Origin of the sequence: Mesorhizobium sp. M0139 (assembly GCF_040322455.1) — a bacterium.
Taxonomy (GTDB): domain Bacteria; phylum Pseudomonadota; class Alphaproteobacteria; order Rhizobiales; family Rhizobiaceae; genus Mesorhizobium.
Window position 1 is genome coordinate 114,478 of record NZ_JAMYTN010000005.1, and the last position, 56,165, is coordinate 170,642.

At 63.3% G+C, this 56,165-nt stretch carries 57 protein-coding genes (2 of these 57 only partly in view); 20 read left to right on the top strand and 37 right to left on the bottom strand.

From position 1 onward, the window contains the following. From NKJ58_RS09965 to fliK, 12 genes are all read right to left on the bottom strand, one after another. On the bottom strand, positions 1–166 hold the beginning of the coding sequence (locus tag NKJ58_RS09965) for an MFS transporter (protein ID WP_023671898.1). The gene continues 1,478 nt to the left of window position 1, outside the view; the window shows 166 of its 1,644 coding nt (coding positions 1–166); the start codon lies at positions 164–166; its stop codon lies beyond the left edge, outside the window. 223 nt (positions 167–389) lie between these two features. Then, on the bottom strand, positions 390–2,258 hold the full coding sequence (gene asnB / locus NKJ58_RS09970) for an asparagine synthase (glutamine-hydrolyzing) (protein ID WP_023691732.1): 1,869 nt from the start codon (positions 2,256–2,258) through the stop codon (positions 390–392). A gap of 71 nt (positions 2,259–2,329) precedes the next feature. Next, positions 2,330–2,596, bottom strand: a complete 267-nt coding sequence (gene fliQ / locus NKJ58_RS09975; RefSeq protein WP_023671896.1) for a flagellar biosynthesis protein FliQ — start codon at positions 2,594–2,596, stop codon at positions 2,330–2,332. A 24-nt stretch (positions 2,597–2,620) separates the two neighbouring features. Then, positions 2,621–3,028: a flagellar hook assembly protein FlgD gene (flgD, locus tag NKJ58_RS09980; protein WP_023671895.1), complete on the bottom strand. Its 408-nt coding sequence runs from the start codon at positions 3,026–3,028 to the stop codon at positions 2,621–2,623. Beyond that, entirely contained in the window at positions 3,028–3,471 is a 444-nt protein-coding gene (gene flbT, locus NKJ58_RS09985; protein ID WP_023683290.1) for a flagellar biosynthesis repressor FlbT, read from the bottom strand. Before flbT ends, flgD begins: the two co-directional genes overlap by 1 nt. Continuing rightward, entirely contained in the window at positions 3,468–3,815 is a 348-nt protein-coding gene (gene flaF, locus NKJ58_RS09990) for a flagellar biosynthesis regulator FlaF (protein WP_023671893.1), read from the bottom strand. The genes flbT and flaF overlap by 4 nt, the downstream gene beginning before the upstream one ends. 30 nt (positions 3,816–3,845) lie before the next feature. After that, positions 3,846–4,889 carry a flagellar hook-associated family protein gene (locus NKJ58_RS09995; protein WP_023671892.1) on the bottom strand — a complete coding sequence of 348 codons (1,044 nt, stop codon included), beginning with the start codon at positions 4,887–4,889 and terminating at the stop codon, positions 3,846–3,848. Positions 4,890–4,892: 3 nt separating this feature from the next. Next, entirely contained in the window at positions 4,893–6,347 is a 1,455-nt protein-coding gene (gene flgK / locus NKJ58_RS10000) for a flagellar hook-associated protein FlgK (protein WP_023686357.1), read from the bottom strand. Between the two features lie 176 nt (positions 6,348–6,523). Continuing rightward, the gene (locus NKJ58_RS10005; protein WP_023691731.1) at positions 6,524–7,777 is read right to left on the bottom strand and encodes a flagellar hook protein FlgE; all 1,254 of its coding nucleotides are present in this window, start codon (positions 7,775–7,777) and stop codon (positions 6,524–6,526) included. Positions 7,778–7,871: 94 nt separating this feature from the next. Next, the gene (locus tag NKJ58_RS10010; RefSeq protein WP_023683295.1) at positions 7,872–8,540 is read right to left on the bottom strand and encodes a response regulator transcription factor; all 669 of its coding nucleotides are present in this window, start codon (positions 8,538–8,540) and stop codon (positions 7,872–7,874) included. Between the two features lie 220 nt (positions 8,541–8,760). Then, positions 8,761–9,348, bottom strand: coding sequence for a transglycosylase SLT domain-containing protein (locus NKJ58_RS10015; RefSeq protein WP_023804743.1), 588 nt, complete (start codon positions 9,346–9,348; stop codon positions 8,761–8,763). Then, positions 9,281–9,817: a flagellar hook-length control protein FliK gene (gene fliK / locus NKJ58_RS10020; protein ID WP_352560385.1), complete on the bottom strand. Its 537-nt coding sequence runs from the start codon at positions 9,815–9,817 to the stop codon at positions 9,281–9,283. Before fliK ends, NKJ58_RS10015 begins: the two co-directional genes overlap by 68 nt. Positions 9,818–10,282: 465 nt before the next feature. On the opposite strand from fliK, the gene NKJ58_RS10025 reads away from it, so the two are divergent. Beyond that, positions 10,283–10,603, top strand: coding sequence for a hypothetical protein (locus NKJ58_RS10025; RefSeq protein ID WP_352560387.1), 321 nt, complete (start codon positions 10,283–10,285; stop codon positions 10,601–10,603). A 59-nt stretch (positions 10,604–10,662) separates the two neighbouring features. On the opposite strand, the gene NKJ58_RS10030 is transcribed toward NKJ58_RS10025, so the two are convergent. From NKJ58_RS10030 to NKJ58_RS10125, 20 genes are all read right to left on the bottom strand, one after another. Further along, positions 10,663–12,093, bottom strand: coding sequence for a MotC family chemotaxis protein (locus NKJ58_RS10030; protein WP_023804745.1), 1,431 nt, complete (start codon positions 12,091–12,093; stop codon positions 10,663–10,665). Then, entirely contained in the window at positions 12,090–13,436 is a 1,347-nt protein-coding gene (locus tag NKJ58_RS10035; RefSeq protein WP_352853051.1) for a MotB family protein, read from the bottom strand. The genes NKJ58_RS10030 and NKJ58_RS10035 overlap by 4 nt, the downstream gene beginning before the upstream one ends. Positions 13,437–13,467: 31 nt before the next feature. After that, positions 13,468–14,094, bottom strand: coding sequence for a hypothetical protein (locus NKJ58_RS10040; protein ID WP_352853052.1), 627 nt, complete (start codon positions 14,092–14,094; stop codon positions 13,468–13,470). A 3-nt stretch (positions 14,095–14,097) separates the two neighbouring features. Further along, a complete protein-coding gene (fliF, locus tag NKJ58_RS10045; RefSeq protein WP_023695749.1) occupies positions 14,098–15,738 on the bottom strand; it encodes a flagellar basal-body MS-ring/collar protein FliF in 1,641 nt (546 codons plus the stop codon). A 191-nt stretch (positions 15,739–15,929) separates the two neighbouring features. Continuing rightward, a complete protein-coding gene (locus NKJ58_RS10050; protein ID WP_023683302.1) occupies positions 15,930–16,814 on the bottom strand; it encodes a flagellin N-terminal helical domain-containing protein in 885 nt (294 codons plus the stop codon). A gap of 282 nt (positions 16,815–17,096) precedes the next feature. After that, positions 17,097–17,981 carry a flagellin N-terminal helical domain-containing protein gene (locus NKJ58_RS10055; protein ID WP_023683303.1) on the bottom strand — a complete coding sequence of 295 codons (885 nt, stop codon included), beginning with the start codon at positions 17,979–17,981 and terminating at the stop codon, positions 17,097–17,099. Between the two features lie 210 nt (positions 17,982–18,191). Beyond that, complete coding sequence (fliP, locus tag NKJ58_RS10060) at positions 18,192–18,923, bottom strand: flagellar type III secretion system pore protein FliP (RefSeq protein ID WP_352853054.1); 732 nt, start codon at positions 18,921–18,923, stop codon at positions 18,192–18,194. Beyond that, entirely contained in the window at positions 18,920–19,420 is a 501-nt protein-coding gene (locus NKJ58_RS10065; RefSeq protein ID WP_023673655.1) for a flagellar basal body-associated FliL family protein, read from the bottom strand. Before NKJ58_RS10065 ends, fliP begins: the two co-directional genes overlap by 4 nt. 17 nt (positions 19,421–19,437) lie before the next feature. Next, entirely contained in the window at positions 19,438–20,142 is a 705-nt protein-coding gene (gene flgH, locus NKJ58_RS10070; protein ID WP_023691727.1) for a flagellar basal body L-ring protein FlgH, read from the bottom strand. Further along, the gene (locus NKJ58_RS10075) at positions 20,139–20,720 is read right to left on the bottom strand and encodes a MotE family protein (RefSeq protein WP_027049841.1); all 582 of its coding nucleotides are present in this window, start codon (positions 20,718–20,720) and stop codon (positions 20,139–20,141) included. Before NKJ58_RS10075 ends, flgH begins: the two co-directional genes overlap by 4 nt. Before the next feature lie 3 nt (positions 20,721–20,723). After that, positions 20,724–21,965 carry a flagellar basal body P-ring protein FlgI gene (locus tag NKJ58_RS10080; RefSeq protein WP_023695751.1) on the bottom strand — a complete coding sequence of 414 codons (1,242 nt, stop codon included), beginning with the start codon at positions 21,963–21,965 and terminating at the stop codon, positions 20,724–20,726. Then, complete coding sequence (flgA, locus tag NKJ58_RS10085) at positions 21,962–22,489, bottom strand: flagellar basal body P-ring formation chaperone FlgA (RefSeq protein WP_023686344.1); 528 nt, start codon at positions 22,487–22,489, stop codon at positions 21,962–21,964. The genes NKJ58_RS10080 and flgA overlap by 4 nt, the downstream gene beginning before the upstream one ends. 6 nt (positions 22,490–22,495) lie before the next feature. Beyond that, positions 22,496–23,284 (bottom strand): flagellar basal-body rod protein FlgG, encoded by a 789-nt coding sequence (flgG, locus tag NKJ58_RS10090; RefSeq protein WP_023686343.1) that lies wholly within the window; start codon positions 23,282–23,284, stop codon positions 22,496–22,498. 11 nt (positions 23,285–23,295) lie between these two features. Continuing rightward, on the bottom strand, positions 23,296–23,631 hold the full coding sequence (gene fliE, locus NKJ58_RS10095; protein ID WP_023686342.1) for a flagellar hook-basal body complex protein FliE: 336 nt from the start codon (positions 23,629–23,631) through the stop codon (positions 23,296–23,298). Beyond that, positions 23,631–24,047, bottom strand: coding sequence for a flagellar basal body rod protein FlgC (flgC, locus tag NKJ58_RS10100; RefSeq protein WP_023686341.1), 417 nt, complete (start codon positions 24,045–24,047; stop codon positions 23,631–23,633). Before flgC ends, fliE begins: the two co-directional genes overlap by 1 nt. 2 nt (positions 24,048–24,049) lie before the next feature. Further along, positions 24,050–24,430 (bottom strand): flagellar basal body rod protein FlgB, encoded by a 381-nt coding sequence (gene flgB, locus NKJ58_RS10105; RefSeq protein WP_023683310.1) that lies wholly within the window; start codon positions 24,428–24,430, stop codon positions 24,050–24,052. Between the two features lie 85 nt (positions 24,431–24,515). Then, entirely contained in the window at positions 24,516–25,382 is an 867-nt protein-coding gene (locus tag NKJ58_RS10110; RefSeq protein ID WP_023673646.1) for a hypothetical protein, read from the bottom strand. Beyond that, positions 25,369–26,790 (bottom strand): flagellar protein export ATPase FliI, encoded by a 1,422-nt coding sequence (fliI, locus tag NKJ58_RS10115; RefSeq protein WP_023710976.1) that lies wholly within the window; start codon positions 26,788–26,790, stop codon positions 25,369–25,371. The genes NKJ58_RS10110 and fliI overlap by 14 nt, the downstream gene beginning before the upstream one ends. A 4-nt stretch (positions 26,791–26,794) precedes the next feature. Then, entirely contained in the window at positions 26,795–27,520 is a 726-nt protein-coding gene (flgF, locus tag NKJ58_RS10120; RefSeq protein ID WP_023671749.1) for a flagellar basal-body rod protein FlgF, read from the bottom strand. 7 nt (positions 27,521–27,527) lie between these two features. After that, positions 27,528–29,339, bottom strand: a complete 1,812-nt coding sequence (locus tag NKJ58_RS10125) for a DUF1217 domain-containing protein (RefSeq protein WP_352853055.1) — start codon at positions 29,337–29,339, stop codon at positions 27,528–27,530. A 144-nt stretch (positions 29,340–29,483) separates the two neighbouring features. Between NKJ58_RS10125 and motA the strand changes: the two genes are divergently transcribed. Genes motA through NKJ58_RS10155 form a run of 6 tightly spaced genes read left to right on the top strand, consistent with a single transcriptional unit; the run spans position 29,484 to position 34,335 of the window. After that, a complete protein-coding gene (gene motA / locus NKJ58_RS10130) occupies positions 29,484–30,359 on the top strand; it encodes a flagellar motor stator protein MotA (protein ID WP_023671751.1) in 876 nt (291 codons plus the stop codon). Between the two features lie 35 nt (positions 30,360–30,394). Then, positions 30,395–31,327, top strand: a complete 933-nt coding sequence (locus tag NKJ58_RS10135; protein WP_023683478.1) for a FliM/FliN family flagellar motor switch protein — start codon at positions 30,395–30,397, stop codon at positions 31,325–31,327. Positions 31,328–31,360: 33 nt separating this feature from the next. Then, the gene (gene fliN / locus NKJ58_RS10140; RefSeq protein WP_023683477.1) at positions 31,361–31,750 is read left to right on the top strand and encodes a flagellar motor switch protein FliN; all 390 of its coding nucleotides are present in this window, start codon (positions 31,361–31,363) and stop codon (positions 31,748–31,750) included. Positions 31,751–31,788: 38 nt separating this feature from the next. Continuing rightward, the gene (locus tag NKJ58_RS10145; RefSeq protein ID WP_023683476.1) at positions 31,789–32,805 is read left to right on the top strand and encodes a flagellar motor switch protein FliG; all 1,017 of its coding nucleotides are present in this window, start codon (positions 31,789–31,791) and stop codon (positions 32,803–32,805) included. 13 nt (positions 32,806–32,818) lie between these two features. Next, the gene (flhB, locus tag NKJ58_RS10150) at positions 32,819–33,898 is read left to right on the top strand and encodes a flagellar biosynthesis protein FlhB (protein WP_352853056.1); all 1,080 of its coding nucleotides are present in this window, start codon (positions 32,819–32,821) and stop codon (positions 33,896–33,898) included. Then, the gene (locus NKJ58_RS10155) at positions 33,898–34,335 is read left to right on the top strand and encodes a BspJ family T4SS effector nucleomodulin (RefSeq protein ID WP_023671756.1); all 438 of its coding nucleotides are present in this window, start codon (positions 33,898–33,900) and stop codon (positions 34,333–34,335) included. Before flhB ends, NKJ58_RS10155 begins: the two co-directional genes overlap by 1 nt. 31 nt (positions 34,336–34,366) lie before the next feature. Here the strand turns inward: NKJ58_RS10155 and NKJ58_RS10160 are convergent, their stop codons facing one another. Both NKJ58_RS10160 and NKJ58_RS10165 read right to left on the bottom strand, forming a co-directional pair. Beyond that, the gene (locus tag NKJ58_RS10160; RefSeq protein WP_023683474.1) at positions 34,367–35,137 is read right to left on the bottom strand and encodes a helix-turn-helix transcriptional regulator; all 771 of its coding nucleotides are present in this window, start codon (positions 35,135–35,137) and stop codon (positions 34,367–34,369) included. After that, positions 35,134–35,844, bottom strand: coding sequence for a helix-turn-helix transcriptional regulator (locus NKJ58_RS10165; RefSeq protein ID WP_023683473.1), 711 nt, complete (start codon positions 35,842–35,844; stop codon positions 35,134–35,136). Before NKJ58_RS10165 ends, NKJ58_RS10160 begins: the two co-directional genes overlap by 4 nt. Positions 35,845–36,351: 507 nt before the next feature. Between NKJ58_RS10165 and NKJ58_RS10170 the strand changes: the two genes are divergently transcribed. Then, positions 36,352–39,258 carry a M16 family metallopeptidase gene (locus tag NKJ58_RS10170; protein ID WP_352518374.1) on the top strand — a complete coding sequence of 969 codons (2,907 nt, stop codon included), beginning with the start codon at positions 36,352–36,354 and terminating at the stop codon, positions 39,256–39,258. A gap of 64 nt (positions 39,259–39,322) precedes the next feature. Next, positions 39,323–40,516, top strand: coding sequence for a TMEM43 family protein (locus NKJ58_RS10175; RefSeq protein WP_023814588.1), 1,194 nt, complete (start codon positions 39,323–39,325; stop codon positions 40,514–40,516). An 87-nt stretch (positions 40,517–40,603) separates the two neighbouring features. Here the strand turns inward: NKJ58_RS10175 and NKJ58_RS10180 are convergent, their stop codons facing one another. Both NKJ58_RS10180 and NKJ58_RS10185 read right to left on the bottom strand, forming a co-directional pair. Further along, entirely contained in the window at positions 40,604–41,635 is a 1,032-nt protein-coding gene (locus NKJ58_RS10180) for a histone deacetylase family protein (RefSeq protein WP_352518373.1), read from the bottom strand. A 24-nt stretch (positions 41,636–41,659) separates the two neighbouring features. Next, positions 41,660–42,313, bottom strand: a complete 654-nt coding sequence (locus NKJ58_RS10185) for a TetR/AcrR family transcriptional regulator (RefSeq protein WP_023686329.1) — start codon at positions 42,311–42,313, stop codon at positions 41,660–41,662. Between the two features lie 277 nt (positions 42,314–42,590). Here NKJ58_RS10185 and NKJ58_RS10190 point away from each other — a divergent pair, with 277 nt between their 5' ends. The 9 genes from NKJ58_RS10190 to NKJ58_RS10230 all read left to right on the top strand — a co-directional run bounded on the left by NKJ58_RS10190 (position 42,591) and on the right by NKJ58_RS10230 (position 53,459). After that, entirely contained in the window at positions 42,591–44,270 is a 1,680-nt protein-coding gene (locus tag NKJ58_RS10190) for an amidohydrolase (protein ID WP_352518372.1), read from the top strand. Between the two features lie 156 nt (positions 44,271–44,426). Next, entirely contained in the window at positions 44,427–45,527 is a 1,101-nt protein-coding gene (locus NKJ58_RS10195) for an ABC transporter ATP-binding protein (protein ID WP_352810842.1), read from the top strand. Between the two features lie 2 nt (positions 45,528–45,529). Beyond that, the gene (locus tag NKJ58_RS10200) at positions 45,530–46,450 is read left to right on the top strand and encodes an ABC transporter permease (protein WP_023817301.1); all 921 of its coding nucleotides are present in this window, start codon (positions 45,530–45,532) and stop codon (positions 46,448–46,450) included. After that, positions 46,443–47,243 carry an ABC transporter permease gene (locus tag NKJ58_RS10205; RefSeq protein ID WP_023671766.1) on the top strand — a complete coding sequence of 267 codons (801 nt, stop codon included), beginning with the start codon at positions 46,443–46,445 and terminating at the stop codon, positions 47,241–47,243. Before NKJ58_RS10200 ends, NKJ58_RS10205 begins: the two co-directional genes overlap by 8 nt. A gap of 23 nt (positions 47,244–47,266) precedes the next feature. Next, positions 47,267–48,301 carry an ABC transporter substrate-binding protein gene (locus NKJ58_RS10210; RefSeq protein WP_023683465.1) on the top strand — a complete coding sequence of 345 codons (1,035 nt, stop codon included), beginning with the start codon at positions 47,267–47,269 and terminating at the stop codon, positions 48,299–48,301. A 62-nt stretch (positions 48,302–48,363) separates the two neighbouring features. Next, the gene (locus NKJ58_RS10215; protein ID WP_023817303.1) at positions 48,364–49,560 is read left to right on the top strand and encodes a serine hydrolase domain-containing protein; all 1,197 of its coding nucleotides are present in this window, start codon (positions 48,364–48,366) and stop codon (positions 49,558–49,560) included. Between the two features lie 33 nt (positions 49,561–49,593). Continuing rightward, complete coding sequence (locus NKJ58_RS10220) at positions 49,594–50,775, top strand: serine hydrolase domain-containing protein (protein ID WP_352853059.1); 1,182 nt, start codon at positions 49,594–49,596, stop codon at positions 50,773–50,775. Between the two features lie 114 nt (positions 50,776–50,889). Next, a complete protein-coding gene (locus tag NKJ58_RS10225) occupies positions 50,890–53,211 on the top strand; it encodes a Tex family protein (protein WP_352853061.1) in 2,322 nt (773 codons plus the stop codon). A gap of 65 nt (positions 53,212–53,276) precedes the next feature. Continuing rightward, positions 53,277–53,459, top strand: a complete 183-nt coding sequence (locus NKJ58_RS10230) for a hypothetical protein (protein ID WP_023671771.1) — start codon at positions 53,277–53,279, stop codon at positions 53,457–53,459. A gap of 11 nt (positions 53,460–53,470) precedes the next feature. Here the strand turns inward: NKJ58_RS10230 and NKJ58_RS10235 are convergent, their stop codons facing one another. Continuing rightward, positions 53,471–54,382, bottom strand: a complete 912-nt coding sequence (locus NKJ58_RS10235; RefSeq protein WP_023817306.1) for a LysR family transcriptional regulator — start codon at positions 54,380–54,382, stop codon at positions 53,471–53,473. A 106-nt stretch (positions 54,383–54,488) separates the two neighbouring features. Here NKJ58_RS10235 and NKJ58_RS10240 point away from each other — a divergent pair, with 106 nt between their 5' ends. Together NKJ58_RS10240 and NKJ58_RS10245 are read left to right on the top strand one after the other, a co-directional pair. Continuing rightward, positions 54,489–55,685 carry an acyl-CoA dehydrogenase gene (locus tag NKJ58_RS10240; protein WP_352758621.1) on the top strand — a complete coding sequence of 399 codons (1,197 nt, stop codon included), beginning with the start codon at positions 54,489–54,491 and terminating at the stop codon, positions 55,683–55,685. 250 nt (positions 55,686–55,935) lie between these two features. Beyond that, positions 55,936–56,165: the beginning of a transglutaminase family protein gene (locus NKJ58_RS10245; protein WP_352853063.1), read on the top strand. It continues 3,130 nt past the right edge of the window; the window shows 230 of its 3,360 coding nt (coding positions 1–230); its start codon is at positions 55,936–55,938; its stop codon lies beyond the right edge, outside the window.

Sequence of the window (56,165 nt, forward strand, 5' to 3'; positions counted from 1 at the left end):
GATAGGGCGACGTGGCGATGGTGGTCATCATCCAGGCGGCGCCGACGCCCTGGATCAGGCCACCGAAATTCGACACCAGGCTGGCCGACCAGACGGCGCGGAAGATGCCGTGCCGGAACGGCGCCAGCGCCGAAACGCGTTCGCTGTCCGGCTCGTCATCGATCATCAGACCTGTCCCACCTTAACGTGCTGGTTTCGTCCGCGGGGACGACAATCATGGCATCCGTTTGAAATAGAGCACGACATCCAAAAGGGCGAACGCGTCTTCGAAAAAGATCATGGTCCAACAACAGGATAGCAAGGCGAAAATACGTCAGCCGGGAATGGTCCGCTACCCAGAGCGATGTTCTCATTGGTCCACTGCGCGGGGCTGTCGGCCGCGCGCGAAGTCAGCTTCTGTCCCGGGCAGCGGTATGCAAGGCTTCGGTCAGCGTGCCTGTCGTCTCGCCGCCGGCGTGAAGGCGCAGGAAAAGCTCCATGCCGACAAGCCGCAGCCTGGACGGTTGCTCGCGCCGCGCCAACTGGACCATGTCCTCCAAATTCGCGGCGGGCCATTTCAAGGCATCGCGCAGGAAACCGCCGCGTAGCAAAGTCTCCGTGCCGGCCGAAAATTGCGACGACATCTCGAAGCCGATCTTGCGCGCCTGGACGTTCTGGCGCGGAATATGCTTTTCAGCGACCTTTCGCAAAAGCCATTTTCCTGTTTTGTCGCGGTATTTCTGCCGCCTCGGCAAATGGATGGCGAAGTCGATCAGGCGGTTTTCCAGGAACGGGACCCGCAGTTCCACGGACGCCGCCATGCTCAGCCGGTCGTGCCGGTGCAGGATGTCCTGCAGATGCGAATAGAGGTCGTAGAGGCAACTACCGAGAAAGGCGCGATCCGCGGGCGGCATAACCGGCTCCAGGCGGTCGAAGATCTCGGTTTGCAGAAAATTCAGCTCCGGCGACAAAGCACGCAGGACCATGCTGCGATCCATTTGTGAGTGGCTTCCAGCCGAGACCTTGTAGGGGGCATGACGCTGTTGCTCGAATCTCCGGTCGAGCGAGCGCTTCGAATGGACCAGGCGCCGGGGCCACGACCAGGAACGCCACTTCTTCATGCTCAAGGCCTGCAAGGGGTAGCCGCCAAACAATTCGTCTGCGCCTTCGCCGGTGAGCAGCACCTTGACGCCATCGGCCCGGCATCGTTCGGCAAGCGCCAGCAGTGCGACATGGCTGGCGTGCCAGCCATCGCTTTCAAGATGCCAGATTACCCTTGGCCAAAGTTCGAAAAACCGGTTCCTGTCGACCGGCACCCGGCGCAAGGGCACGCCGACATGGCGGCCGGTGCGTTCGGCGTCTTCGGCCTCGCTGTTGCCGAGCTGCGGGTCGACGACATAACCGTGGACTTCCGGCCTGAACCGCTTTGCCAGCGCCGTTATCAGGCCGGAATCGACACCGCTGCTGCAGGCGGTGGCAACGCTGGTATCGGCGATGCAGTGAAGTCCGACGCTGTCCTTGAGCAACGCCTCGAGCGTCGCCATGTGTTCAGCATCAGCGGATGCATCGCCGGTAATGCGCGCGGTCTCCAGCACGTCCAGCACATGCCAGAAGCGGCGCTTCTCGATAACGCCATCGGTGATCTTCCACAGGCCGGCGGGCGGCAGGCGCTCGATGCGGTCGAACAGGCTGTAGCTGGAATCGCGGCTCTGCCAGGCAAGCCGCAAGGTGATCTCGCGGCTGTCGATGTCGCGCGGAAAACCGTCGCAGGCGAGGATCGCCTTGTCCTCCGAGGCGAACAGGATTCGCTCCGGCGTGTCGGCCACCGACATCGGCTTGATTCCAAGACGATCACGCGCAAGCCACAGCGCACTGCTGCGAGCGTCGAAATAGGCGAAGGAAAACATCCCGTCGAACAGCGGCACGGCTTTTTCGGGACCCCAGTGATGCAAGGCTTCGAGAACCACTTCGGCATCGCAGATGGTTCGAAAGACGACGCCTTGCGCCTGCAGCGTTTCGCGCAACGAGCGGTAATTGTAGACCTCGCCATTGTAGACGAGAACGCCATCGCCGGAAGAAGTCAGCATCGGCTCACGGGCGGCGGGCGAGGGATCGATGATGGTCAGTCGGCGGTGACCGAGGGCCAGCCGATTGTTGTGCCAGCTGTCATGATCGTCGGGGCCGCGATGTACCAGCGCCTGCATCATGCTGGCGACATCCGACAGGTCGTTGGCGTCGATCGGGTTTCGTTTGCGCCAGACGCCGGCTATTCCGCACATGGCCTGCCGGTGAGTTCTGCCTGAGTCATGGCCTGCAATCTAGCCGGAACACAGCCGCCTGCAAGCGCTGCCTAGAACCCGTTTTCAATGCGCTCGAAGATGACGTTGGTGAAGGCCGATATCTGGCTGCCGATGAACGGACCGGTCAGCGCCACGACCAGCATGATGGCTACGATCTTGGGTACGAAGGTCAGGGTGATTTCCTGGATTTGGGTCAGGGCCTGGATCAGCGCGATGCCGATGCCGACCACCATGGCAACCAGCACCACCGGCGCGGACGCGACGAGCACCGTCCACACCGCATACTGGACGATGTCTAGGGCGTCGGCCTCGTTCATGTGAGCGCGCCTCTATGGAACTGTCTAGCTGGCCGGCTTTATCGAAACGCCCGCGCCGACCGGCACTTCGGTGCCGTTCTGCAGCACGGCGATCACGCCGTTGCTTGCAAGCTTGACCGAGGCCACGACGCCGGTCGTCTTGCCGTCGGCCGAGGTGATCGAACGGCCGATCAGGGCATCGGCCTGCGACAGCGCCGACGACTGCATGATCTGGTCGAGCTTGGTGTTGGTCTGCACCGATTGCTCGACCTGCGAGAAGGTGGCGAGTTGGGCGACATACTGCGTCGAATCCATCGGTTTCGTCGGATCCTGGTTCTTCATCTCGGCGATCAACAGCTTCAGGAACGACTGGTAGTCGACCGCTGTCTTCGACGTCTGCTGGGTACCCTGGTTGGCGCCCGTGGGGATCGTCGTCGTCATGTCCACATTCATCAGTATTGTGCTCCCACGGCCAGCGGGCGCTTCGCACCCTGAACATCGTCATTGCCGCCAAGTGCGCGGCGTTCGAGCGGATAAAGCGCGCGGATAGCCTTCAGCGCTTCATAGATATGGTCTTCGCCGACCATGCGGTCGATCTGCTTCAGCGCGCCACTGATCTGCTCATCCTCGAAGCTTGCCAAAAGCAAGGGCAGCGAGCGGCGGAACATGGCGCGCGCCTCGATGGCGCCGGCCGGGTTCATCAGCATCACCTGCAGGATGAAATAGAGCTGCTTGAGCGGCGTCGAGGCATCGTCGGCCTGGATGACATGGTTCTCGAGCAGGAACTGTACGTCGTTCATCAGCTCGACGGTGACCTTGCGGTCGACGCGGATGACGGCGCCGTTGATGTAGATCTTCTCGTTCGGCTTCAGCGATATCTTCAGCGTGTTGGTCATTGAATGCCGTCCCGGATGATCTGGGACACTTCGATCAGCCCTTCGAAATTGTCGGTGCGGCCCTGGCGGATGTCCTCGGCCTCGCGCAGCAGCCACAGGCCGATGGAGATGAGGTTGGCGCGCAGTTCCTTGGGCAGGACATTGTCGCTGGAACCGAGATCCTCGACGAAGGTGGTCCAGACCCGGTTGGTGAAGTGCAGCGCCTCGACCGCTTCCATCGAGGTGTGGCCGACCGCCGCCGCCGCCGCCAGCATTTCGATCGAGCGGGTCAAAAGCTGCCGCTCGCGATCTTTCGCATCGGCAACGGAGTCGGTCTGGATGTCGGCGTAGGAGAATTGGTACATCGTTTGGCTCTACCGTTGCGGTTGAGATTGTCAGGTCAGGTAGTTCAGCAGGCTCATCTGCTGCAGGCGCGCGGTCAGCGCGAAGGACGTCTCGATATGCTGCGTCAGATCCGCGACGCGGGTGGCTGCCTCGGCGGGGTCGACGCCTTCCAGATCAAGGATATGGCGCTCGAACAGGTCGACCTGCGTCTTCATGCGGTCGCTGGCGTCGGAGACCCGCTTCTCGGCAAGGCCGGTCTCGGCCTGCAGTTGCCCTAGCCCGCCCAGCGCCTCGCCGACCATCGCCTGGGCGCGGCCGACAACGGTGGTCTTCGCCGCCTGGCTGATATTGCCGGACAGCAGGCCGGTGATCAGGGCGGAAGCCATGGCGAGCTTGCGGATGCTGTCGTCATTGGCGCTGGCCGAGGTTTGGGTGGTTTCGCCCAGCGAAATGCGGCTGACGATCTGCTGGTCGGTGGCGTTCGACCAGTTGGCCTGCCAGCCGGAGCCCATGAACTGCGGCAAGACATTGCTGGTGATGAAGCCGTCCATCTGGGCGGCGGTGATGTTGGCAGCGAGCGGATCGGCCTGCGTGAAGCCGAAATACGACGAGAAGGAAGCGTCGAACGCCGCCTTGGCCGGCGAGCCCGCGGCGGTGAAATCGTCGATCGGCTTGACGTCGGTGTTGGTGCCGGCAAACAGATATTCGCCGTTGACGCTGGCGTTGAGGATAGAGGTCATCTGCTGCACGGCGGCCTTGCCGGCTTGCTGCGTGATGGTGCTCGAGGAATTGCCGGCGGCGGTCAGCGCGGTCAGCAAATTCTGCGCAGTGTCGGAAAGCTGGCCAAGCGCAGCCTGCGTCGAGGACAGCCGCGCGGTGACCAGCGAATTGGAATCGATGATGACGTTCAACCGGTCGAGGTCGCGCGAGAAGGTGACCGCCTGCGAGGTGCGCGCGCCGAGCGCCAGACCGACATCGGCGACGGTGCCGGTCGTCGATTCCTTGGTGGCTTTGACCAGTTCGGCCTGCATGCGCATCTGCTGATAGCGCGCGGCGTTGGAGAGGGCGGCTGATGAGACGGATGTGGCTTTCATGGCTTATCCTACGGCATCGAGCAGGGCCGACAGCATGTCGTCGACGGTTTTCATCATGCGCGCCGAGGCCTGATAGGTGTGTTCGAGGTCGAGCAGCAGCGACATCTCCTGGTCGACATTGACGCCGGTGTCGTTGGACAGCGCCTCGGCGGTGCGCGATGCCAGCGCTTCCTTGGCGTCGGCGTTGCTCGAGGCCTGCTGGCGCTGGCCTTCGAACCAGCCAATGGCATTGGCGGCGTAGTCGGACACGCTGGACGTGACGGTGATGCCGGCCGCAGCGTCGAAAGGCATCGGCTTGTCGAGCTTGTCGCCATAGCCGATCAAGAGCTGCGAATAGGAGGCGTTGCCGGCAGTGTTGGCGATATAGGCCGCACCATTGGCGCCGCCGTCGCGCAGCAGCACCGGATTGCCGCCGACGCTCGAGTCCATTGCGGCGTTGACCTTGATCGAGCCGGCAAGCCCGTCGATCAGCGTGCCGGCGGCCGGAATGGCGGGCGCACCCGACCAGGTGAACAGGCCGGTTCGGTCGGGCTGCGAAGGTGCTGTTTCGGCAAAGGCGGTGATGAGGCCGCGCGCCACTTCGTCGAGCTGGCTCTGCATCGTCGCCGCGACGCCGTCGCGCAAGGTGATGAGCCCGGCGAGCTTGCCGTCGGCGCTGGTGTTGCCGCCAGCCCCGGCGCTGACCGGCACATTGTCGATGTAGATGGTGTTGCCTGGTGTGCCGGCCGTGTAGCCCGCCGACGGGGTGAAACTTACCGAGCGCGGAATGGTCTCGAACAGTGTCGTGCCATCCTTGGTGGTGATGACCATGTCGTTGTCGCCACGCGTGAAGGTCGACACCGGCACATAGTCCGCGATCTTCTTCAGCAAAGCGTCGCGCTGGTCGAGCGCGTCGGATGCGTCGGTACCCGAACGGGTTGCGGAGATGACCGCCTTGTTGGCGTCCTGGAACTGACTAAGCAGCGAGTTGAGATCGTTAACCGCCGTTGATATCTCGCCATCGGCCTGGGTGCGGAAATCCTGGATCGCGTTGGTGCCGTCGTTCAGAGCGCGCACCACCTGCTGGGCCGCGTCGATGACGCTGGAGCCGAGGTTCTGGTTGGATGGCGTAGCGGCGTAAAGCTGCAGCGCGTTCTGCAGCTTGCCGATCGCGGTCGAGGCAGAGGAGGCGTTGTCGACGCCGTTGACGGCAACGGCGAGGCGGTCAATTCCGCTGTAAAGCGTGCTCTGGCCGCTCCATGCCGATTGCGCGCTAAGGTTCTGGCGAAACAGCAGGGCGTTGGTGGCGCGCTGGATCTCGACCGAGCGGGCGCCGGGCGCGCTGCTGACGACGACCGCCGTGCGGCGGGCATAGTCGGGGTTGCTGGCGTCGGCAATATTGCGGGAAAGGACGCTGGTCTGCTTCGATGTGGTCTGAAGCGACTGTTGGGCTATGGTCAATGCGGAAGTCAGCGACATGCGGGTCTTTCACGAGGCCAGTGGGGAGGGGATGACGTCTCTGCCCTGTCGGCGGCGTCGGCGTTCGGAAACCTGCAATTCCAGACCACCCCGGCCGGTTTGCCGGTGTGGCCTTGAATTCGAAATCCGCGCACCGCGCTGCTCTGGTTTGGGTTCATTCCCCTGGCGCCCGTCGTTTATCTCTTCAGGTTGACAAGGACATCCATGAGGTCGGAACCGGTCTGGAACACTTTCGAGTTAGCGGTGTAGCTGCGCTGCGCCGCGATCATGTTGGTCAATTCCTCGGCGATATCGACGTTGGAATTTTCCAACGCGCCGGAGATGATGCTGCCGAGCTTGCCTTCATTGGCGAAGCCGATGCGCACGGTGCCGGAGTCGGTGGACTGCGCATAGACATTGCCAGGCAGTGCGGTGAGGTTGTCGGCGCTCTGGACGTCGGCCAGTGGGATCTTGAACAGCGGCTTGGTCGAGCCGTCCTGATACTGGGCGTAAATGACGCCGTCCTCGCCGATCTGGATCTTTTCGATCGTGCTGGGCGCGTTGCCGTTGACCTTGGCTTCGGAGACCGTGAAGCCGGTGCCGAGCTGAGTCAGCTTGGACAAATCGAGGTCGAGCGACGCACCGCCCGGTACGGGGATGGTAATCGAATCGACGGCGCCGGTGAGTTTGCCGGTGGTGGTGTCGAAGGTCAGGTTGGCCGTGGCCAGCGCGCCGCCCGTATAGGGGAAGGATGTGCCCGGCGTCGCCTGGGACTGGTCGAACACAGAGACCGACCAGGTGCCGGTCCCGGTGTTGGTGAAATAGAGGTCGAGCAGCTTCTTGTTGCCGAGATTGTCGTAGGTGACCATCGAGGATTTCGACGTGTATTCCGCCGTCGGGCTGTTGGTGGACGGCAGCGGACCGGCGGGCGGCGTGGCGCCGGCCGGCAGATTGGCGTTGAAGTTGCCCGCGGTGCTGGGCGTCGCGGTCATTTCCTGGTCGGAGATCTGGACCGGCACCAGCCCTTCGAAACCGTTGGCGGTGGCAGCCGGTGTGCCGTTGGCGTAGCTGTAGGCCATCAGCTGGTAGCCGGCGGCGTTGACCAGTCTGCCCTGAGCGTCGGGAACGAATGCGCCGGCGCGGGTGAGGAAAGGCGTTCCGCTGGGGTCCTGGACGACGAAGAAACCGTTGCCGTTGACCGCAAGGTCGGAAACCGAGGTCGTGTACTGCAGCACGCCCTGGGCGCTGATGGCCGAGCGGATGGTGGTGTTGACGCCGCCGGAATTATAGGCGCCGCCGACCTGCGGCATGATCAGCGTCGAAAACTCGGCCGAGGATCGCTTGTAGCCGGTGGTGTCGGAATTGGCGATGTTGTCGGCTGTGGCCGAAAGGCGGTTGGCCTGCGCGTTCATGCCGGAAACGCCGGTCCGCATCATTCCGTAAAGGCTCATCGAAACGTCTCCTCAATGCCCAACATCGTTGGGCCCATGTCTGTGGTCGCGAGGATATAATTTTTGTCTTGCGCGAGGCTGGCGCAGACCGGCATCAGAACACCAGCCGGTAGCCGAGGAAGCGCTTGGAATCTATCGGGTCCTGACCAAGCTTTTCGCGCAGTTTCTTGCGCAATTTGGAGATGTGGCTCTCGACCACGTTCTCCTCGACCTCTTCGTCGAAGATGCCGTAGATGGCGTTGAAGACCTGGGTCTTGGTGACGCGGCGTCCGCGGTTGCTCGCCAGATATTCGAGGATGCGGCGTTCGCGGCGCGGCAGAGGCAGCGGCTGGCCATCGATCTCGGGATCGCGGCCATCCATGAAGATGCGCATGGCGCCGATCTCGGTGTAGCTGACGTCCTCATGGGCGCGGCGGCGGATGGCGGTGATGCGGGCCAGGATCTCCCGGATATGGACCGGCTTGCGTATGACGTCGTCGACACCGCTCTCGAACAGCCGCAGCGTATTCTCGAGCGAGTGCTGTTCGCTCAGCGCAATGACCGGAGCGCCGGTGCGGTCGCGGATCTGGCGTGGCGAGATGGCGCCTTCGCGGCAGTCGCCGATGAGGAAGGCTCGGACCGATCGCAAATCCGTGTCGGCGGCCGATGTCACCCACTCGCCGAATTCACCGGACGCGAAGCCTGCACAGGCGACGCCCTCACGATCGAAAAGTGAATTATAGCCTTCAGTTACGAGCTCACGCTCGTCAACGATTACAATCATCGGCCCCGCCTCCGAATCAGATCATCTGCCCCGTGGGAAGAGCCGTAACCGGTGCCGGGAATCCTGAACAACCATCATTTCTTGTAGCTATTTTCTTGGGAGTTATTTCGAGTTTCGAAATAACCGCAATCAGGAGGTTGTATCGTTGGTTGCCGAACGGGTGACGTGGCACGTCACCCGCCGGGCGTGGATTTGCAACCGTTCGCAAGAGATTATTCACCTAAGGGTTGCAAAAGTTGCGGGCGTTCGGGGTCCATTTGCCGAAGCCGGTGGCGACCATATTGGCGATGACGCGGCAGACATAGAATTTCTGCGCGGGATCATTGTCGGGGCCGGCGTGGTAGCGGGCGACGGCCATCGACCAGCTGACATGACGCGCATGCAGGCTGGCCAGGAAGCGTGCGGCATAGTCGACATTCTGGCGCGGGTCGAGCATGTCGTCGACGCTGCGGAAATGCGCGGCGTGATAGTGATGGTTGATCTGCATGCAGCCGAGATCGATGAGCGTCTTACCCTCGCGCCGGGCTGCTTCGAAGGTGGCCAGGGCCTCGGTTCGGTTCCTTGGAAATACCGCTTTCCCCTCTATATTCAACGCATTAGGTTGCAAGCTACCCTTCTTGCCGGTCTCGGTCAGCCCGACCGCATAGAGGATGCCGGCGGGCACGCCATAGCGGTCGGCGGCACGCAAAATCTCGGGCTCGCAAGGGTTGGTGGCGGCGGTGGCCGGCTTGGTGGCGAGGCTAGATAAACATATCGTCGCCAGCGCGCTCGCCAGCAGGCGCGCCAGCGCGGCCGAATTCCTGGGCATCGTCATTGCGGTTTCTTCCCGACTGCTGGCCGTCCGAACCCGTATTGTTGCCGCTCGAGTTTCCGGGCTGAAAAGCGGACTGGTCGCGGCCTTGCGGCATTGGATGCGAGTTCGCTGCATCGCTGCGGGCCGCTGCGTGGATCGCTATCGAGGGTTGCAGGATGGTGACCTTGTCGACATCGAAGCCGAGCCCGCGCAACGACTTCACGATGGCGTCGCTATCGGTGGCGAGACGGCGGTAAGCCTCATGGGTTTCGGGCTTCAATTCTATCGAAAGTTGTTCTCCGGAAAGCCTGAGACTGGCGGTGACCATGCCGAGCTCTGCCGGGTGAAGCTCGATCTTCAATATATGTGTCGGAACGGCAACAGAACCGGCCGTCTGGGCGCTCGTCGACGGCGTCGAAACCGCTTGCCGCAGTCCGTTGTCCGAAGCCAGCACGTCGATAAGCGCCGAAGTCGTCTGGTTCATCGGGTTTTGCGCCGGGGCCGGGAAGCTCTGTTCGGCAACAATGTCGACGCGCGCAGCGAATGGCGGCTGTTTTCCCTGTGTGGCCGATGCCGCGGAATGGGCTCCATCGACGGACTTCGCCGACGGCGCGGACCGTTTTGCCTCGGGTGCCGAAACGTCGCTTGCCGTCTGGTCCGCCGGTAGAGGAGGCGTCGGACCATCCTGGTGCGGCAGTTTGCCGGACTGGAGCCCGATCGCGGGCAGCTTTTGCCCCTGATCCTGTGCGGAAACGCTGGTACCGGGCTTGGCCCGTTCCGATCGCGTCGTCGTGTCGAGTCTGTTGTCAATGCCGGACGCTGCGCGGTGTCTCTTCAGAGGCGACGTCTGTGCAGAAATGGCCTCGCCAGCGGGCGCCGGTTGCCCAGTCTGTCCATTCGTCGCGATGCCGTTCCCGCTTGTCCGGACCGTTGAGAAATGCCTGATATCGTGCAGCGCCAGCACCAGTGGCAAATGATCCTGCAGCGATCCTGCATCCGCGTCTCGTCCGGCCACCTCAGCGTCCTTGGATGGTTTGTCCGGGCCACTATCGGCATGTTCTTTTGCGGCCTTGCCGGCAGCGGATTTCGTCCCCGTTTTGCCAGACTGGGTGTGTGGGATTTCGCTTTTGCCGGGACCGGCAGGGCTGCGTTTGGCCCAACGCAGCTCGTGCGACGCGGCCTCAATTGCTCCCTGGCCTATCGGTGTCGGCGCATCGTCGTCGCCGCGCACCATGTCGCCGAAGCTTTTGTCGCCACCTTTGGCGTTTGAGGCCGACTGCTTCGATCCGGCGTGCGCGGGAGCCGGCAGGGCCTGGCCAACATTGGTGGTCATTTCGGGGCTGCTCCAAGCATCTGGTCGATCAAATCGAGTTGGTGACGCGTCCTCGCCATGGCGGCGTCGGTGGGATCGGTAGGCTCTACTGCGGCGGGGGCCGGCACCGATGCCGGCACGACCGGAGCCGCATCGCTGGCCGAGGCGACTGCAGGCGTTTCCGCCGCCTTTGCCTCTGGCGTGCTCGGTGCCTGCGCGGCCGGCTCACTTGCCGCCTTCGGTCGGTCGGTTGCGGGCTGTTCACTCGACGTTGTGGCGGCTGGCTGTTCCGGCATCGCGCCTTCGACCGGCGGCAGCTCTGGCTCGTCGGGTTTTTCCACGGCCGCGGTCTTGACCGGCTCCTGACTGGCCGAGGCAGGTGCGGGCTTTTCGGCAGGCAGCGGCGCCGGCGGGGCGATGACTTCACCCGCCACGGCCTGCGCGGCATCGAGCAGGTCGCGGTCGCTTTGCGAAAGCTGGTTGCGATCGATCTTGTCCAGCTTGGCGCGGACCTCGCCGATGGTGCCGGACGTTACCGTGGACAGGCTGGAATAGAGCTGGGCGCGCGGATCGTCCTGATTGTGGATGCCGTCGCGGCCCCGTTCAGCCCTGGCCGAAGCAAAGGCGGAGAGATCGGCAAAGCCGTCGATCGCGGCGCGGCGGGCGATGCGCAGATAGATCACCTTCTCGCGTTCTGGATCCATCATTGCGGTGATGTCGGCGAGCTTGTCCTGGCTGATCGCCATGTGCAGCGTGATGACGCCGGAGACGAAGGCGTCGGCGAACTGGCTGGCATAGGGCGAATAGAGGTAGTCTTCGACGTATTGGGTTGAGGCAAGCGCGAAACGCGCACCGTCGCCTTGCGCGGCGGCGATGCCGACCGAGCGGCGCAGTGCTGCTTCCTCGACCAGCGTGCCGGGGCTGAGCAGGCGAGCATCGTCGAGCAGCGCAAGCGCGCTGACCGGTTGCTCGGTGGCGAGAAGCGAGCCCTTGACCAGCGCCAGAAAGGCACCGACATCGGGGGGCAGGGTCATCGGATCGATCGGCTTCAGCGCCTCGATCGCAGCCGCCTGCCGGCCGTTCAGATAATCGACAATGCCCTTGGCGATGGTCAGGCTTTGCGGGTCGGTCTTGGCGCGCGACACCGCCGCCTCGACGGTGACGGGGTTGCCGCCACTCATGCCATAGACCAGCAAGGCGCGAAAATTCTTCGGGTCGCTGAAATCATCTGCGTCCGCCGCGCGCAGCCTTGTGTCGGCCATTTCGAGCAGCTTGGCCTGCATCGGCAGCGCGGCGTGATCGCCGGCGGCGATGCGGTCCTGCACAAGCTGCAGCGAGCGCACCAGCTGATAGGGCTGCAAGCCGTCCTCGGCGAAGGCCGATGGCGGATGGACAGCGCTCAGCAGCAGCAGCCCGACGGCGCGGCCGATGATGGCGGCGCGCCTCATCCGTCGGTCGCCATCAGGATTTCGATGCGGCGGTTCGCGGCCGCCATCGGGTCGGCTGCAATTTTCGGCTCGCGATCGGCGAAGCCGGCGACCTCGGTGATGCGGCGCTCGTCGACGCCGCCGCGCACCAGCATGTAATAGGCGGAATGGGCGCGCGCCGTGGACAGCCGCCAATTGTCGTAAGTGTCGCTGCGGAACGGCCGCGCGTCGGTGTGGCCGTTGATGCTGATCGTGCCTTTCTGCTCGTTGACGATGCGGCCGATCTTTTCCATCGCCAGCACCAGTTCACGCCTAGGCACCGCCGATCCGATCTCGAACATGCCGAAATCGAACTGGTCCGTGATCGAAATGACGACACCCTTGTCGGTGGCTTCGACGGAGACGCCATTATGCAATTTGTCGCCTGGCTTGAAGGCCTCGGCCAGTTCCTGCTTGACCTGCGCCGCGGCTCTAACAGTGGCGGCCGTCGGCGCTTTTTCTGCGGTTTCGGGTTTGGGTGCGGGTTGTGCCTCGGCGGCTTCGGCCTTTGCAATTTCGGCCTTCGCTGCTTCAGGCTTGGCCTCTGCTTTGGCTTCAGCCTTGGTCAGCGGCTTATCGGAAACGGATTTCGCCAGCGGCTCGAGCGGCGCCGCGGCCACTGGCGGCGCGGCCGGCACGGCCTTCACCTCCGCCACTTGCGTCTGTGCCGCCTTGTCACCCGGCTTCAGGGGATCGCCTTCGATCTTGGTGCGTTCGGCGGTGGCTTCGGCGCCTGGTGCAGCCACCTGCTGCGACCAGAAATCCGGCGCGAACGGGTCGCGGTAGGATTGGCCGCCGGATGCGCCGGTAGCTGGGCCGGACGCCTGCGCGCCGCCATCGCCCTTCTCGCTGACATTTTGCATGACTCCGGTGTCGGTGGCGATTTCCGACAGCACCGCATAGGGATCGGCAAACAGATGCTCGTCGGAAAGATCGGTCTTCGGCGCCGATTCCTTCGATTGCTTCTTGTCGGAAGTACCGGCGCCGCCGACGCCGTCCTGTCCGGCCTTGCTGGTCTTGTCCCGCGGGTCGTCCGCCGTCAGCCCGACCTTGCTCGGGCCATCGCCGAGGTCTTCGAGGCCCTTGCGGCTGGCGTTGCGATCGACCAGCTTGACCGGATTGAAGTAGCTGGCAACGGCCGCCTTGGTCTGCTCGTTGGCGGCGTTGATCAGCCACATGACGAGGAAGAAGCACATCATGGCGGTCATGAAATCGGCAAAGGCAATCTTCCAGACGCCGCCATGGTGGGCGTCGTCATGGTCGTCGTGATTGCGCCGCACGATGATGATCTCGTGCCTGGCGTTTGCGGCCTCGACAACGCTCATAACGTCCACTCGTTCATAAGAGGGCCCTCGCTCATGATAGGGCCTCCGACAAGGCGGCCGACCATTCGGCAATGCGGGTTTCGAACACCGCCTCGTCAATGGCGACGGTAAGGTCGAAGCCGGGCGCCTCGACGAAATCGAGATTGGCCGCGCGTGGGCCGAGCGAAGCCTTCAGCGTCTCGAACAATGACAGCGGTCCGCGCACGGCGATGCGCACCGCCTCGCTGTCGCCGACGGCTTCGCGGATCGTGCCGGCAAGGGCTTCCAGCGAACGCTTCTGCAGATCGTCGCTGACAAGGCCGCCAATGATGCGCGCAATGGTGGCGCCGACGAGGTCGCTGACCTTGGCCTCCATGATCTCGATACGGGCAGTGACGACCGCGCCGACATCGCCGCCGAAACTTTCCAGAAAGGCCTTTGCTTCATCGGCGTTGGCCTGTCTCTGTGCCTCGAGCGCTGCCTGGTGGGCGATGGCAAGGCGGGCTTCAAGGGCGGCTTCGGCATCGACGACCGCTTCGGCGATCAGCGCGCCGATGTCGGCCTGCGGCGCCGACGTCTCCGGCCTTGGCTCGGCCATGGCCGCGAGCGAGGGCTGGCCGGCACGCTGGCTGCGTGCGCCGAAATCCGGCAAAAGGTCGAAAAGCGCTGCCGAGGCCATGGTCTATACCGCTGCTTCCTGGGCCGCCCATTTGCGCAGGATCTGCGCGGTGCGCTCCTCATTGATGTCCACCATGCGGGCAAGCCGCTCCTGCGGCGCCGGCCTGATCTTCTGGCGAAGATCGTCGAGTGGAGTCGGGCCGGGGCGGCTGCCGGGCAAGGCAGCCGGCGCCGGTTCGGCGCTGGCGGCTTCGGGTGTCGGCAGTGAACGCTGGACGTCGTCGAAGCTCGGACCGGCAAGTGCCGGCGTCGGCCGCGCGCTCAGCGCGGTGGCCATTGGCCTCAGGCCGAAGAAGGCGACCAGGAACACCACGACGATGAACGCGCCGGCATTGATCATCGTACCGGCATGGGTTCCGATCGACGCCATTATGCCCGGCTGCTCGACCGCCTCGCCGTCGAGCCCGTCGATGAACTCGACCGCCGAGACATCGATGATATCGCCGCGCTTGTCGTCGAAGCCGGTGGCCGAAGCCACCATCTTCTGGATGTCGGCAACGCGCTTGGCGATCTGCTCGGGCGTTGCGTCCTTGCCGAGGATGGTCATCAGCCGCTGCTGATTGACGACGACGGCGATCGACATCTTGGTAACGGAATAGCCGTTCGATACTGTGGCGATCTTCTTGGAGTTGATCTCGTAATTGGTGATCTCCTCCTTGCGGTCGTTCGCCGATGACGTCTGCGGACCATCGGTGCTGGTCGCCTGGGTCTCGGGCAGGTTCTGCTCGACGGTGGCCGGGGTCGAGGCCTGCCTCTGATTGCTGTTTTCGTTGGCGCGCACCGACTGCACGGAACGCTCGACGCGCGACTCCGGATCGAAGATTGTCTCTTCGGTCTGGCGGGTGTCGGTATTGACGTCGGCTTTGACGCTGGCGCGGAAATTGTCGGGGCCGAGATAAGGCGTCAGCGCGCGGCGGATGTTGTCGCCGATCTGCGCCTCGACGGTCTGCTCGACGCCGAGCGTGCGGGCAGCACTTGTGTTGGAGGGATCGTCGCCGGCGGCGAGAAGGTTGCCGTTGGAATCGAGCACGGTAACCTTGTCGGCCGACAGGCCCGGCACGGCGGCGGCGACGAGATGGCGGATCGACATGGCGCTCTTTTCGGCGTCGATGCCGGAATAGCGGATGACCACCGAGGCGGAGGGTTGCTGTTCGTCGCGGCGGAAATTGGCGCGCTCGGACATGACGATGTGAACGCGGGCGGCCTTGATGCCGGATATCGACTGGATGGTGCGGGCGATCTCGCCTTCCAGCGCGCGCACGCGGGTGATCTGCTGCATGAAGGAGGTCAGCCCGAGAGAACCGACATTGTCGAACAGTTCGTAGCCGGCATTGGCGCTGGTCGGCAGGCCCTTTTCGGCGAGCAGCATGCGCGCCTGCGCGGTGGTGCCGGCCGGCACCAGCACGGAGGTGCCGTCGGAGCCGACGTCGAAGCCGATGCCGGCTTCGCCGAGCACCAGGCCGATCTGGTTCACGTCGGAGCGATCGAGCCCGACATAGAGCGTCTCATAGGCCGGACGGTTGAGATAGACCGAGCCGATGCCGATGACGGCCATCACCAATGCGGCAATGCCGGCCAGCATGGCAAGGCGCCTGACGCCAAATGCCCTGAGATTCGAGATGATGCTCTGGATCTGTTGCGGCACGATTCAAGCGCTCCCAGCATGATATTCCGTGGGAACACTAGACCGCGAAGCTTGTGCGAAGATGATAGAGCATGTCGCCCGGAAGTGTGCAGCGGTTCCGGGTCAACGACATGCGTCAAAACACACCCATACAGGAAAGGGCCGCGCTGTTGGCGCGGCCCTTATTCAAGGAAGAGAAAGCCGGGTCAGGCTTACTGCTTGAACAGCGCCAGGATCGACTGCGAGTTGCCGTTGGCGATCGACAGCGACTGGATGCCGAGCTGCTGCTGGACCTGGAGGGCCTGCAGCCGCGTGGATTCCTTGTTCATGTCGGCGTCGACCAGAGCGCCGACGCCCTTGTCGATCGAGTCCGACAGGTTCGACAGGAAGCTCTTCTGGGTGTCGATGCGCGACTTGGCGGCGCCGAGATAGGCGGCACCCGTGGACAGCTTGGCAAGCGCCGTTTCAACGGCGCCGAGTGCGGTGTCGATGGCCGCCGGGAGGACCTGGGTGGTGCTGGGATCGAAGAAGGTCGTCGCCAGCAGAGCGCCGACGATGCCGCCAGTGCCAGGAAGATCGAGAACCTGCGTGTCGGCCGCCTTGACGTCGATGGTGTCGATGGCGACGGTCGTGCCGGTGCGGTTATAGGACGCGACGATCTTCAGGTCGGAGGTCGCAGCAGCGTCGTTCTGCAGCAGGTTCGAGCCGGCATAGGAGGCGTTGGTAACCGACGACTTGATCTGGTCCTGGATGGCCTTGATTTCGGTCGCGATCTTCTGCTGGTCGTCCTTGCTGGCGCTGCGTGCAGTGACCAGCTTGGCCTTGATCAGGTCGACCTGGTCCTTGATGTCGGTGATGGCGGTGTAGGCGGTATCGACCTTGCCGGCGCCGAGGCCAAGCGCGTCCTGAACGGCCGAAAGCGCCTTGTTGTCGGACTTCATCGTGGTGGCGATCGACCAGTAGGCGGCGTTGTCGCTGGCGGTGGCGACGCGGTAGCCGGTCGAAATGCGTGACTGGGTGGTTTCAAGCTGCTTGTTGGTGTTGTTCAGGCTCTGCAGCGCGGTCAGAGCCGAAGCGTTCGTCATGATGCTAGCCAAGATATTTACCCCTTTTCAAACACTGGCGTGTCCCGAACACGCCGGATCAACTTCATCAAGGGGGTAGGCATAAGCCCATCGACCGTATGGTCTGCCCGCCATGGAATGGTTAACCATGACTACCGGGATATGGTTAACGTCCTCTTAAACCAAGCCATTCAGGGCGCTGGCCAAGAGCAAAAATCGGCAGCCATTTAGCAAGACAATCAACAGCCGCAAAAAGAAATCGGGCCGCGCTGTTGGCGCGGCCCGACGGATGGTGTCAGTCGTAATGTCGAGAGATCAGCCGCGGAAGAGCGACAGGATCGACTGCGAGTTGCCGTTGGCGATCGACAGCGCCTGGATGCCGAGCTGCTGCTGGACCTGGAGGGCCTGCAGACGGGTCGATTCCTTATTCATGTCGGCGTCGACCAGAGCGCCGACGCCCTTGTCGATCGAGTCCGACAGGTTCGACAGGAAGCTCTTCTGGGTGTCAATGCGCGACTTGGCGGCGCCGAGCGAGGCAGCGCCGGTGGACAGCTTGGCAAGCGCGGTTTCAACAGTGCCGAGCGCGGTGTCGATGGCGGCGGGGGTAACCGCCGTGGTGCTCGGGTCGAAGAAGGCAGCGGCGAGCAGGCCGCCGACGATACCGCCCGTGCCGGCGACGTCGAGAACCTGCGTATCGGCAGCCTTGACGTCGATGGTGTCGATGGTGACGGTCGCGCCGGTACGGTTGTAAGCGGCAACGATCTTCAGGTCGGACGCAGCGGCAGCGTCGTTCTGCAGCAGGTTCGAGCCGGCGAAGTTGGCGTTGGCGACCGAGGACTTGATCTGCGCCTGGATGGCGTTGATTTCGGTCGCGATCTTCTGCTGGTCTTCCTTCGAGGCGCTACGGGCAGTGACCAGCTTGGTCTTGATCAGGTCGACCTGGTCCTTGACGTCGTTGATGGCGGTGTAGGCGGTGTCAACCTTGCCGGCGCCGAGGCCGAGGGCGTCCTGCACGGCCGAGTTGGCCTTGTTGTCGGACTTCATCGAGGTCGCGATCGACCAGTAAGCGGCGTTGTCGGAAGCGGTGGCAACGCGGTAGCCGGTCGAGATGCGGGCCTGCGTCTGCTCGAGGGATTTGTTGGTGTTGTTCAGGCTCTGCAGCGCGGTCAGCGCCGAGGCGTTCGTCATGATACTGGACATGGCTACTCGTACCTTGATTTTTACAGGGTGTTTTTGACATACCGGCTTTTCCGGTATGACGGAGCGGCATCATGCCAATGATCGTGAGACCCGATCACCCGCCATCTGCGAGCAATATGCGGGCAAGTCCCTACCAAAGGGCTAAACGGGACGGTTAACCGGAAATATATTGCATAAAACTTTAGCAAGGCGCCAACGGCGCGCGGACGATCAGGTGAAGGAGCGCACCAGGCTGCCGACAAGCAGGTTCCAGCCGTCGATGAGGACGAAGAACAGGATCTTGAAGGGCAGCGAAACGACGGTCGGCGGCAGCATCATCATGCCCATGGCCATGGTGATGGTGGCGACGATCAGGTCGATGACGAGGAACGGCAGCACGATCAGGAAGCCGATCTCGAAGCCGCGGCGGATTTCGGAGATCATGAAGGCCGGCACCAGGATGCGCAGGTCGACGCTGTCCTTGGCAACCACCTGGCCTCGCTCGCGGGCTAGGTCGGCGAACAGGTCGAAGTCCTTGTCGCGGACATTGTGCAGCATGAAGGTGCGGAACGGGTCCGAAATCTTTTCGAACGCCTCGGTCTGGCTGATCTGGTTGTCCATCAGCGGCTTGACGCCGGTGTTCCAGGCCTGGTCGAAGGTCGGCGCCATGACGTAGAAGGTCATGAACAGCGACAGCGAGATCAGGATCAGATTGGCCGGCGTCGACTGCAGGCCGATGCCGGCGCGCAGGATCGAGAAGGCGATGACGAAGCGGGTGAAGCTCGTCACCATGATCAACAGGCCCGGCGCCACCGACAGCACGGTGAGCAGACCGAACATCTGGATGATATAGCCGACGGTGGCGCCGTCGGCCTTGCCGATGCCGCCGAGATCGAGCTGCTGGGCGGCGGCGACAGAGGTGGCGGCGACGACGATCGCGGCGGCGAGGACGAGTTTTCTCATTCGAGCAGCAATGTCCTGATCAGAACCTGTTTGGCATGGCCACCGCTGCGGATTGCGGCGCGCTCCTCGAGGTCGGCTTTCAAATGCTGGTAGCCGCTGGCGCCTTCGATCTGATGCATCTTCAGGGTGCGGACCATGGCAAGCAGGTCCTGGTGAATGCTTTCGGTAAGTTCCGGCGGCTGCGGCGCATCGTAGACCACCGACGCTTCCAGCCTTATCCAGGTGTCAGCAGGCGAAGCCAGATTGGTGGTGATCGGCGCCAGCTGGACAAGCGTCGGCCCGGTGCCGGGAGCATGTTCGGCCGCCTTGCTCGGTTGCTCGGCATTGGACTGGTTCTCCGGTGCGGCGGGCACAGGCACCGGTCCCCCGACGCCCTTCAGATAGCCGCCGGACATCCAGCCCATGCCAATCGCGGCGCCCGTCACCGCCAGCAGCATCGCAAGCTGGATGACAAGCGACGGGCCCTTTTTTTGCTGAACCTGTTCGACATTTGCCACGGCGCCGTTCTCCAGTCCTAAAAGGGGAGGACTTGGTCGAGGATCTGCTGACCGTAAGCGGGCTGCTGGATTTCGCTGACGCGGCCGCGGCCGCCATAGGAGATGCGCGCCTCGGCGATGCGTTCATAAGAGATGGTGTTTTCAGCGCCGATATCGGATGGACGCACCATGCCGGCGATGGTCAGCACCCTGAGCTCGTAATTGACGCGCACTTCCTGCGAGCCGCGGATCATCAAATTGCCGTTGGGCAGGACTTCGGTGACGACGGCGGCGACGTTGAGCTCGAGGTTCTCCGAGCGCTTGATTTCGCCGTCCGCATTGGTTTCGGTGGTGGAACTCAAGCCGGCGTCGCCCTTGCCGCTGGTGGTGGCACCTTCCCATCCGAGGTTGACGTCATAGCCGAGCTTGCGACCGGCGGTGCGGCTGCGGTCGTTCTGGTTCTTGAAGTTGGCCTTGTCGTTGAGCTTGATCCTGACGGTGAGGATGTCGCCGTCGCGCAGCGCGCGTGGGTCGGTGAACAACCGGCTCTGGCGATCATCCCACAGCGAGAATTTCTTCACCGGCGCGGCTGGCGTTTCGGGATAGGAGTAGGGCGCATTGACGCTGCCGGTGATGCCGGTGCCAACCGGCGACAGCGCCGGCTCCCTGCCGATCTCCCTGGGGTCGGAGGCGCAGCCGGCAAGTGAAGCCGTGGCGACCAGGGCGAGAATATGCGACTTCATGACGGATCTACCCTTCGGGCCGCGCTGGCCATGATGCCGGTGAGTGTGGCCGCTGCCTTCTGGTCCATCTCGTTGAGAATGACGCCGGCTTTGCGCGAATCGAGTTTCATCAGGATGGCGGCGGCGAGATCGGCGTTGACCATGGCCAGGCGCTCGGCCGCGGCATCCGGTTTCATGCCGGCATAGATCTTGACGACGCCATCCTCGGCGCGGGCCAGGAAGACTTCACGCCGCTTCAGCCATTGCTCGTATTCGGCGCGCTTGTCGTCCAGCGCCTTCATGCGGAGGTCGATGCCGGCCTGCAGCTGCTTCAGCTCTTCGGCCTGCAGCGCGTAACGGCGGTCGCGGGCGGCGTCGGCGATGTTGGAGCAGAAGCGCTGGATCTCGCTTTCATCGGGCACCTTCTCGCGGACCAGCTGCTGCACTGCCGCCGGCTGTTGCCCGCCAGGCAGAACCTGCCGCACCGCTTCTTCCGCGCGGACAGTGCCGCCGGCAAGGACGGTGGCGGCGATGACGCAAGCTGCCAAGGCTGCGCTGCGTCGGTGCTGCTTTTGGGAAAAGAAATCGATCATCGGCATGGCCTATTGGAGAACCAGATCGGCCTGCAAAGCGCCGGCCGACTTGATGGCTTGCAAAATGGCAATGATGCCGTCCGGCTTGACGCCGAGACGGTTGAGGCCCGACACCAGCGTTTCGAGGTTCGGTCCGTCGAGCACATTGACGCGGGCGTCAGGCCGCGTGGCATCGATGGTGGTGAAGGGTTCCTCCGCTGTCACGCCCTTGGAGAACGGTTCCGGCTGGACGATCTTCGGCTGTTCGGTGATGCGCACGGTGAGCGTGCCGTGGCTGATCGCCACCCGCGAGATCTTGACCTCGTTGCCGATGACGATGGTGCCGGTGCGTTCGTCGATGACGACGCGTGCCGGCGTGTCGGTCTCGACCACCAAATTCTCGATCTCGGCGTAGAAGCGCGCCGCCGAAACATTCTTCGGCCGCCTGATCTGCACGGTACGTGCATCGCGCTCCGCCGCCACGCGCATGCCGAAGCGTTGCGAGGTGTAGCCGTTGATGGCGTCGGCGATGCGAACGGCAGTGGAGAAATCGGGGTTGCGCAATTGCAAGGTGAGCAGCGCCTGGTCCTCGAATTCGGCGCGCACCGTGCGCTCGACGATGGCGCCGTTGGGCACGCGGCCGGCCGTCGGCACGCCCTGCGTCAGCTTTTCGGCATCGCCCTGGGCAGTGAAGCCGGAAACGATGACCGAGCCTTGCCCGACAGCATAGATTTCGCCATCGGCCGCCTTCAGTGGCGTCATTATCAGCGTGCCGCCGGCAAGCGATGTGGCGTCGCCCATCGAGGAGACGTCGATGTCGATGCGGGCGCCCGACTGCACGTAAGGCGGCATGTTGGCGGTGACGATGACGGCGGCGACGTTCTTGGCCCGCGCGCTGCCGCCTTCGGTGGCGATGCCGAGATTTTCGAGCATGGCGCGGATCGACTGTTCGGTGAAGGGCGAATTGCGCAGGCTGTCGCCCGATCCGGCGAGGCCGATGACGAGGCCGTAGCCGACGAGCTGGTTGTCGCGCGAAGCCTGCAGCTGCGCAATGTCCTTGATGCGCGATGCGACCTGGCCGGGTGGCAGAGAGCTTGGGCCGTTGGAGACCCTGAACATGCGGTTGGTGGTGGCCGGATCATATTCGGGATCGACAAAGGCGCCGCCATTCTGGCCGGCAAGATCGCGCTTTTGCTTCGGCGTAAGACCGTCGGCCAGCGCCGGCTGCAGGCCGACAACGGTCGCGAGCAGAAGGGCAGCTCCGCGTCTCATGACGCGCTGACCCGGACGGTGCCGTCCGCCATCACCGTGCCGGAAAAGATCTTGCCGCTGTCTGTGTTGCGGACCTTGATCAAATCGCCGGCGGCACCCGGCTGCAGCGACACCGCCGTAGCCGAAATGGTGAGGTCGCCGGCGATGAAATAGACCTGCACGGCGGCGCCCTGTTCGACCAGCCAGGCGTCGCGGATGGCGGCGGCCGGGATGTAGCGGCCGGGCAGCAGCGTGCGCTTGGCGACCTTGCCCTGGAGTTCCATGGCCTGCGTGGCGACCGCATCCGGCCTGTGCTTTCCGGGGAGCAGCGTCACCGGTTTCAGCACGCCGGTGTCGATCATCTCGCCGGGATAAATGACCCGGTTGGGGATCAGAACGATCTCGCCGGTTGCCTGACTGCTCGCGACGTGGGTGCTGGTCTGCTGGTCTGCGCTCTCCTGGGCAAACGCCGGCACACCGCCGGCTACCAGCGCGAGCATCAGCGCGGTGCGGCAAAGCGCGGAGCGGGAGGCCGGAGAGAGCATCAAACCTTACCTGATGTTCTTGGACACGACGGAGGCCATGTCGTCGGCGGCCTGGATGACCTTGGAGTTCATCTCATAGGCGCGCTGCGCCGAGATCAGCTCGGTGATTTCCTTGACAGGATCGACGTTGGAGGCCTCGAGATAACCCTGCTCGACCGAGGCGAAGCCGGGATCGCCGGGCACGCCGACATTGGCCGGGCCCGAGGCCGGCGTTTCCTGGAACAGATTATCGCCGAGCGGCGCCAGGCCGGCTTCATTGGCGAAGTTGGCGAGTTGCAGCTGGCCGAGCAGCTGGAGGTCGGTCTGGCCGTCGATGCGGGCAAAGACCTGGCCGGTCTTGTTGACCACGACTTCGATGGCATCGGTCGGCACGGTGATGGCCGGGATGACATTGGCGCCGTCGACGGTCACCAGCTGGCCGGTGGCGTTGGTGTTGAAGGCGCCGGCGCGGCTGTAGAGTGTGCCGCCGTCGGCGCCCTCGATCTGGAACCAGCCTCGGCCGGTCAGCGCCATGTCGAAACTGTTGCCGGTCGAGGTCAGTTCGCCCTGGGTATGGACGTTGCGCACCGCCGTCGTTTTGACGCCAAGGCCAATCGACACGCCTTCCGGCACCAGCGATGAATTGGAGCGGTTGGGCACGCCCTGCGTGCGGTCGACCTGGTAGAGCAGGTCGGAGAATTCGGCGCGCGCGCGCTTGTAGCCGGTGGTGTTGATGTTGGCGATGTTGTTGGCGATCACTTCCAGATTGGTCTGCTGGGCATTCATGCCGGTCGCTGCGATGGCGAGTGCTTTCACGGCAAGTCTCCTCAGATGCCCATACGGCTGATTTCGAGATAGGCGGAGACGACCTTGTCGCGGATGGCGATCGTGGTCTGCAGGGCCTGCTGGGCGCTCATGACGGCGTCGACGACCTGACGGGTATCGGCGTCGCCCTTGAGCGCCTGGATCGAGACCTGCTCGGCGTTGTGCAAGGTGTTGACGGTCTTTGAAGCAGCCTGGCTCAGCGCTTCGGCGAAGGTGGCGCCGATTTCGCTGCCGGCCATCGGCGCCCTGGTGCCCTGGAACAGGTCGGTCGTGGTATCGGCGCCACCGATCTCCGGCTTGAGGGGAAGCGATCCGATACCGCCAATGCCGCTGATCATTACTGGTTCCTCATCAGGTCGATGGTCATGGAGATCAGATCACGCGCCTGCTTGATGACCTGAAGGTTGGCTTCGTAGGAGCGGTTGGCCTCGCTCATGTCGGCCATCTCGACCAGCACGTTGACATTGGGCATCTTGACGTAGCCCTTGTCGTCGGCGGCCTCGTTGCCGGGCTGGAATTCGACGGGAAAGTCGCTGGGGTCGCGGTCGATGGAGTTGACCTCAACTGTCGTGCCACCGGAGGCACGGTCGAGTTCCGAGACGAAACTGATGGTCTTGCGGCGATAGGGGTCAGCGCCCGGGGTGTTGCCGGTCGACTGCGCGTTGGCGAGATTTTCCGAGACGACGCGCAAGCGGTCCGACTGGGCGCTGAGGCCGGACGCGGCGATCTTGAGGGCTGAGGTCAAGGCGTCCATGGTCAGCTCTTCACCGCCATCATCATCATCGAATGGAAGGCCTTGACGATCGCGGTGTTGAGTTCAAACGAGCGGCGGACCTCGCCGGCCTTCATCAGTTCGTTCTCGACCACGACCGTGTTCTTCGAGGGCATGATGGCGCCGGTCGTCTCTTCTGGCTTGACCGTGAAGCCGGCATTAGTGGCGGCAGTGCCGAGGTGGCCTGCCTGGGTGGCGGTCAGCGACACTGCCGTGCGGTCGAGCACCTTCTCAAACGGCTCGACATCGCCGGCGGTGTAGCCCGGCGTGTTGACGTTGGCGATGTTGCCGGCAATGGCCGACTGGCGCACCGACAGCCATTGCGACTGCTTGGCGGCGAGATCGAAAAGATTGACGGGCTCCATGGGGATCTCCGGGCTGGTACGTACAAGACTAGGCTGCCAGTCTTGCGCGGACCTTGCGCGGCTCGGGGGTAAATCCGGTGTGCCGCTATTTGGAGAGTTCGATCACCTGGTCGGTGCTGGTGACCATGACCCACTTGCCGCCCCGTTGCTCGATCGACGAGACGACGCTGGTATCGGGCAGCTTCGAGCCGCGCTGGACGATCCACAGGCCGGCATCGTCCTCGATCATGGCGCGGCCATTGGCGACATGAACCATGCGAAATTTGGCGTCCGCCGGGAAGGGCTGCTCGTCGACGCCGGGAGGCTGGGTCTTGTCCTCGGGGTCCTGCAGCGTGCCGGTGGCGAACAGGTCGACATCGGGAACATCGTTTGCCGTCAGCGGCTGACCGCTGTTCTCCATCTGCGAGCCGCCGCTGACCCGCCCTGCATTGGTGCCGCTGCCGCCGAACTTGATCGCCTGCACGCCGAACTGGTCCTGATTGAAGAAGATATACCAGGGAAACAGCGCGCAGATCAGGCCAAGCGTGATGCCGAGCGCGGCAAAGACGATATCGCTGCGGCGGTCGGATTTCTTGTCGAGCCTGGGATATTGCGGCCTTGGCGGCTGCGGCCATTCGGTGACCGGGAACAGCCCGTCGAGAAGCGAGTCACGACTGGTCTCGATCGCTTCTTTGGGGCCGGCGCGAGGGGTCCTTGGCAATTCAGGCTTGACGACGCTGGGCAAGGCAGGCTCGGCCAAGCGAGGCACAGTGGACTCGACTACGCTGGCTACCCTGGGCAAGAATGGCCTGGCGGCCCTGGCCAGAATGGCCTCAGCCTTGGCGGCCTTGTCGAGATCGGCCTTTGCCCTGACAGCTCTCGCTTCGTTGGCCCGGGCTTCCTCGGCGGCACTGGCCTCTGCGATCATCTCGCGCAAAAGCCGCTCGGTGTACTGAAGCTCAGTCTCCTGCATCGACACTTTGCTTGCCTTTCAGATGACGGGCGAGGTCGGAGAATGCGTCGCTCGAGGCGCGATCCCTGGGCGACTGCGTCAGCGCCTCGTAGATCAGCGGCACCTGGCGCACGGCAATATCGAGCTCGGCATCGGCGCCGCCCTGATAGGCGCCGAGCAGGCGGATGTCGCGCGTGTCCTCGAAGCGCGAGATCATCGACTTCAGCCTGGTCACCAGCATGCGTTGCTCGGGGCTCCATGCCTTGTCGGCGAGGCGCGAGATCGACGACAGCGGATTGACCGGGGGGTAGCGGCCCTGTTCGGCAATGGCGCGGTCGAGCACGACATGGCCGTCGAGAATGCCGCGTACCGAATCGGCGACCGGGTCGTTGTGGTCGTCGCCGTCGACCAGCACCGAGATGATGGCAGTGATTGATCCCTGTCCTTTGATACCGGGGCCTTCAGCGCCCGGGCCAGCGCGTTCGAGCAGCTTGGGCAGGTCGGTGAAAACCGAAGCGGGATAGCCGCGGGCGACCGGCGGCTCGCCGGTGCCGGTCGCTACCTCGCGCAGCGCATGGGCAAAGCGGGTAATCGAATCCAGCACCAGCAGCACGCGATGGCCCTGGTCGCGAAAATGTTCGGCAACGCGCATGGCGGTATCCGGCGCGCGCCGGCGCATCATGGCGCTCTCGTCGCTGGTAGCGACGACGGCGACCGTCTTGGCCATGCTCTCTGCGCCGATCGTGTCTTCGAGGAATTCGCGTACCTCGCGGCCGCGCTCGCCGATCAGCGCCACGACCACGGTGTCGAAGGCGTCGGCGCCGGCCAGCATGGCGAGCAGCGTCGACTTGCCGACGCCGGAACCGGCAAAGACGCCGAGGCGCTGGCCGAGGCAGAGCGGCGTGAAGATGTCGATGACCTTGACCCCGGTCGTGAAGGCGGTGCCGACGCGCTGCCGCGCCATGGCGCCGGGCGTTGTGCCGTCGCCGCTCGCAGCCTCGCCGATCCTGATCAGCGGCGGGCCGCCGTCGATGACGCGGGTCAGCGCGTCGATGGCGCGCCCACGCCACGAAGCATGCGGCGTTACCGTCAGCGGGCCGCGGCGAAACACGGCGTCGCCGATGCCGGCGTCGGCGCTGCGTTCGAAAGGGGCGATGACGACTTCGTCGCGGCCGATCCTGACGATCTCGCCGCGGCGCGTGCCGGCATTGCCGCGCTGTTCGACGAGGTCGCCAAGCCTGGCGACTTCAGACAGGCCGCGCACCTTGTAATGCGTTGGCGAAACCTCCGAAACACGGCCGCCGCGCCGCAGCAACGTCTCGGTGTCATCGAAGCGGCGCCAGATCCGCTCCAGCGCAGCCAGCCGGTTTTCCGGTGCTGTCTCCGGTTGCCGTTCAAGCGCGCGTATCGATGATTTGCTGCTCGACATGCTGCTACGACTTGGAGCCGAGCGTCTTGATGGCGTCGTCGGTCGAGGCATCGGTCTGGCGCATCAGCGCCGCCGTGTTCTCGAAGGCGCGCTGGACCATGATCAGGCGCGTCATCTCCAGCACCGGATTGACGTTGGATTCCTCGACATAGCCCTGCGCGACGCCGAGATCGGAACGGTCGGTGACCGGCTCCGGCGCACGCGCGGGCACGATGCCAGAATTGCCGTAGCGGACGAAATTCGGGCCGGGATCGAAATTGAACAGGCCGATGGCGCCGACGAGCTTGTCGCCCTGGCGCAGCGAGCCGTCGGCGCCCGCCTTGGGTGGGCCGTCGCGCGGGTCGAGCTGGATCGGCGCACCGCCGGCGTCGAGCACCGGATGGCCTTCGAGCGACATCAACTCGCCGTTCTCGTTCATCGAAAAGCGTCCGTCGCGCGTCATCACGGTGCCGGCCGGGGTGTCGATGCCGAACCAGGCATCGCCCTGGACGGCGAAGTCGAACGGGTTGCCGGTCTGCGTCATCGCGCCATGCGCGCCGGACAAATAGGTCTTGCCGGAGGAGGCGAAGGACACCGATTTGGGGCCGCTGCCGGAGACGACATCCTCGAACTTCACGCCGGTGGCGCGAAAGCCGATGGTCGAGGCGTTGGCGACATTATCGGCGATGGTGTCGAGACGGCGCTCAAGCGCGATCTGCGAGGAAAGGGCGACGTAAAGGCTGTCCTGCATGGTGTTCTCAGAATCTCAGTTTCTGCATGGCCATCATCAGATCGGTCGAGATGCCGACGGTGGTCGGCTGCGCAAACAGCACACCGATCGATGTCTGGGCGGTCGAGGTCGGATGATTGATTTCCCAAAGGCTGGTGAAGCGGGTGAGGAATTTCTCGAGCTTGGCCGGGTCGGTGAAATCGGTGAGGTCGAGCTTTGCCTCGAAGGCCTGCGCCTGCTTGTCGATATCTGCGGCAGCGAAGGAATCGGGCAGGCCGATGGCGGTGCGTACCACGCTGGCCAGGGCCGTGTCGGCCAGCACGTCGTACCAGTTGGTGATGGTCGAGGCCTTGCGCTCGAAATAGAGCGCCAACCGCACGCCCTCATTGGTCTTGCCGGCGTCTTCTTCCAAGGTCTGGCGCATGTATTTGTCGACCACCGGCTGCTGCGACGGGCTGCGGGTCGTTGCCGCTTCGCCGTAGGCCTCGAAATTCAACGAGGTGGCGAGCCTGGCATAGGCCTTGTTGGAGAGCTTGTTGGCGACACTGGCGGGATCGCGGACACCGCCCTCAAGGACATCACGGACGAGATCCTTGTTGGTGGTCGCCGGATCGAGCCCGCTTGCGGACAGAGCATAGTTATAAAGGCGGCTGTCGGCCATCAGGTCGTCGACCGATTTCACCTTGGTGATGTTGGCGAGGTAGTAGCTGGTCTCGGCCTGGACGGCGTCCGCATTCGGCTTGATGAGGCCAAGACTGGACTCGGTCGTGTAGAGCTTCGGCGTGGTCTTCAGCACCGCTTCGCGCGTGATCGTCTGATCGCCATACTGGGCAAAATCAAAGGCGCTGACGAAGTTGGCGTAGCTCTTGTCGGTCAACAGGTTGGCGGGACTCAACGGATCGGTGACGCCGCCATTGACCATGGTGCGGATCTGCTTCGTCGTCTGGGTCGATGCATCAAGCCCATAGGCAGCCATGGCGAAGGTCAGCAGGCGCTTGTCCTTCAGCAGGTCTTCGATGGACTTCACCTTGGAGATGTTGGCTGCGTAGTAGTCGGCCTCGCCCTTGATGTATTGCGCGGTCGGCTTGACGAGCAACAGTCCGGTTCCGCCGATCACAGCCTTCGGCACCGCCTGCTGGACGGCGTCGCGCGCCGTAGCCTGGTCGCCATATTGGGCAAAGTCGAAAGCCGCGACGAAAGCCGCATAGCCCTTGTTTGTCGACGTGTTTGCGGGGCTGTTCGGGTCGGTGACGCCGCCTTCCAGCATGGCCCGCACGGTCGCAGCCGGCTCGGCGTCGGCGTCCAGGCCGAACGCGGCCATCGCATAGGTGAGCAGGCGATCGTTGCCCATCAGGTCGTCGATCGATTTTACGTTGGAAATGTTGCTCAGGTAGTACGAGGTTTCGCCCTTGTAGTAGGTGAAGCCGTTCTGCGAAGGGCCGACCGAGACCTGGAGACCATAATTGTTGGTCACGCCCTGCTGTGCCGAATTGTAGCTCGTGGCATTAGCGCCAAGTGCGGCGAAATTGAAGGCCGACACGAACTCGGCATAACGCTTGTCGCTCAGTTTGTTGGCGAAGCTGTCGGAATCCGACACCCCTTCCTTCAGGGCTTTGACCATGAAGGCCTTGGCGTAAGCCATGTCGCCGAGACCGAAGGCTTTCATGGCATATTTGAACAGCCGGTCGTTCTTGACGAAATCGTCGATCGATTTCACGCTGCCGATGTTCGCGAGATAGTAGTCGGTGTCGCGCTTGGTGATCGGCTCCGCCTCGATGCGGTCGATCGCCTTGGGGATGTCCCTGGCGATGAGCTGGTAGCTGGTAAAAGTGCTCAACACGACATGCCTCCGGTCGCAGCTTCAAAAGCAAGACTATGCGGACTTGCTTGCGCGAGGCTGAATCGCCTCACCTTGCATGATTCAAGCCTCACACAAGGCACGGGGGCTATCGGTTAGGCCTGACGTGATGCGGAAGGATCTGGCGTGGGCATTCTGATCGGACTTGTGGTGACGCTCGGCTGTGTTCTCGGCGGCTTCATGGCGATGGGCGGCCATCTGCATGTGCTGATGCAGCCTTGGGAAGCGGTGGTCATCTGTGGCGCCGCACTTGGAACCTTTCTCGTCGCCAACCCGATGAAGACGGTCAAGGACACCGGCAGGGGTATCCTCGAAGCGTTCAAGCAGGCGGTGCCGAAAGAGCGCGACTATCTGGAGACGCTGGGCGTGCTGCACAGCCTGATGCGCGAACTGCGCTCGAAGTCGCGCAGCGAGGTCGAGGCGCATATCGACAATCCGGAGGAGTCGGCAATCTTCCAGGCGTTCCCGACCGTGCTCAAGAACCACGACCTGACGAATTTCATCTGCGACTACTGCCGCATCATCATCATCGGCAATGCCCGCTCGCATGAGATCGAGGCGCTGATGGACGAGGAAATCCAGACCATCAAGTCCGACAAGATGAAGGCTTACCATGCGCTGGTGGCGGTGGGCGATGGTCTGCCGGCGCTCGGCATCGTCGCCGCCGTGCTCGGCGTGGTCAAGGCGATGGGCGCGCTCGACCAGTCGCCCGAAATCCTCGGCGGCCTGATCGGCGCTGCCCTTGTCGGAACCTTCCTCGGCATCTTCCTGTCCTATGCGGTGGTCGGGCCGGTCGCCACCAAGATCAAGACGGTGCGCGAGAAGAAGAACCGCCTCTATATCATCGTCAAGCAGACGCTGCTTGCCTACATGAACGGCGCCCTGCCGCAGGTGGCGATCGAGTTCGGTCGCAAGACCATCTCGTCCTATGAGCGGCCGACGATCGATGCCGTCGAGCAAAGCACGATGAACACAGCTTCCGCCGAGAAGAAAGCGGCTTGAGCCATGCATGACGACAGACAGGACCGCACGCCGTCATGACAAGTCCTGGCAGCCCCTCGCAAGCCCGCTCGCTGATCATTGAGCGTCTGGTCGGTGACAGCGGTGAGGCCGCTCATGTCATCGGCACCGGGCGCTCGATGGGCGAGCGCGCCCTGCCGCTGCTGCAGAAGAGCCTGGCCGGCGAACTCGGCGCACCGGTCACCGTCGACCTGCGCGCGGTCGAGATCAGCCGTGTTCCCGATGCCCGCACGAATGCCGGCGATGCCTTTGCCATGGCCATCATAGCATCGCCGACGTCTTCGGATGCGATGACGCTGGTGGCTGATGCGCCGGCCATCGCCGTGATGGTGTGCGCGCTGTTCGGCGGCGATCCGGATCAGCCGGTTTCCCCGATCGAGCGCGCTCTGTCGCAGATCGAGACCGATGTCGCGACCACGGTCTTCCAGGAAGTTGCGCAGGCGTTGAACGGATCGGGCCGGCGCTCGCTCGAGCTGCGGCTGCCGGTGCCGCGGGCGCTTTCGGGCAGCGAAGCCAAGCGTCGCGTGCTGCGCGATGGCGCGGCGGTGCGCATCGTCTTCGGCATCTCGACGCCGACCGACAGCGGAACGGTCACGGTGATGATCCCGCAGCGCATTCTGCTTGCCACACGCGGTATCGCCGATGTCCACGACAGCGAAGGCACGACCTCCGACTGGCGGGCACGTTTTTCCGAAGAAGTGATGCGCTCGACGGTGACGCTCGAAGCGACCATGCCGCTGGCCCGCCTGACGCTCGGCGATCTCGCCGGTTTCGAGCCAGGCCAGGTCATCGAGTTCGAGGAAACCGCGCAGTCGCAGGCCAAGCTGAGCGCGCGCGACAAGACGCTGTTTGTCTGCGAGTTCGGTAAACTCGGGCAGAACTACACCGTCCGGATCAGGCATCCTTACGATGCCGGTCAGGATTTTATCGATGGGCTCATGCCGGGCTGACGCCGGGCAAGCCCAAGCATTTGGAGACGACTGATGGCCAAGACCAAGGTGGAAGCCAATATCGACCAGCCGGACGAACAGCTCGACCGCGCCATCGAGGAATTGCGCGGCGTCCTCCAGGAGGAGGAAAAGCGCCCCGACGCCGCCTTGCGGGCTGCCACGTCCGGCGCCAATTCCAACATCATCATGAGCATCCCGGTCGATGTGCAGATCATCCTCGGCAGTACGGAAATGCCGGTGTCGGACCTGATGGCGCTGCAGAAGGGCTCGACGGTGGCGCTCAACCGGCGCATCGGCGAACCGGTCGATGTCGTGGTCAACGGCCGCAAGATCGCGCGCGGCGAGATCACCGTGCTGGAAAGCGATCCGTCGCGCTTTGGCATCAGGCTGACCGAAATTATCGCGGCGACCAAGGGCGCTTGAGCAATGAATGACATGCGGTCTCAGCAGGAGCGGATGCCATGACGACGCCGGTGACGCTCACGCGCCCGCAAAAGGCCGCCGCCATCCTGGTGGCGATGGGCAAACCTTCGGCCAGCCGGCTGCTGAAATTCTTCAAGCAAGAAGAACTGAAGGCACTGATCGAAGGGGCGCGGCTGCTGCGCACCATTCCGCAAAGCGACCTCGAACGCATCGTTGCCGAATTCGAGGCCGAGTTCACCGAAGGTGCGGGCCTGCTCGATTCCGCCGACCGGATGGACACGATCCTCAATGAATCGCTGTCGCCCGAAGAGATGAGCGCCATCATGGGCGACAAGCGCTTCGAGGTTGCGCCGGAAGGGCCACCGCCGATCTGGCCGGAGCTGGAAAAGCTCGAACCGACGCGTCTGGGCACATTCCTTGCCGCCGAGCATCCCCAGACCGCGGCCATGGTGCTGTCGAAGCTTGCGCCGCAAGCCGCCGCCAACATTTTGCTGACCATGGAAAAGCCGATGCGCAGCGAGATCATCAAGCGCATGGTGACGATGGCGACCATTCCGGACGCGGCCACCAGGATCATCGAGAACCAGCTGCGCGCCAGCGTGCTGGCGCAGACCGCGACCAAGGATATCTCGGCGGGACAGGCGCGCGTCGCCAGTATGCTCAACGAGATGGACAAGCCTCAGTTGGAAGAGGTCATGCAGGATCTGGAAGAGGCCGGCACGCCGGACCTCGGCGGTGTTCGCTCCAGGTTGTTTGCCTTCGACGATCTGCCGCTTTTGACGCAGAAGGCGAGGGTACTCCTTTTCGACGGGCTGTCGACCGAACTGATCACGCTGGCGCTGCGCGGTGCGGCGCCCGCATTGACGGAATCGGTGCTGTCGGCGATCGGCGCACGGTCGCGGCGCATGATCGAGTCCGAGCTCGGCCAGGGCTCGGAAGGCATTCAGCTTGCCGACATCATGACGGCGCGCAAGAACATCGCGGTGGCGACAATCCGGCTTTCGCGCGAGGGGGCTTTCGAACTGCCCTCATCGCAGCAGAGCGAAGCGGCTTAACGCCGAGCGCTGAATGGCTGAAGCGGCGGACAAAGACTCCAAAACCGAAGACGCGACCGAAAAGAAGATCCGCGACACCGTCGAACAGGGCAAGCTGCCCCATTCGCGAGAGGCCGCACTTCTGGCGTCCTTCATCGCCATACTGGTGTTCACCGTCTTCTACGCCAAGGACGCGGTCGTTGATCTCGGCATGTTCCTGTCGATGTTCCTGGAAAAGCCCGAGGCGTGGCCGATGGACACCGAGACCGACGTCATCGCGCTCTACAAGACCGTGATGATGGAAATAGGCAACGCCGTCGTCAGCCTGCTGGTGCTGCTGGTGGTGGCCGGCATCGGCGCCTCGGTGCTGCAGAACATGCCGCAAGTCGTCGGCGAGCGGATCCGGCCGCAACTGTCGCGCATCTCGATAGCCAAAGGCTGGACCAGGATGTTCGGCATTCAGGGCTGGGTCGAGTTCCTGAAATCGCTGGGCAAGCTCGGCTTCGCCAGCATCGTGCTCTACTTCACGCTATCGCAGGACTACCGCCAGCTCCTGGCCGGCATGATCACCAACCCCGTCGCTTTCGGCCTCGTCATCAAAAGCATCACCGTCGACATATTGGTGGCGATCGTCTTCGTCATGGGGCTGATCGCGGCGGTCGACGTCGTCTGGTCGCGCTTCCACTGGAAGCAGGATCTGCGGATGACCAAGCAGGAGGTCAAGGACGAGTTCAAGCAGTCCGAGGGCGACCCGATCATCAAGTCGCGGCTGCGCTCGCTGGCGCGCGACCGGGCGCGCAAGCGGATGATGACGGCGGTGCCGCGCGCGACGCTGATCATCGCCAATCCGACGCACTTTTCCATCGCGCTCAGATATGTCCGCGACGAGGATTCAGCACCCATGGTGCTGGCCAAGGGCCAGGACCTTGTGGCGCTCAAGATTCGCGAGATTGCCAAGGAGCACAACATCCCGATCTTCGAGGACGTGGCGCTCGCCCGCTCCATGTACAAGCAAGTTTCGGTTGATAGCGTGATCCCGTCGCAATTCTACCAGGCCGTCGCCGAACTGGTGCGGATCGTCTACTCCAAAAAGGCTGAGCGGAGACAAATTTGATGAACCGCCAACCGCACGCAAAATCCCGCGAACTCATCGTCGCCAAGGCCATCGAGCAGGTGGTCGACGAGTTGCGGCTGATCGACGTCGCCGACTACATCGCCTTCATCCGGCTCGAGCATTTCGCTTGCCTGTCGGATCTGGTGGATTCGGCTGTGGAGCTTTTTTTCCTCCCAGGCACGCTCAGGCTCGGCCATGGCGGAGAGGCACATGTCGACTGGAGCGGCAGCCCGCGCATCGTGCTCGATCTCGAGCTTCGGCCGCCGGGCGTCACCGTCTATTTCCAGCTGACGCTGAGCGAGGAGAGGTCTTCGGTCGCGGTCAACTATGTGTCGTTCGAAAAGCCCGGGGAAGACCCCGAGCACAACACCGCTTTGCTGGAGACGGTGATCGAAGAGGCGCGAATCCGCAGGACCGAGCCGCTCGCCTATCGCTGATCTTTTGTCTTACTCCAACTGCCAGACGCGATCACTCGATCAGCCCCAGCCGCAGCGCCTTGGCCACCGCCTGGTTGCGGTTGACCGCGTTGAGCTTCTGCGTCGACTGGGTGAGATACTGGTTGGCGGTGTGGACCGACAGCTTCAACAGCCTGGCGATCTCTTCGCTGGTGTTGCCGTTGGCGGTCAGCTTCAGGCACTCCAGTTCACGCTTGGAGATCGACCGCATCCGGCCGGCATCGTTCGGACGAATGCGGGCGACGGCGGCGAACAGCGAAAAACAGCGGGCGTGGATTTCGTAGAGCGTGTCCTCCGGCAAAGCGATCGTCGAGCCGAGGAACACCACCAGCCCGCAATGGCCGCGATCGGCATGGACGGGAAAGCCAATGCCGTTGGTGCCCGGCGCCAGCGGCTCCGTCCGCTCCGCCCAGGCGAGGTTCTTGAAGACGGCGTCCGAGCCGGCGATGCCGTCATCGGCCCACCAGCGCGGCGCTGTCGAGGCGCCGCTGTGGCGAACCATCTCCTCACCGTTGGCGCCGGCAATGAATTTGGTTGTCACCGCGGTGGCGGGATAGTCGGAATCGAAGCTCGGCACCAGGCGCGCCCGTTCCGGCGAGGGGCTGACGAAGTAGAGGCCAAACGCCGACGCGTTGATGTCGACGGCGATCCAGCGGCAGCGGCGCACCGCGTCCGGGATGGTAACGGCATGGTGCGTCTCGGAACCGATGGAGAAGGCGCCGAACGGATTGCGCTGCTCGTTGAAAAGGGCTTCGGCCGCCGCCTTGATGTCAGCATGTTTCAAATGATGCCGCTCCTGATCGCCGTGGCGATGGCCATCGCGCGGTTCGACGCCGCGAATTTCTGGATGGCGTGGGTGATGTAGCTGTTGACGGTGTTGGACGAGACCCCGAGGATCACTGCGACCTCATCGGTGGTTTTGCCTTCAGACACCCAGAACAGGCATTCGCGCTCGCGGTCGGACAGCGGGTCCTGCATGGCGACGGCGGCGATCAATTGCGGGATGGCGGACAGCGCGTAACAGCACTTCAACTGAGCCTTCATCAGCGCCGGCTGGTCGATACTGCCGGCCTCGGCCGCCGAGAAAAGCGCAAACAGCCGCTGGCGGCCGACATTGAGCCGCAGTGAATAGACTTCGGCATGTCCAAGCACGTCGAGCAGGCGCGCCTCTTCGCCTGTGAGCAGTCCGCCGGCGTCGGGTGCCGCGGCGGCGACCAGGGGCCTCGGGCGGATGCCAGGTGCAACGGTCAGCGGTCCCTGGGCAAGGCCGGCGATCAGCCGCTTGCCGATCAGTTCAATGGCGTCGAAGATCCAGTTGGATGAGACGATGCGGGCGTCGTTGCGGTCCTGGTCGTGGACGATGGCGACGAGCATGTAGCTGTCGGCGCCGATCTCGGCGGCAAGCTGCATGAAAAAGGAGGTGAGATCGCCGCGCGATTCGAGGCGCGAGCCTAACGTATCGGATTGGAGAAGCGCGGCGGAACTGCTCATTGGATGCTTTGGTTGTATGTCATGGCCGGAGTCTTTTCTTGAGCCCGGACGCTGGGGTTAGCAGCGGCCGAACTTGAAGACGCATCACGTTTACGAAGCACTCACACGGCGCGGCGGTCGCGCTGATCGCCGAATCCATTCAGGGAACGCGAAGCCGTCCGCGTCTGGTGCCGGTCATTGGCCGGAACTTGAGACTTTGGGTGGTCGCCGCGCCCCCCAAGGACCGGCTGATTCGGGTCTAATCTACCCGCAGATGAATCCGACATCAAACGCGATTTGACAAAATCAATATTATTGGACTCAAGCGACTCAGGGGCTGCTTTCGCGGCCTTTTCCGCCGCAAAAGGCCTGAAACGCCGACACGAAAAAGCCAGAGGGTGTTGCGATACTGCCGTATCGAGGGCCGATCGATTCCGATAGGGTCTCGGCAGCCGGCAGGGGTGGGCATCCCTTCGGTCATACGGCGGATTTGGCGGCGCTTGCTCGCGGCCATCAGCATCGGGGGTCATGATGAAGCAGGTTTTCCTGGCGTTCACGGTGGTGCTTGCGGCTCTTGCCGGCATGGCAGCGCCCGCCAAGGCTGAGCCGACCGTTACCTATGCGCTCGACAACGGGCTGCAGGTGGTGCTGGTGCCCGACCATCGCGTGCCGAAGGTGGTGATGAACCTGCGCTACCGCGTCGGGTCGATGAATGAACCCGCGGGACGCTCGGGCTTTGCGCATCTGTTCGAACATCTGATGTTTTCCGGCACGCCGGCCTGGCCGAACGTGTTCGGCGCGCACGCCGCGCTCGGCAACGAGATCAATGCCTGGACCACCGAGGACGGCACGGTTTATTACGTCGACGGGCTGTCGTCGTCACTGCCGATGATCTTGTCGCTGGAGGCCGACCGCATGGCCAATCTCGGCCGCTCGGTGACTCAGGCCAAGCTCGATCTGCAGCGCTCGGTGGTCAAGAACGAGATGCGCCAGAACGTGCTCGACAAGGCCGGCGCATCCGGCTGGGAAGCTTTCTGGTCCGGGCTGTTCCCGAAGCCGCATCCCTATAGCCGCATGGTCATCGGCTCGGTCGCCGATCTCGATGCGGCGACGCTCGACGATGTCAGGGGTTTCTTCAACAGCTACTATCTGCCCAACAATGCGGTGTTGGTGCTGGTCGGCGACTTGGAGATCGACGACACCAAGGCGCTGATTGCCGACACGTTCGGCCGCGTGGCGCGCGGCGCCGATGTGGCGCGGCCCGCCGTGCCGGAACCGACGCAGGCCCGGCTCAAGCTGGTGCTCGAGGATCGCGTGCCAAGCCCCATCGTTGTGGTCGGCTTCAGTGGCCCGGTGGCGCAGTCGCCCGACAATGGTGCGCTCAGCATTGCCGCCGAACTGCTCGGCAACGGCGAATATGGATTTTTGCGCAACCGGCTGGTTTCGCAGTTGGGCATTGCCACCTATGCCAGCGCGAGCTGGACCGGCGGTCTGCTCGGTGGCCGCTTTACCTTCGAGGCGGGTGCCGCCGAAGGTGTGGCGCCGGAAGCGCTGGAAAGCGCGATGAAAACGGCGTTCGCGGATTTCCTGAAGACCCCGCTCGATCCGGTCGATGTCGAGCGTGCGCGCACCGGCATCTTGCAGGCAGCGCGGCTCGGCAGCGAAGCACTGAAGGATCGCGCCGGCGTCGTCTCCTACAATGCCGACGTGCTCGGCGATGCGCAGAGCGCGCTGGTGGACGACCCGCGGGTGAAGGACGCCAGCGTGGCGGGCGTCGAGGCAACGATGAAGCGGCTGTTGAAACCGGAAGATGCCAGCATACTGGTGCTGAAGCCCGGCCCGCGCGGCGGCTATCCCGATGCACTGATCGGGTCGTCCGGCACACCGCAGCCGTTCACCGCGCCGGAGCGAGCGGCGATCGACATTCCGAAGCATGCGGCCGGGCAAGCGCCTTCGGCAACACTGCCCGCCATGGAAACGGCGACGCTCTCGAATGGCATCAAACTCGTCCACTACACAATGCCGGAAGCGCCGATGGTCTATGTCGCCGCCAGTGCCGCCGGCGGCTGGAACAGCGTGCCGGAAGGCAAGGAGGGATTGCTGGAGCTTGCAGCAAGCATGGTGACACGCGGGGCCGCCGATCGCGGCTCGGCTGATTTCGCCAAGGCGGCCAGCGACATCGGCGCCGGCGTCGGCCACCAGGCCGGAACGCTGACCACGATGATGACGCTTGGCGTGCCGCCGGAAAAGCTCGACCAGGGTATTGGCCTGCTCGCCGACGCGGTGCTGAAGCCTCGTTTCGACAAGACCGAATGGACGGTGCTGATGGCGCAGACAGTCGACTGGCTAAACGGCCGCGAGGCGGATCTGCCCGGCGTTGCCGGCCGCATGGCAAAGGCGACGCTGATCCCGCAGGTGCCGGGCAAGGCAGCGGTGGACTGGTCGGCAAAGGCGCTGGCCTCGATCTCGCTCGACGAGGCGAGGGACGCATTCAAGGCGGAGTTCACGCCGAAGGCGGTGACCTTCTACAGCGTCGGCCCGATGCCGGTCGCGACCGTCGCCGCCAGCCTTGAAAAAGCATTCGGCGCGTGGACAAGCGACACCGCTGGCTATGCCGTCGAGCCGTCGCCGGCGGCGCATTTCAACGGGGGACAGAAAGTGCTGCTGGTGCCCGAACCCGGCGCCAGCCAGTCGGCGCTGTTCGTGGCGCGGCCGGCGCCCGGCACCGACGAGAGCGAGCGCGCTGAATCGACCGCGGTCTCCAACCTGCTTGGCGCCGATTTCTCCAGCCGGCTGAATTCGGTGATCCGCGAGGAGAAGGGCTACTCCTATGGCGTGTCGAGCTATCTGATGAGCCCGATGAAGGCCGGCTCGGGATTGGTCGTGGCAACCACCGTCGAGCGCGCCAACACCGGGCCGGCGATTACCGAAATCCTGAAAGGATTTGCCGGCCTGACCACCTTGCCGGTGGCGCAGGACGAAGTCGACCGCACGGTGACTATCTATCGCCGGGCGCTGGCTGGATCGGCCGAGACGTCGGCTGGTCTGTTCTCCTCGCTGATTGGCGCGGTCGGCAGCGGATCGACGCTGGAGGACCAGCAAACCCGCATGGCGGCGCGCACAAAGCTGACGCTCGATGCGGTTCAGAAACAGGCGCTGGCCCTGGCGTCGCTCGATCCGTCGCTGATCGTGGTGGCGGGCGACCCCGATGTGGTGATGCCGCAGCTTGCCGCGATCGGCCTCAAGGACGTCGAGATCGTCAAGCGTGACGAGGCTGGCGAAGAGACGGCGATGCGGGCGCTCGACCTTCTCGGGGGCAATCGGCAGGCGCCGCTGTCTGCCTCGCCGTGGCGGGTTGGCGATGGCGGCACGACACGGGCGGTGCACGCCTGCGCCGGCGACAGGGATTGCGGCGCGCAGATCCACGCCGATTGACGGGTTAAACACGCGGCCGCCGGCCGCGTTGTAATTCTGGGGTAACTTTGTTTCGGGGGAAACGATGAGCGATTCATTTCGGGAAGTCACATCCGTCTCGTGGTTCGGGCGGATCAAGCGCGCGGTCGGCGGGGTCATCTTCGGCCTTATCCTGATCGTGCTGATGGTGATCGGGCTGTTCTGGAACGAAGGCCGCGCCGTGCAGACGGCGCGCTCGCTGGCCGAAGGTTCTGGAGCGGTGGTTTCGGTCGGCGCCGACAGCGTCGATACCGCCAATGACGGCAAGCTGGTTCATGTCAGCGGACTGGTGACGGCGGACAGCGGCCTGGCGGATCCGGATTTCGGCATCGCCACGCAAGGGCTGCGGCTGTCGCGCAGTGTCGAGATGTATCAGTGGAAGGAAGAGTCCAAGTCGGAGACGACCAAGAAGCTCGGCGGTGGCGAAGAGACGGTGACCACCTACAGCTATTCCAAGGTGTGGGACGACAGCCAGATCGACTCGTCGGACTTCAAGAAGCCGGACGGCCACCAGAATCCGCCCATGGAAATCCACGGCCGGACCTTCCAGATTCCTGAGGGCAAGCTTGTCGCCTTCGATCTCGATACGCCAGTGCTGGACCGTATCGAGGGTGACAAGGACTATTCGCTCTCAGCCGACCAGTCGGCGGCGATAAAGGCTGCCTATACCGGAACGAAACCGCTCAGCATCGTCGATGGCAAGATTTTTCTCGGCAATGACAACACGACGCCCGCTTTGGGTGACTATCGAATCGGCTACGAACTGGCGCCGCTGGGCGTGATCAGTATCATCGCGCGCCAGGCCGGCAGCCGCTTCGAGCCCTACCAGACGCAAGCCGGCGATGCGCTGCTGATGGTCGATACCGGCAACGTCCCGGCCGAAAAGATGTTCGCCGACGCGGTCAGCGCCAACACGCTGATCACCTGGCTGCTGCGCGGCGCCGGCTTGCTGTTGCTGACCATAGGCTTTGCGCTGTTCCTCAGCCCGATCGGGGTGATCCTCGACGTCATACCCTTCCTCGGCAGCATGGCGCGGATGGGCACCGGCATCATCGCCTTCGTCCTGGCGATCCTGGTCGGCACGGTGACGATTGCGATTGCCTGGTTCTGGTACCGGCCGTTGCTGGCGGTGGCCATCCTGGCGGCAGGCGTGATTGCGGCGGTGATTGTCTACCGCATCGGCCGGTTGCGAAGGCCAGCCGTTCCGGTGGTTGCACCCAACCCGGCTGCGGCCGCCTAGATGGTCGGGGCGGCCGGAGCCGCCCCATATCTCTTTGGCGCAATTCCGGCCGGAAAACCGCCTCACACTTATCCTGGAATTGCTTTCTTATTTGTCCTCGAAGCCGGTGAGCACGCCGACGGCGTTGATGCCGATCTCCTCGACGGCGTAGCCGCCTTCCATCACGAACAGCGTCGGCAGGCCGAGCTTGGCGATGCGATGGCCGATCTTCGGATAGTCCGGGCTTTTCAGCTTGAACTGGCTGATCGGGTCCTTCTCGAAGGTGTCGACGCCAAGGGAGACGATGACGATATCGGGGGCGTAGGCGGCGAGCTTGACGCAGGCATCCTCCAGCGAGGCGTTCCAGGCGTCCCAATTGGTGCCGAAGGGCATGGGATAATTGACGTTGAAACCTTCGCCGGCGCTGGCGCCGCGTTCATCGGCATGGCCGAGGAAGAACGGATACTCCACCATGGGATCGCCATGCAGGTTGAGAACCTGCACGTCGGCGCGTTCATAGAAGATCTCCTGCGTGCCATTGCCGTGGTGATAGTCGACGTCGAGGATCGAGACGCGTTTTGCGCCCTGATCGAGGAACCACTGCGCGGCGACCGCGGCATTGTTGATGTAGCAGTAGCCGCCCATGAACCCAGCACCGGCGTGATGGCCGGGCGGGCGGCAGAGCGCGAAGGCCGACCGCTCGCCACCCTTGACCAAGGCCGCCGCCGTCAGCGCCACGTCATAGGATGATTTGATGGCGGTCCATGTGCCTTCGACAAAGGTGGCGCCGGCGTCGAAGGAATAGTAGCCGAGCAAGGCGTCGACGCGCTTGGGTGGCACGTCGCCGCGCAGGCCGCGCGTCGGCCAGGTGAAGGCCATCGCCGTGCCCTCGAAGCCGGCGGCCTTCCACGCCGGCCAGACGGTCGGCAGGAAGTCGATATAGTCGGCCTTGTGGATGCGCTTGGCGGCTGTGAGATCGTGCTCGACCGGTCCGATGATCGGCCCCAGCTTCTCGCTCTCGACCCGCGCCTTGATGAACTCGGCCCGCGACGGCTTTTCGAAACCCGGCACGATTGCCGACGTGACCAGTTCCATCTGGCCGGCATGGCCGGCATGAAGCGGCGAATAGACAGTCTTCATGAATTTCCTCTCGAAATAGCGAAATCAGTCAAGGTTGAGATAGGGGGTGACCAAAGCGAGCCACATTCTTTCCACATCGTCCTCGATGAGGTCGTATGTCTTGCGGTCTCTTTTCAGCCCCACAAGCCGGCAGGCGTGCCCGACATCCATCATCAGCACGCCGAGCCGGCTGGCGATCTTGTCCTCAAGGGCCGGGTTCACATGCTGCAGCCACGCGGCGTAAAGCGCGATGATCTGCTCGTCATATTCGTCTTGGATCGGCCTGAGGTCGGCATTGCCGGATATCGCCTCGATCACCGGCATCAGGGTGGCGTTTTCGAGATATATTCTGGAGGTATCGATGAAGAGCTTGCGCACTTCCTGCCGAAACTCGTCGCGGTTGGTGGGTGGGGTGACCTCGATGCGCCTGGCGATCACCTCGGGAAACGACGACAGCCAGCGCCGGGCGAGGTCGAGGAGAATGGCTTCCTTGTTGGGAAAGTACTGGTAGACCGAACCGACCGACAGGCCCGCGCGCCGGGCAATGGCGAGCGTCGTCGGCGTCTTGGTTCCTTGCTCCCGTGTCAGGATCAGCGCAGCGTCGAGTATCCTGTCGACCACCTTGCTCGACCGTTCCTGCCGCGGCTGCTTGCGCGGTTCGAGCGCCATCCTGGTTTCGCGGCTGAGACTGCGCTTCACGGATTGATGCCTTCGTTCCCTGCCGGTTTCAACACAGGTCCCGGTCTCAACATTGGCGTGGTGTGTTGTCCACAATACATTCGAAATTCGGCACGTTGACAAACGCGAATAATTAGTCGCATTCTTTTATCCACGCTGTTTTGAGAGATCACAAGGGGAATTTCGAAACAGCGCACTGGCATCAGTTTTCGTCCGATAACGCCGCTCCAGCGGAGTGGCAGCTTGTCGGACAAGAGGGTTGTCGGTCTCAGCCAGTCGTCAAAAGCGCGGAGTCGCGATGTCTGTCACGGGTGCGGGTCAAAATGCTGATCTGATCGTCATCAATGGTCGCGTGCGGACCATGGACGATGACAATCCCGCCGCCGAGGCGATTGCCGTCAAGGACGGCGCCATCATCGCCATCGGCAACCACGCCGCCATCGAAAAACTCAAGGGAACGACCACAGAGGTGATCGACGCCAAGGGCGGTTCGGTCCTGCCCGGTTTCATCGAAGCCCACATGCATCTGTTCTCGGGAGGGGCCGAGCTCGCGCATCTTCAACTCGGCGGTATCCATGGCTTCGAGGCGCTTCAAAGCGCCATCCGCGACTACGCCACGACGTGGCCCGGGGCGAAGATGCTTGTGGGACAGGGCGTCGACTACACCGTGCTCGGCGACGAGCAGGTGACACGCCATCATCTCGACGCCATCCTGCCCGACCGCCCCTTCTGCATGGCGGCGCCCGATCACCATACGATGTGGGCCAACACCAAGGCGTTGGAGATGGCCGGCATCCTGAAGGGACGCACGCTCGGTCCGGGCAACGAGATCGTGATGGGTGGCGACGGCCTGGCCGCGGGCGAATTGCGCGAGGGCGAGGCCTTCGGTCCGGTGCTCGACCTTGCCGGCGAAAGCCGGGTGCGGCTGGGGCTGTCGACCGGCGGTGAGCCCGACCCAATGCCGTCGGCCGCCGAGCGGGCCGCTGACCGTGACATCATGCGGCGCGGGCTTGCATGGTGCGCGCGCCACGGCATCACCTCGATCCAGAACATGGACGGCAATCTCTACCAGCTCGAACTGCTTTCCGAGATCGAGGCCGAGGAGGGATTGCCCTGCCGCGTCAAGATCCCGTTCCACTACAAGAATTTCATGACGCTCGACATGCTCGAGAAGGCGTCCGTCATGGCCGAGCGCTACCACAGTGAGTGGCTGTCATCGGGCATGGTCAAGGTGTTCTATGACGGCGTGCTCGATTCCTGGACCGCTGTTATGGTCGAACCCTATGCGGATCGTCCCGACTGGGTCGGCGAGCCGCTGTTCACGCCGCAGCAATTTATCGATCTCGCCGTGGCTATCGACAAACGCGGGCTGCAGATCGCGGTGCACTCGATCGGTGACGGCGCGGTGCGCGCAGTGCTCGACGGTTACGAGGCGGCGCAGAAGCTCAATGGCAAGCGCGACAGCCGGCACAGGGTTGAGCACATCGAGGTCACCACAGCAGCCGACGTGCCGCGTTTTGCCGAACTCGGCGTCATCGCCTCGATGCAGCCGTCGCATCCGCCCGGCGCCATGGATTTTCCACTGGAGCCGACGGTGTCACGCATCGGACCGGCCCGCTGGCCGCTGAGCTATGCCTGGCGCACCCTGAAAAGCGCCGGCGCCCATGTCGTGTTCGCCTCGGACTGGCCGGTGGCGGCGATCGACCCGATCCTGAGCATTCAGGCGGCAGTGCAGCGCAAACCATGGGCAGAAGGCGATCCTGACCAGAGTTTCTCGCTGCAGGAAGCGATTGCCGCCTACACGGTCGAGGGCGCCTATGCCGAATTCGCCGAGCATCGCAAAGGCGTTCTGAAACCCCGCTATATGGCGGATCTGGTGGTTTTGTCGGCCGATATCGAGAAGACGGCGCCGGCCGATCTACACAAGCTGCGGCCGGTGACGACGGTCTGCGGTGGCAAGGTCACCTACCAGGCCTGACAATGGCATGCGGCTTGCACAGCTTGCCGCTTGCAAGACAAAATGACCGACTGAACTGTGATTCAATGCCGGACTTGCCAACCTACCGGCCGTGTGGTCACATCGAACAGGGGAAAAGCTCCGCCAGCAAGAGCGGGGTGAACAGTGAGGCGTATCGTGCCGGAAAAACCGGATCGGAATGCAATTGAAGTCGTAAACGTCAGTAAAATTTTCGGATCGGGTGAGGGGCAGGTCGCTGCCCTCGATACGGTCTCGGTATCCATCCGCGAGAATGAGTTTTTTACACTGCTGGGACCATCCGGCTGCGGCAAGACCACGTTGCTGCGGCTGATTGCCGGCTTCGACTTTCCAACCGCCGGCGAAATCCTCCTCTACGGTCAGGACATCGCGCCGTTGCCGCCCTTCAAGCGGCCGGTCAACACCGTCTTCCAATCCTACGCGCTGTTCCCGCATATGACGGTCGCCGACAATATCGGCTTTGGCCTGGAAATGCTGGGCAAGCCGAAGGCCGAGATCAAGGCGCGCGTCGCCGAGATGCTGAAACTGGTGAAGATGGAGGCGCTGGCGAGTCGCCGAACCAGCCAGATCTCCGGCGGCCAGCAGCAGCGCGTGGCGCTCGCCCGGGCGCTGGCGCCGCAGCCCAAGGTGCTCCTGCTCGACGAACCGCTCTCGGCGCTCGACTACAAGCTGCGCAAGGAAATGCAGATCGAATTGAAGCGGCTGCAGCACGAGACCGGCATTACCTTCATCTTCGTCACCCACGACCAGGAGGAAGCGCTGACCATGTCGGACCGCATCGCGGTGATGTCGTCGGGCAAAATCCTGCAGGTCGGCTCACCGCGCGACATCTACGACCGGCCGGCCGAGCGTTTCGTCGCCGACTTCATCGGCGAGTCGAACTTCCTCAAGGCGGATGTGGTTAGCGCGACTGGTGGCCGGGCGACGGTGAAGCTGCCGTCTGGTGTGGAAATCCCAGCCTCGCTGCCGGAAGGCTTCAGCCCCAGCGGCAAGGTCACCATCGTCGTGCGCCCAGAGCATGCGCAGTTGGGCACGGCCAGCCCGAGCGCTTCGCTGTCCGGCACCGTCGAAAACATCGTCTATCTCGGCACCGACACGCACTTTCATCTGCGCCTTGCCGGTGGCGAGCCGTTCATCGTGCGGCGTCAGAACAGCCGCGGCGCCGGTGACGGCTTCGTGCAGGGCGGCCAGATCGGCATCACGATCGGCAACGACGCCGCGCAAGTGCTGAAGGACTGATCATGGCGACCGCGGAACAAGTCGCCAAGGCAGCGGAGCGGCGTGATGTGCGCGACCGGTGGCTGCTGTCAGCGCCAGCCTTGCTGGTGATCTTCCTCGCCGCGACCGGCCCCTTGCTGATCGTGCTGATCTACTCGTTCCTGACGCCTGGCCCCTATGGCGATGTGAAGTGGCAGTTTTCGCCCGATGCCTGGCTGTCGGTGTTCATGGAACGCGACATTTTCGACGATACGCTTTCGCTTGCGGCAGCGCATGTCACCATATTCTGGCGCTCGATCAAGTTGGCGGTGATAACGACGATCGCAACTTTGGCATTGGGGTTTCCAACCGCCTATTTCATGGCGACGCGCAGCGAGAAGACCAGGGATCTCTGGCTGTTCCTGATCACCATTCCGTTCTGGACCAACCTGCTGATCCGCACCTTCGCCGTGCTGCAGATCATCCGCAACGAAGGCATCATCAACACCATCCTGCTCAAGCTTGGTATCGTCTCAGCGCCGGTGCAGATCCTCTTCACCGACACGGCGATTCTGATCGGCATGGCATATGTCTATCTGCCGCTGATGGTGCTGCCGATCTATGCCAGCATGGAGAAGCTTGATTTTCGCCTCGTCGAGGCGGGCTACGACCTCTACGCGACCCGTTTCAAGGTATTGCGGAAGATCATTTTCCCGCTGGTCAAACCCGGCGTCATTGCCGGCTCCATCCTGGTCTTCATTCCAGCCCTTGGCGCCTATGTGACGCCGAGCGTGCTTGGCGGCGGCAAGAACATGATGCTGTCCAACCTGATCGAATTGCAGTTCGGCCAAGGCCGCAACTGGCCGCTCGGCTCGGCGCTGTCGATCACGGTGATGATCATCGTCATGGTGGCGCTGCTTGCCTATGTGCGCAATGCCGGCAAGTCGGGGGTGCGGCATGGCTAAGAACTTTTCCATCAAGCACCAGACCGGCTTCACGGTGATCGCTGCGACCTGTTTTATCGTGCTCTATCTGCCGATCATCGTGCTGGTCGCCTATGCCTTCAACGCGGCGAACTCGACGTCCGAATGGGGCGGCTTTTCGATGCGCTGGTTCCAGTCGGCTTGGCAGAACGTGCAAGTTATCGACGCGACGCTACGCTCGTTCCAGATCGGCGCCGTCGCTGCGGTGCTGTCGACAATCTTTGCCACCATGGCCGCGCTCGCCACCACGCGCACCGCGTCCTATCCGGGCCTCACCTTCAAATATGCGGCGATCAACCAGCCGCTGATGGTGCCCGAGATCGTCACCGGCGTGGCGCTGCTGATCTTCTTCTCGCGCATCAAGATCTTCACCGGCTATTCCGGCATTGGCTATCTGATCGCCGCGCACACGGCGTTCTGCATCCCGTTCGCCTATCTGCCGATCCGGGCGCGGCTGGAAAACATGGACCTGACGCTGGAGCGCGCGGCCGCCGATCTGTACGCGACGCCTTGGAAGACCTTCCGCCGCATCACGCTGCCGCTTTTGTGGCCCGGCATACTGGCCGGACTGATGCTGGCCTTCGTCATCTCGCTCGATGACGTCGTCATCACCGAGTTTGTCAAATCGGGCGGCCAGGATACGCTGCCCACCTACATGCTCGGCCAGATCCGCCGCGGCATCACGCCTGAGATCAACGCGATATCGACCGCCTTCCTGCTGCTTTCGGTCGCGATCGTCACGTTGTTTTTCTTCGTCAGCAGGAAAAGAGACTGAACCGACAAATGGGAGCTAAAACCATGAACTGGAAAACAACGACAGCCGCCATGGGGTTGGCGCTGCTCGCAACGACGAGCCTGGCCAGCGCCGATGGCGAGCTGAACATCTACAATTGGGGCAACTATACCAGCCCCGACGTGATCAAAAAGTTCGAAGCCAAATACAACGTCAAGGTGACCATCACCGATTACGATTCCAACGATACGGCGCTCGCCAAGGTACGCCAGGGCGGCACCGGCTTCGACATCGCCGTTCCGTCGCAAACCTACGTGCCGATCTGGATCAAGGAGGGCCTCGTGCAGGAGACCGATCCGGGCAAGATGGAGAACTTCAAGAACGTGGCGCCGGAATGGGCCAATCCAGACTTCGACCCCGGCCGCAAATATTCCGTGCCGTGGGCGCTGGGCACCGTCGGCGTCGTCGTCAACACCGATGCCTACAAGGGACCAGCCGACAGCTGGGGCATCATCTTTAACACGCCGGACGAGCTGAAGGGCAAGACCAATGTCGTTCCCGAGATGAATGACGTTATCTTCGCGGCGATCAAATATGTCGGCGGCCAGCAGTGCACCGACGACAAGACGGTGCTGAAGAAGGTGCGCGACACGCTTGTCGCGGCCAAGCCGAACTGGATCGCCATGGAATACAACACCATCGAAAAGATGGGCGCCGGCGACTTCAAGGCGACCAGCGACTGGAACGGTTCGGCGCTGCGTCAGCGGCTGGCCAATCCGGCCATCCATTACAATTATCCGAAGGAAGGCTACGGCCTGTGGAGCGATAACGTCGTCGTTCTCAAGGAAGCCAAAAATGTCGAGAACGCCAAGCTGTTCCAGAACTTCATCATGGATCCGGAAAACGCGGCCGGCCTCTCGGCCTTCCATCGCTACGCAAACGCCATTACCGGCTCGGACAAGTACATGCCGGCCGATATGAAGGATGCCCCGGAAGTCGTCATTCCGGAGGCTGCGAAGGCACAAGGCGAATTCCAGAAGATGTGCGCGCCTGAGATCCAGGACATCTACACCAAGATCTGGACCGAACTGCAGAAATAACCGCAGTCTGACAGACCCGGCGGCATCCGCCGCCGGGCCTTTTCTTTTCCGGAATGGCTTTCATGGACTCCTATCGCAACAGCGATCCGCGGCCACCGATCATGCAGGGCTCGCCGCCGCAAATGGTGCCGCCGAAGCTCGATTGGGACCGGCCGCCATGGAATCGCTGGGCCTTCCAACACATCCGCGAATTCCTGCCGACCATCGAGGTCTGGCGCGGTAACGGCCATCGCCATCGTCTTGAGCGCGCAGAGACCGATCTCGACGTGCTGCCGGTGGAAGACAGCAAGGGCCGTCCGACGACGCTCGTTGGCCTGCTCGACGAGACCTACACGGACGGCTTCCTGGTGCTCAAAGACGGCAAGGTCGCCTATGAGCGCTATTTCAACGGCATGGCCGAGCGCACGCTGCATCTGTCGCAGTCGATGGCGAAGTCAGTAACAGGCACCGTGTTCGGTATTCTGGTTGGGCGCGGCTTGATCGACCCGGCCAAACCGGTGACCGCCTATCTGCAGGAGCTCGGCGCGACCGGCTGGGACGGCGCCAGCGTGCAGCATGTGCTTGACATGACGACGGGTGTTCGCTTTTCCGAGGAATACACCGATCGCTATTCCGATATCGGCCAGGTCGATGTCGCCACCGGCTGGAAGCCGGTGCCGCCGGACAGCGATCCGGATTTCCAATGGCCGCCGCATCTGTTCGAGTTGATCCTGCAGCTGAAGGACAAGGTGCGGCCGCATGGCGCCGCGTTCGAGTACCGCTCGATCGAGACCGACGTGCTTGCCTTCATCATGGAGCGGGTCACCGGTAAACGGCTGGCGCAGCTGGTGTCCGAGGAGCTGTGGCAAAAGCTCGGCGCCGACGAAAGCGCTTGCTTCACGGTCGACAGCGCCGGCTATGCGCTGGCCGATGGCGGCTTCAACGCGACGCTGGGCGATTACGCCCGCTTCGGCCAGCTGATCCTCGACAAGGGCCGCGGCATCGTGCCGGCCGACTGGATCGAGGCGACGCGCAACGGCAGGCATGCGCCGGATTTCAATCCGAGCCTGCCGGAGGGCAGCTACCGCAACCAGTTCTGGATCGAAAACCCGCGCTCACGCGCACTGATGTGCCGGGGCGTGTTCGGGCAGATGATCCATATCGACTGGGACACCGGCATGGTCGTGGTCAAGCTTTCAAGCTATCCGGATTTCAGCAATGTCGCCTATTCGGTGGCAACGCTGAAGGCGGTGCACGCCATCGCCAAGGCGCTTGGTTGACCCACAACAAATCATCCCTCCGAGGAAACGTTCATGACTGGCAAGACTGCGTTCGAGATCCGCTACGGCTTTGCCCGCAATGAGGTGCTGCTCTCCAACTGGCGCGAAAGCCCCTTCAACCGCTGGTCATTCCAGAACCTTGGCGAACTGGTGCCGACCGCTCCCGTGGCGGCGACGCCGGGAAGCGTCGAAGCGCCGGTGCGGGACCTGAGCGGCCTGCTCGGCGAAAAGGTTTCGATCGCCAGCGCCCCAGAAACGGTGGCCGAATTCCTCACACGTTCGAGCAGCGACGCGCTGACGGTGATGAAGGCTGGCCAGTTCATCGGCGACTGGTTCGCGCCCAATATGGATTTCGGCGCCCGTCACATCATCTTCTCGATCAGCAAATCGGTCACGGCCATCATCGCCGGAATACTGGAAGGCGAGGGCGTGTTCGACCCGGAAGCGCCGGTGACCCAGTACATTCCGGAAGCCGCCGGTTCGGCCTATGCCGATGCAAGTTGCCGGCATGTGCTCGACATGAGCGTCAGCCTCGACTTCGAGGAGGCCTATCTCGATCCCGAAAGCGCCTTTGCCCGGTACCGTCGTGCTACGCTGTGGAATCCGGGCGGCGGCACTGAAAGCTTGCGCGAATTCATTCTGACCTTGCAGCGGCTCGAAGAACCGCACGGCAAAACCTTCCGCTACCGTTCGCCCAATTCCGATCTGCTCGGCCTGCTGCTCGAACGAGCTTCCGGCCAGCGCTTCCCGGACCTGATGCGCGAGAAACTGTGGCTACCGCTGGGTGCTGTCAGCGAGGCTTCGATCGGCGTCGACATGGAAGGTACGGCGCGCACCGCCGGCGGCATTTCGGTGACGCCGCGCGACCTGGCGCGTATCGGCGAGATGATGCGGCAGGGCGGCACGGCCAATGGCCGGCGCATCGTGCCAGAAGGCTGGGTGCGCGATACGACCGTTGCCGGCGGCAGCGCGGAGGCCTGGCAGCGCGGCACAATGGTGCATCTGTTCCCAAAGGGCCGTTACCGTAACAAATGGTACCAGACGGGGGCGGCAAACGGCGCCTTCTGCGGCATCGGCATCCACGGCCAATGGCTCTACGTCAACCCGAAGACGGAAGTGGTGATTGCAAAAATGGGGTCGCAGCCGGTGCCTGAAGATTATCCGCTCGAACGCGAGATCGTTGCCTTTTTCGAGGCGCTGAGCGGGATGGTCTGAGGACGAGCCAAAGCAAGGCGCTTTCCTGTGGACCTCTTTGACGCTTGAGAACACTGCGGTTGGCGTGACGGACATCAGCGCCTATGGTCGCCGCTCTTTGCGACAGGGACCAGCATGGCAGCAGACAGCAAACGCATCGCATCCATCATCGCGGCAGAGATCGGGGCGCGGCCGGAGCAGGCATCAGCAGCTATAGGGCTGCTCGATGAGGGCGCGACGGTGCCGTTTGTGGCGCGCTACCGCAAGGAGGTCACCGGCGGGCTAGACGACACCCAATTGCGCGACCTTGCCGAGCGATTGGCCTATCTGCGCGAACTCGATGCGCGCCGCGATATCATTCTCGGTTCGATCCGCGAGCAGGGCAAGCTGACCGAGGAACTTGAGGCCAAAATTGTGGCTGCCGCCACCAAGGCTGAACTGGAAGACATCTACCTGCCCTACAAGCCCAAGCGCCGCACCAAGGCCGAGATCGCCCGGGAGCGCGGGCTGGGGCCATTGGCGGAGGCTATTTTGGCCAACCGGTCGTTGGTGCCCGCCGAGGCGGCGCTGGCTTATGTGACCGAGGATGTGACCGACGCCAAGGCCGCACTGGAAGGCGCACGCGACATCCTGTCGGAACAGTTCGCGGAAAATGCCGATCTGGTCGGCAACCTTCGCACCTACATGAAGGAGCGCGCTTTCATGCGTGCCCGTGTCGTCGACGGCAAGCAGGAGGCCGGGGCGAAATTCTCCGACTATTTCGAGCATGTCGAGCGTTGGGCAAATGTTCCGAGCCACCGCGCGCTGGCCATGCTGCGCGGCCGCAACGAAGAGGTGTTGTCGCTCGACATCGAGGTCGATGCCGACGATGCCTCGCCGGTGAAGCCGGTCGAGCGGATGATCGCCAATGCCTACGCCATCGGCGGCAGCCTGCCGGGCGACCGCTGGCTGATGGAAGTCGCCGGCTGGACCTGGCGGATCAAGCTTTCGCTGCACCTGACGCTCGATTTGATGCGCGACCTGCGCGAGCGGGCGGAGGAAGAGGCGATCCATGTCTTTGCACGCAACCTCAAGGATTTGCTTCTGGCGGCACCCGCCGGCTCGCGGCCGACCATGGGGCTCGATCCCGGCATCCGCACCGGCGTCAAGGTCGCGGTGGTAGATGGCACCGGCAAGGTGCTGGCGACGACGACCGTCTATCCATTTCCGCCGCGGAACGATGTGCGCGGCACACAGGCCCAGCTCGCAGCACTCATCCGCCAGCATAAGGTCGAGCTGATCTCGATCGGCAACGGCACCGGCAGCCGCGAGACTGAAAAGCTGGTCGCCGACATGCTGTCCGACATGCCTTCGGATGGTGGGCCAAAGCCGCTCAAGGTGATCGTCAGCGAGGCCGGCGCCTCGGTCTATTCGGCCTCGGCGACAGCGGCGGCTGAGTTTCCCGGGCTCGACGTGTCGCTGCGCGGTGCGGTGTCGATCGCCAGGCGCCTGCAGGACCCGCTCGCCGAACTGGTCAAGATCGAGCCGAAATCCATAGGCGTCGGCCAGTACCAGCATGACGTCGACCAGTACCGGCTTGGCCGCTCGCTGGAAGCGGTGGTGGAGGACGCGGTGAATGCTGTCGGCGTCGATCTCAACACCGCCTCGGCGCCGCTTTTGGCCCGCGTGTCAGGCCTAGGCGCGTCGCTTGCCGATGCCATTGTCGCGCATCGCGATGCGACCGGGCCGTTCGCCAGCCGCAAGGAACTGCTCAAGGTGGCGCGGCTTGGACCGCGCGCGTTCGAACAATCCGCAGGCTTCCTGCGCATTGCCAATGGCAGCGAGCCGCTCGACGCCTCGTCGGTCCATCCGGAAGCCTATGGCGTGGCCAAGAAGATCGTCGCTGCCTGCGGCCGCGATGTGCGCTCGCTGATGGGCGACAGCGCAGCGCTCAAGGCGCTCGATCCGCGCGTCTTCGTTGACGAACGGTTCGGCCTGCCGACGGTGCGCGACATCATTGCCGAGCTGGAAAAGCCCGGCCGCGACCCGCGCCCCGGCTTCAAGACCGCAACCTTTGCCGATGGCATCGACGACATCAAGGATCTGAAGCCCGGCATGCTTCTGGAAGGCACCGTCACCAATGTCGCTGCCTTCGGCGCCTTCGTCGATATCGGCGTGCACCAGGACGGGCTGGTGCATGTCTCGCAACTGGCCGATCGTTTCATCAAGGACGCGCATGAGGTGGTGAAGGCCGGCGACGTGGTGAAGGTGCGGGTCGTCGATGTCGACATCAAGCGCAAGCGCATCGCGCTGTCCATGCGCAAGGACGGCGGCGAGGGCGGGACGCCGAAGGGGCCGCGCGACAATGGCGGCGGAAAGCCGGCGCAACCTTCGCCGATGCCGCAGCGTCAGCCGGAACGACCGGCACAGCAAGGCGCGTTTGGCGCAGCACTGGCCGATGCCTTGAAGCGGAAGTAGCCTCGAATGGTTCCTTGCAATCGCTAGAGCGTTATCTACCATCCTTGTGTGGAGATACGCGCGATATGGCAAGTTTCGAGAAAGTGAGTGTCCAAGAGTTGGGGCGTCTTTGGGACGAGGGCATGGCGAGTGGCAGTTCGGTCGATGGAGACCAGGCTTTCGCCCGGATCAAAAGCAAGCTCGATGCGAAAGTTGCCGAACGCAAGTCGCAAAAACGCTGCGCTTCCAGCCGGAAACCGAGCCGATGAAGCGGAAGTAGCTACCAGGCCAGAACGGCCGGTTCCTTCTCAACCTGGCCCAGCAGCCAGTCGCGAAAGCTGGCGACCGGCGGGTGGCCGCGCTTGTCGTTCGGGACGACGAGATAGTAGGCGCTGCGGCTTTGCATCGGCTGTCCCGGCGCCGGCACGAGCTGACCGCGCTGCAACTCGCCCGCAATTAGGATCTGCGGGAGGAGCGCGACCCCAAGTCCGGCCATGCAGGCTTGGGCGACGGTGCCGAATTCCTCGAACTGCATGCCGGGTCCGATCGGTGTGCCCAAGCCCTGCTCCTCGAACCATTCGCTCCAGGCGCCAGGGCGCGTCGTCATGTGCAGCAGCGGCAGGCGGCTGATGTCGGCCGCCGTGGTGATGTCGCGGCTGGCAAGGAAGTCTGGCGAGACCACCGGCATCACGGTTTCGCGCATCAACAATGTGGAATCTGCGTCCGGCCAGTCCGGCTGGCCATGATGGATGGCGGCGTCGAGCCGCTCGCGGGCGAAGTCGAAGCGGCCTATGCGGGTGACAAAGTTGATGGTGATGTCAGGGTTTTCTGCGACGAAATCCGGGATCAGCGGCATCAGCCAGCGCGTGCCGAAGGTCGGCAGTATGGCGAGGTTCAGCATGCCGCTATGCCGATTGCTCATCAATCCGAGCGCGGCGTCGCGCAATTGCCCGAGTGCCGCCCGCACGGCTTCGGCATAGATTTCGCCCGCCGTGGACAGCCGAACATTGCGGCTGTCGCGCTCGAACAGCCGGCGGCCGAACTGTTCCTCCAGAAGGGCTATCTGGCGGCTGACGGCCCCTTGGGTCAAATCGAGTTCCTGGGCGGCAACGGTGAAGGAGCCAAGGCGGGCCACGGCCTCGAAGGCGGCAAGGGCGCTGGTGCTGGGCAAAAGCCGGCGTTGGACGTTCATGATCCATTACTAAACCTCATTGATCGGTGATGCAATTTTGTTTGATTTTTCCGAAGCGAAGGCGGATAAGCCCGAGCACTTCAAGATTTTGGGAGAGAGCGAAGCCATGGCCGCCGACAAGAACGCGTTCGTTTGGGAAGACCCCTTCCTGATCGAGAACCAGCTTTCCGAGGATGAGCGCATGGTGCGCGATGGCGCGGCCGCCTTTGCCGCCGACAAGCTCGCGCCGCGCATCGAGGAGGCCTATCTCGAGGAAAAGACCGATGCCGGCATCTTTCGCGAGATGGGCGAGGCCGGCCTGCTCGGCATCACCATCCCTGAGGAATATGGCGGGCTCGGCGCCAATTACGTCACCTACGGGTTGGTGGCGCGCGAGGTCGAGCGGGTCGATTCCGGCTACCGGTCGATGATGTCCGTGCAGTCGTCGCTGGTGATGTATCCGATCCATGCCTATGGCTCGGAAGAACAGCGCAAGAAATTTCTGCCTAAGCTGGCCTCGGGCGAATGGATCGGCTGCTTCGGCCTGACCGAACCGGATGCGGGTTCCGATCCCGGCGGTATGAAGACGCGGGCCGAGAAGACCGCGAACGGCTACAGGATTTCCGGCTCGAAAATGTGGATATCCAACGCGCCGATCGCCGACGTGTTCGTGGTCTGGGCGAAGCTGAAGGGCGACAACGGCAAGGACGAAATCCGCGGTTTCGTGCTGGAGAAGGGCATGAAGGGGCTGTCGGCGCCGAAGATCGGCGGCAAGCTCAGCCTTCGCGCGTCGATCACCGGCGAAGTGGTGATGGAAGGCGTCGAGGTTGGCGAAGACGGGCTGCTGCCCAACGCCAAGGGCCTCGGCGGCCCATTCGGCTGCCTCAACCGGGCCCGCTACGGCATTTCCTGGGGCGCGATGGGCGCCGCCGAGGATTGCTGGCACCGGGCCCGGCAGTATGGACTCGACCGCAAGCAGTTCGGCAAGCCGCTCGCCGGCACGCAGCTGTTCCAGAAAAAGCTCGCCGACATGCAGACCGAAATTGCGCTCGGCTTGCAGGGCTCGCTGCGCGTCGGGCGGCTGATGGATGAAGGCAAGATGGCACCGGAGATGATCTCGATCGTCAAGCGCAACAATTGCGGCAAGGCGCTCGACATCGCCCGCCAGGCCCGCGACATGCATGGCGGCAACGGCATCCAGATCGGCTACCACGTTATGCGCCACGCGCAGAACCTGGAGACGGTCAACACCTATGAAGGTACGCATGACGTGCATGCGCTGATCCTTGGCAGGGCTCAGACGGGGATACAGGCGTTTTTCTAAAGCTGTGCCGATGTTCAGGTGAGGCCGGCCTGCAAATGGCCGATGCCTGCGCTTCCGGTGCTCGCGTACGAAAAGTACGCTCTGCTCCGGTTTTCGGTATCAGCCATTTTCGACTCGGCCTGACCTGAATCTCGACACAGCGTAGCCGGCTTCGGCTGCTTAATTTAGGTGCAGCGCAACATCTCTGCTTGGAGAATGGCCAATAGATGTGTCAGGGTTCGGCTGAAGAAACGCCGATCTCCGGGGCCCCATGGCAATACTGGCAGCCGTCTACCACCTGACCCATTACAAATATGACCGGCCGGTGGTTCTCGGGCCCCAGGTCATCAGGCTGCAGCCGGCACCGCATTCCCGCACCAAGGTGCTCAGCCATTCACTGAAGGTCGGGCCGGCGAACCACTTCGTCAATCTGCAGCAGGACCCCTACGGCAATTTCCTCGCCCGCTTCGTCTTCCCGGAACCGGTGACGGAATTGAAGAT

Excerpts from the sequence above, each read along its gene's own strand:
- NKJ58_RS10040 (WP_352853052.1), bottom strand. The coding sequence starts at position 14,094 with ATGGCCTCGGCAGCGCTTTTCGACCTTTTGCCGGATTTCGGCGCACGC.
- fliI (WP_023710976.1), bottom strand. The coding sequence starts at position 26,790 with ATGTCGAGCAGCAAATCATCGATACGCGCGCTTGAACGGCAACCGGAG.
- asnB (WP_023691732.1), bottom strand. The coding sequence starts at position 2,258 with ATGTGCGGAATAGCCGGCGTCTGGCGCAAACGAAACCCGATCGACGCC.
- NKJ58_RS10010 (WP_023683295.1), bottom strand. The coding sequence starts at position 8,540 with ATGATTGTAATCGTTGACGAGCGTGAGCTCGTAACTGAAGGCTATAAT.
- fliK (WP_352560385.1), bottom strand. The coding sequence starts at position 9,817 with ATGAACCAGACGACTTCGGCGCTTATCGACGTGCTGGCTTCGGACAAC.
- NKJ58_RS10225 (WP_352853061.1), top strand. The coding sequence starts at position 50,890 with ATGGCAGCAGACAGCAAACGCATCGCATCCATCATCGCGGCAGAGATC.
- flaF (WP_023671893.1), bottom strand. The coding sequence starts at position 3,815 with ATGTACCAATTCTCCTACGCCGACATCCAGACCGACTCCGTTGCCGAT.
- NKJ58_RS10215 (WP_023817303.1), top strand. The coding sequence starts at position 48,364 with ATGGACTCCTATCGCAACAGCGATCCGCGGCCACCGATCATGCAGGGC.
- NKJ58_RS10220 (WP_352853059.1), top strand. The coding sequence starts at position 49,594 with ATGACTGGCAAGACTGCGTTCGAGATCCGCTACGGCTTTGCCCGCAAT.
- NKJ58_RS10180 (WP_352518373.1), bottom strand. The coding sequence starts at position 41,635 with ATGAAGACTGTCTATTCGCCGCTTCATGCCGGCCATGCCGGCCAGATG.
- NKJ58_RS10075 (WP_027049841.1), bottom strand. The coding sequence starts at position 20,720 with ATGCCGATGATCGATTTCTTTTCCCAAAAGCAGCACCGACGCAGCGCA.
- NKJ58_RS10110 (WP_023673646.1), bottom strand. The coding sequence starts at position 25,382 with ATGCAGGAGACTGAGCTTCAGTACACCGAGCGGCTTTTGCGCGAGATG.
- NKJ58_RS10235 (WP_023817306.1), bottom strand. The coding sequence starts at position 54,382 with ATGAACGTCCAACGCCGGCTTTTGCCCAGCACCAGCGCCCTTGCCGCC.
- NKJ58_RS10155 (WP_023671756.1), top strand. The coding sequence starts at position 33,898 with ATGAACCGCCAACCGCACGCAAAATCCCGCGAACTCATCGTCGCCAAG.
- NKJ58_RS10145 (WP_023683476.1), top strand. The coding sequence starts at position 31,789 with ATGACGACGCCGGTGACGCTCACGCGCCCGCAAAAGGCCGCCGCCATC.
- flgD (WP_023671895.1), bottom strand. The coding sequence starts at position 3,028 with ATGAATGTGGACATGACGACGACGATCCCCACGGGCGCCAACCAGGGT.
- flbT (WP_023683290.1), bottom strand. The coding sequence starts at position 3,471 with ATGACCAACACGCTGAAGATATCGCTGAAGCCGAACGAGAAGATCTAC.
- fliQ (WP_023671896.1), bottom strand. The coding sequence starts at position 2,596 with ATGAACGAGGCCGACGCCCTAGACATCGTCCAGTATGCGGTGTGGACG.
- NKJ58_RS10240 (WP_352758621.1), top strand. The coding sequence starts at position 54,489 with ATGGCCGCCGACAAGAACGCGTTCGTTTGGGAAGACCCCTTCCTGATC.
- fliN (WP_023683477.1), top strand. The coding sequence starts at position 31,361 with ATGGCCAAGACCAAGGTGGAAGCCAATATCGACCAGCCGGACGAACAG.
- flgC (WP_023686341.1), bottom strand. The coding sequence starts at position 24,047 with ATGGACGCCTTGACCTCAGCCCTCAAGATCGCCGCGTCCGGCCTCAGC.
- NKJ58_RS09995 (WP_023671892.1), bottom strand. The coding sequence starts at position 4,889 with ATGAAAGCCACATCCGTCTCATCAGCCGCCCTCTCCAACGCCGCGCGC.
- NKJ58_RS10055 (WP_023683303.1), bottom strand. The coding sequence starts at position 17,981 with ATGTCCAGTATCATGACGAACGCCTCGGCGCTGACCGCGCTGCAGAGC.
- NKJ58_RS10200 (WP_023817301.1), top strand. The coding sequence starts at position 45,530 with ATGGCGACCGCGGAACAAGTCGCCAAGGCAGCGGAGCGGCGTGATGTG.
- NKJ58_RS10190 (WP_352518372.1), top strand. The coding sequence starts at position 42,591 with ATGTCTGTCACGGGTGCGGGTCAAAATGCTGATCTGATCGTCATCAAT.
- NKJ58_RS10170 (WP_352518374.1), top strand. The coding sequence starts at position 36,352 with ATGATGAAGCAGGTTTTCCTGGCGTTCACGGTGGTGCTTGCGGCTCTT.
- fliP (WP_352853054.1), bottom strand. The coding sequence starts at position 18,923 with ATGAGAAAACTCGTCCTCGCCGCCGCGATCGTCGTCGCCGCCACCTCT.
- NKJ58_RS10005 (WP_023691731.1), bottom strand. The coding sequence starts at position 7,777 with ATGAGCCTTTACGGAATGATGCGGACCGGCGTTTCCGGCATGAACGCG.
- flgB (WP_023683310.1), bottom strand. The coding sequence starts at position 24,430 with ATGGAGCCCGTCAATCTTTTCGATCTCGCCGCCAAGCAGTCGCAATGG.
- NKJ58_RS10035 (WP_352853051.1), bottom strand. The coding sequence starts at position 13,436 with ATGAGCGTTGTCGAGGCCGCAAACGCCAGGCACGAGATCATCATCGTG.
- NKJ58_RS10135 (WP_023683478.1), top strand. The coding sequence starts at position 30,395 with ATGACAAGTCCTGGCAGCCCCTCGCAAGCCCGCTCGCTGATCATTGAG.
- NKJ58_RS10205 (WP_023671766.1), top strand. The coding sequence starts at position 46,443 with ATGGCTAAGAACTTTTCCATCAAGCACCAGACCGGCTTCACGGTGATC.
- NKJ58_RS10080 (WP_023695751.1), bottom strand. The coding sequence starts at position 21,965 with ATGAGACGCGGAGCTGCCCTTCTGCTCGCGACCGTTGTCGGCCTGCAG.
- flhB (WP_352853056.1), top strand. The coding sequence starts at position 32,819 with ATGGCTGAAGCGGCGGACAAAGACTCCAAAACCGAAGACGCGACCGAA.
- flgH (WP_023691727.1), bottom strand. The coding sequence starts at position 20,142 with ATGAAGTCGCATATTCTCGCCCTGGTCGCCACGGCTTCACTTGCCGGC.
- fliE (WP_023686342.1), bottom strand. The coding sequence starts at position 23,631 with ATGATCAGCGGCATTGGCGGTATCGGATCGCTTCCCCTCAAGCCGGAG.
- flgF (WP_023671749.1), bottom strand. The coding sequence starts at position 27,520 with ATGCAGGACAGCCTTTACGTCGCCCTTTCCTCGCAGATCGCGCTTGAG.
- flgA (WP_023686344.1), bottom strand. The coding sequence starts at position 22,489 with ATGCTCTCTCCGGCCTCCCGCTCCGCGCTTTGCCGCACCGCGCTGATG.
- NKJ58_RS10230 (WP_023671771.1), top strand. The coding sequence starts at position 53,277 with ATGGCAAGTTTCGAGAAAGTGAGTGTCCAAGAGTTGGGGCGTCTTTGG.
- NKJ58_RS10030 (WP_023804745.1), bottom strand. The coding sequence starts at position 12,093 with ATGAGGCGCGCCGCCATCATCGGCCGCGCCGTCGGGCTGCTGCTGCTG.
- NKJ58_RS10210 (WP_023683465.1), top strand. The coding sequence starts at position 47,267 with ATGAACTGGAAAACAACGACAGCCGCCATGGGGTTGGCGCTGCTCGCA.
- NKJ58_RS10165 (WP_023683473.1), bottom strand. The coding sequence starts at position 35,844 with ATGAGCAGTTCCGCCGCGCTTCTCCAATCCGATACGTTAGGCTCGCGC.
- NKJ58_RS10175 (WP_023814588.1), top strand. The coding sequence starts at position 39,323 with ATGAGCGATTCATTTCGGGAAGTCACATCCGTCTCGTGGTTCGGGCGG.
- flgK (WP_023686357.1), bottom strand. The coding sequence starts at position 6,347 with ATGTCGCTGACTTCCGCATTGACCATAGCCCAACAGTCGCTTCAGACC.
- NKJ58_RS10015 (WP_023804743.1), bottom strand. The coding sequence starts at position 9,348 with ATGCCCAGGAATTCGGCCGCGCTGGCGCGCCTGCTGGCGAGCGCGCTG.